This window comes from Domibacillus tundrae (assembly GCF_000970675.1).
Classification (GTDB): domain Bacteria; phylum Bacillota; class Bacilli; order Bacillales; family Domibacillaceae; genus Domibacillus; species Domibacillus tundrae.
Window position 1 is genome coordinate 173,015 of record NZ_LAJA01000001.1, and the last position, 57,671, is coordinate 230,685.

The 57,671-nt window shown below is 43.2% G+C and carries 56 protein-coding genes and 1 pseudogene (2 of these 57 running past the window's edge); 38 read left to right on the top strand and 19 right to left on the bottom strand.

Annotation, left to right across the window (positions count from 1 at the left end):
* Together VQ00_RS00830 and VQ00_RS00835 are read left to right on the top strand one after the other, a co-directional pair.
* A protein-coding gene (locus VQ00_RS00830; protein ID WP_046178242.1) for an NAD(P)-dependent alcohol dehydrogenase crosses the window boundary here: on the top strand, positions 1-817 show its 3' portion. 281 nt of this gene lie to the left of the window's left edge; only the last 817 of its 1,098 coding nucleotides appear in the window; its start codon lies beyond the left edge, outside the window; it ends in the stop codon at positions 815-817.
* Between the two features lie 15 nt (positions 818-832).
* On the top strand, positions 833-2,308 hold the full coding sequence (locus tag VQ00_RS00835) for an aldehyde dehydrogenase family protein (protein ID WP_425388347.1): 1,476 nt from the start codon (positions 833-835) through the stop codon (positions 2,306-2,308).
* A gap of 345 nt (positions 2,309-2,653) precedes the next feature.
* On the opposite strand, the gene VQ00_RS00840 is transcribed toward VQ00_RS00835, so the two are convergent.
* Positions 2,654-2,857, bottom strand: coding sequence for a hypothetical protein (locus tag VQ00_RS00840; protein ID WP_046178244.1), 204 nt, complete (start codon positions 2,855-2,857; stop codon positions 2,654-2,656).
* A 605-nt stretch (positions 2,858-3,462) separates the two neighbouring features.
* Between VQ00_RS00840 and VQ00_RS00845 the strand changes: the two genes are divergently transcribed.
* Complete coding sequence (locus VQ00_RS00845) at positions 3,463-4,122, top strand: DUF421 domain-containing protein (protein WP_342666979.1); 660 nt, start codon at positions 3,463-3,465, stop codon at positions 4,120-4,122.
* 173 nt (positions 4,123-4,295) lie between these two features.
* Here the strand turns inward: VQ00_RS00845 and VQ00_RS19290 are convergent, their stop codons facing one another.
* Entirely contained in the window at positions 4,296-4,421 is a 126-nt protein-coding gene (locus VQ00_RS19290) for a hypothetical protein (RefSeq protein WP_281175879.1), read from the bottom strand.
* A 15-nt stretch (positions 4,422-4,436) separates the two neighbouring features.
* Positions 4,437-4,877 carry a hypothetical protein gene (locus VQ00_RS00850; protein ID WP_046178246.1) on the bottom strand — a complete coding sequence of 147 codons (441 nt, stop codon included), beginning with the start codon at positions 4,875-4,877 and terminating at the stop codon, positions 4,437-4,439.
* A gap of 301 nt (positions 4,878-5,178) precedes the next feature.
* On the opposite strand from VQ00_RS00850, the gene VQ00_RS00855 reads away from it, so the two are divergent.
* The 4 genes from VQ00_RS00855 to VQ00_RS00870 all read left to right on the top strand — a co-directional run bounded on the left by VQ00_RS00855 (position 5,179) and on the right by VQ00_RS00870 (position 9,815).
* Positions 5,179-5,739, top strand: coding sequence for a hypothetical protein (locus VQ00_RS00855; protein WP_046178247.1), 561 nt, complete (start codon positions 5,179-5,181; stop codon positions 5,737-5,739).
* Positions 5,740-6,168: 429 nt separating this feature from the next.
* Positions 6,169-8,502, top strand: a complete 2,334-nt coding sequence (locus VQ00_RS00860; protein ID WP_046178248.1) for a xanthine dehydrogenase family protein molybdopterin-binding subunit — start codon at positions 6,169-6,171, stop codon at positions 8,500-8,502.
* On the top strand, positions 8,489-9,331 hold the full coding sequence (locus VQ00_RS00865) for an FAD binding domain-containing protein (protein WP_046178249.1): 843 nt from the start codon (positions 8,489-8,491) through the stop codon (positions 9,329-9,331). The genes VQ00_RS00860 and VQ00_RS00865 overlap by 14 nt, the downstream gene beginning before the upstream one ends.
* A gap of 28 nt (positions 9,332-9,359) precedes the next feature.
* Complete coding sequence (locus tag VQ00_RS00870; protein ID WP_046178878.1) at positions 9,360-9,815, top strand: (2Fe-2S)-binding protein; 456 nt, start codon at positions 9,360-9,362, stop codon at positions 9,813-9,815.
* A 55-nt stretch (positions 9,816-9,870) separates the two neighbouring features.
* On the opposite strand, the gene VQ00_RS00875 is transcribed toward VQ00_RS00870, so the two are convergent.
* From VQ00_RS00875 to VQ00_RS00880, 4 genes are all read right to left on the bottom strand, one after another.
* Positions 9,871-10,332 (bottom strand): GNAT family N-acetyltransferase, encoded by a 462-nt coding sequence (locus VQ00_RS00875; protein WP_046178250.1) that lies wholly within the window; start codon positions 10,330-10,332, stop codon positions 9,871-9,873.
* Between the two features lie 224 nt (positions 10,333-10,556).
* On the bottom strand, positions 10,557-10,673 hold the full coding sequence (locus tag VQ00_RS17895) for a YjcZ family sporulation protein (protein WP_082091413.1): 117 nt from the start codon (positions 10,671-10,673) through the stop codon (positions 10,557-10,559).
* Positions 10,674-10,844: 171 nt separating this feature from the next.
* Positions 10,845-10,976, bottom strand: coding sequence for a YjcZ family sporulation protein (locus VQ00_RS17900; RefSeq protein WP_082091414.1), 132 nt, complete (start codon positions 10,974-10,976; stop codon positions 10,845-10,847).
* Between the two features lie 125 nt (positions 10,977-11,101).
* A complete protein-coding gene (locus VQ00_RS00880) occupies positions 11,102-11,362 on the bottom strand; it encodes a hypothetical protein (protein WP_046178251.1) in 261 nt (86 codons plus the stop codon).
* Between the two features lie 121 nt (positions 11,363-11,483).
* On the opposite strand from VQ00_RS00880, the gene VQ00_RS00885 reads away from it, so the two are divergent.
* A complete protein-coding gene (locus VQ00_RS00885) occupies positions 11,484-12,398 on the top strand; it encodes a DUF2268 domain-containing putative Zn-dependent protease (protein WP_245617983.1) in 915 nt (304 codons plus the stop codon).
* Positions 12,399-12,518: 120 nt separating this feature from the next.
* Here VQ00_RS00885 and VQ00_RS17905 read toward each other — a convergent pair whose 3' ends face one another.
* A complete protein-coding gene (locus VQ00_RS17905) occupies positions 12,519-12,641 on the bottom strand; it encodes a YjcZ family sporulation protein (protein WP_082091415.1) in 123 nt (40 codons plus the stop codon).
* A gap of 468 nt (positions 12,642-13,109) precedes the next feature.
* Here VQ00_RS17905 and VQ00_RS00890 point away from each other — a divergent pair, with 468 nt between their 5' ends.
* Positions 13,110-13,553 (top strand): Hsp20/alpha crystallin family protein, encoded by a 444-nt coding sequence (locus tag VQ00_RS00890; RefSeq protein ID WP_046178253.1) that lies wholly within the window; start codon positions 13,110-13,112, stop codon positions 13,551-13,553.
* A gap of 234 nt (positions 13,554-13,787) precedes the next feature.
* On the opposite strand, the gene VQ00_RS00895 is transcribed toward VQ00_RS00890, so the two are convergent.
* Entirely contained in the window at positions 13,788-15,935 is a 2,148-nt protein-coding gene (locus VQ00_RS00895; RefSeq protein WP_046178254.1) for an MMPL family transporter, read from the bottom strand.
* A 737-nt stretch (positions 15,936-16,672) separates the two neighbouring features.
* Here VQ00_RS00895 and VQ00_RS00905 point away from each other — a divergent pair.
* The 6 genes from VQ00_RS00905 to VQ00_RS00930 all read left to right on the top strand — a co-directional run bounded on the left by VQ00_RS00905 (position 16,673) and on the right by VQ00_RS00930 (position 21,217).
* A complete protein-coding gene (locus VQ00_RS00905) occupies positions 16,673-16,984 on the top strand; it encodes an antibiotic biosynthesis monooxygenase family protein (RefSeq protein ID WP_046178256.1) in 312 nt (103 codons plus the stop codon).
* A gap of 72 nt (positions 16,985-17,056) precedes the next feature.
* Positions 17,057-17,485: a MarR family winged helix-turn-helix transcriptional regulator gene (locus VQ00_RS00910; protein WP_046178257.1), complete on the top strand. Its 429-nt coding sequence runs from the start codon at positions 17,057-17,059 to the stop codon at positions 17,483-17,485.
* Between the two features lie 105 nt (positions 17,486-17,590).
* Positions 17,591-18,541, top strand: a complete 951-nt coding sequence (locus VQ00_RS00915) for an ABC transporter permease (protein WP_046178258.1) — start codon at positions 17,591-17,593, stop codon at positions 18,539-18,541.
* Positions 18,534-19,481 carry an iron chelate uptake ABC transporter family permease subunit gene (locus tag VQ00_RS00920; RefSeq protein ID WP_046178259.1) on the top strand — a complete coding sequence of 316 codons (948 nt, stop codon included), beginning with the start codon at positions 18,534-18,536 and terminating at the stop codon, positions 19,479-19,481. The genes VQ00_RS00915 and VQ00_RS00920 overlap by 8 nt, the downstream gene beginning before the upstream one ends.
* Positions 19,481-20,239 (top strand): iron ABC transporter ATP-binding protein, encoded by a 759-nt coding sequence (locus VQ00_RS00925; RefSeq protein ID WP_046178260.1) that lies wholly within the window; start codon positions 19,481-19,483, stop codon positions 20,237-20,239. The genes VQ00_RS00920 and VQ00_RS00925 overlap by 1 nt, the downstream gene beginning before the upstream one ends.
* A 15-nt stretch (positions 20,240-20,254) precedes the next feature.
* Positions 20,255-21,217: a siderophore ABC transporter substrate-binding protein gene (locus VQ00_RS00930; RefSeq protein ID WP_046178261.1), complete on the top strand. Its 963-nt coding sequence runs from the start codon at positions 20,255-20,257 to the stop codon at positions 21,215-21,217.
* Positions 21,218-21,246: 29 nt separating this feature from the next.
* On the opposite strand, the gene VQ00_RS00935 is transcribed toward VQ00_RS00930, so the two are convergent.
* The 3 genes from VQ00_RS00935 to VQ00_RS00945 all read right to left on the bottom strand — a co-directional run bounded on the left by VQ00_RS00935 (position 21,247) and on the right by VQ00_RS00945 (position 23,922).
* Positions 21,247-22,680 (bottom strand): sensor histidine kinase, encoded by a 1,434-nt coding sequence (locus VQ00_RS00935; protein ID WP_046178879.1) that lies wholly within the window; start codon positions 22,678-22,680, stop codon positions 21,247-21,249.
* Positions 22,667-23,350 carry a response regulator transcription factor gene (locus VQ00_RS00940; RefSeq protein WP_046178262.1) on the bottom strand — a complete coding sequence of 228 codons (684 nt, stop codon included), beginning with the start codon at positions 23,348-23,350 and terminating at the stop codon, positions 22,667-22,669. Before VQ00_RS00940 ends, VQ00_RS00935 begins: the two co-directional genes overlap by 14 nt.
* A 113-nt stretch (positions 23,351-23,463) precedes the next feature.
* Entirely contained in the window at positions 23,464-23,922 is a 459-nt protein-coding gene (locus VQ00_RS00945; RefSeq protein ID WP_046178263.1) for a hypothetical protein, read from the bottom strand.
* A 208-nt stretch (positions 23,923-24,130) separates the two neighbouring features.
* Here VQ00_RS00945 and VQ00_RS00950 point away from each other — a divergent pair, with 208 nt between their 5' ends.
* Entirely contained in the window at positions 24,131-24,472 is a 342-nt protein-coding gene (locus tag VQ00_RS00950; protein WP_046178264.1) for a substrate-binding domain-containing protein, read from the top strand.
* 121 nt (positions 24,473-24,593) lie between these two features.
* Here the strand turns inward: VQ00_RS00950 and VQ00_RS18995 are convergent.
* Positions 24,594-24,713, bottom strand: a pseudogene (locus VQ00_RS18995) (nitroreductase family protein); the annotation flags it as partial.
* Between the two features lie 136 nt (positions 24,714-24,849).
* On the opposite strand from VQ00_RS18995, the gene VQ00_RS00955 reads away from it, so the two are divergent.
* The 3 genes from VQ00_RS00955 (at position 24,850) to VQ00_RS00960 (ending at position 26,397) form a co-directional block, all read left to right on the top strand.
* Complete coding sequence (locus tag VQ00_RS00955) at positions 24,850-25,167, top strand: winged helix-turn-helix transcriptional regulator (protein WP_046178265.1); 318 nt, start codon at positions 24,850-24,852, stop codon at positions 25,165-25,167.
* Between the two features lie 74 nt (positions 25,168-25,241).
* Positions 25,242-25,376: a hypothetical protein gene (locus VQ00_RS19295; protein WP_256519501.1), complete on the top strand. Its 135-nt coding sequence runs from the start codon at positions 25,242-25,244 to the stop codon at positions 25,374-25,376.
* A 109-nt stretch (positions 25,377-25,485) separates the two neighbouring features.
* The gene (locus tag VQ00_RS00960; RefSeq protein WP_046178266.1) at positions 25,486-26,397 is read left to right on the top strand and encodes a CobW family GTP-binding protein; all 912 of its coding nucleotides are present in this window, start codon (positions 25,486-25,488) and stop codon (positions 26,395-26,397) included.
* A gap of 38 nt (positions 26,398-26,435) precedes the next feature.
* Here VQ00_RS00960 and VQ00_RS00965 read toward each other — a convergent pair whose 3' ends face one another.
* Positions 26,436-26,756: a thioredoxin family protein gene (locus VQ00_RS00965; protein WP_046178267.1), complete on the bottom strand. Its 321-nt coding sequence runs from the start codon at positions 26,754-26,756 to the stop codon at positions 26,436-26,438.
* Positions 26,757-26,913: 157 nt separating this feature from the next.
* Between VQ00_RS00965 and VQ00_RS00970 the strand changes: the two genes are divergently transcribed.
* The 3 genes from VQ00_RS00970 to VQ00_RS00980 all read left to right on the top strand — a co-directional run bounded on the left by VQ00_RS00970 (position 26,914) and on the right by VQ00_RS00980 (position 34,149).
* The gene (locus VQ00_RS00970; protein WP_046178268.1) at positions 26,914-28,086 is read left to right on the top strand and encodes an FtsW/RodA/SpoVE family cell cycle protein; all 1,173 of its coding nucleotides are present in this window, start codon (positions 26,914-26,916) and stop codon (positions 28,084-28,086) included.
* Positions 28,087-28,176: 90 nt separating this feature from the next.
* Positions 28,177-31,029 carry an ATP-binding protein gene (locus VQ00_RS00975; protein WP_046178269.1) on the top strand — a complete coding sequence of 951 codons (2,853 nt, stop codon included), beginning with the start codon at positions 28,177-28,179 and terminating at the stop codon, positions 31,027-31,029.
* Entirely contained in the window at positions 31,030-34,149 is a 3,120-nt protein-coding gene (locus VQ00_RS00980) for a hypothetical protein (RefSeq protein WP_052728250.1), read from the top strand. It abuts the gene before it with no gap.
* Positions 34,150-34,192: 43 nt separating this feature from the next.
* Here VQ00_RS00980 and VQ00_RS00985 read toward each other — a convergent pair whose 3' ends face one another.
* From VQ00_RS00985 to VQ00_RS01000, 4 genes are read right to left on the bottom strand one after another with little or no spacing between them, the layout of a single operon-like run.
* A complete protein-coding gene (locus VQ00_RS00985; protein WP_046178270.1) occupies positions 34,193-34,546 on the bottom strand; it encodes a response regulator transcription factor in 354 nt (117 codons plus the stop codon).
* 21 nt (positions 34,547-34,567) lie between these two features.
* Positions 34,568-35,965, bottom strand: a complete 1,398-nt coding sequence (locus VQ00_RS00990) for a glycosyltransferase family 2 protein (protein WP_046178271.1) — start codon at positions 35,963-35,965, stop codon at positions 34,568-34,570.
* Positions 35,965-37,011: a HEAT repeat domain-containing protein gene (locus tag VQ00_RS00995; RefSeq protein WP_046178272.1), complete on the bottom strand. Its 1,047-nt coding sequence runs from the start codon at positions 37,009-37,011 to the stop codon at positions 35,965-35,967. The genes VQ00_RS00990 and VQ00_RS00995 overlap by 1 nt, the downstream gene beginning before the upstream one ends.
* A complete protein-coding gene (locus tag VQ00_RS01000) occupies positions 37,008-38,624 on the bottom strand; it encodes a diguanylate cyclase (RefSeq protein ID WP_046178273.1) in 1,617 nt (538 codons plus the stop codon). Before VQ00_RS01000 ends, VQ00_RS00995 begins: the two co-directional genes overlap by 4 nt.
* A 163-nt stretch (positions 38,625-38,787) precedes the next feature.
* Here VQ00_RS01000 and VQ00_RS01005 point away from each other — a divergent pair, with 163 nt between their 5' ends.
* The 16 genes from VQ00_RS01005 (at position 38,788) to VQ00_RS01090 (ending at position 56,824) form a co-directional block, all read left to right on the top strand.
* A complete protein-coding gene (locus VQ00_RS01005; RefSeq protein WP_046178274.1) occupies positions 38,788-39,816 on the top strand; it encodes an oxidoreductase in 1,029 nt (342 codons plus the stop codon).
* Positions 39,817-40,269: 453 nt separating this feature from the next.
* Positions 40,270-41,562, top strand: coding sequence for an ABC transporter substrate-binding protein (locus tag VQ00_RS01015; protein ID WP_046178276.1), 1,293 nt, complete (start codon positions 40,270-40,272; stop codon positions 41,560-41,562).
* 95 nt (positions 41,563-41,657) lie between these two features.
* Entirely contained in the window at positions 41,658-42,518 is an 861-nt protein-coding gene (locus VQ00_RS01020; protein WP_046178277.1) for a carbohydrate ABC transporter permease, read from the top strand.
* Entirely contained in the window at positions 42,518-43,342 is an 825-nt protein-coding gene (locus VQ00_RS01025; protein WP_046178278.1) for a carbohydrate ABC transporter permease, read from the top strand. Before VQ00_RS01020 ends, VQ00_RS01025 begins: the two co-directional genes overlap by 1 nt.
* A 191-nt stretch (positions 43,343-43,533) precedes the next feature.
* Positions 43,534-44,568, top strand: a complete 1,035-nt coding sequence (locus tag VQ00_RS01030) for a LacI family DNA-binding transcriptional regulator (RefSeq protein ID WP_046178279.1) — start codon at positions 43,534-43,536, stop codon at positions 44,566-44,568.
* Entirely contained in the window at positions 44,565-45,284 is a 720-nt protein-coding gene (locus tag VQ00_RS01035) for a ThuA domain-containing protein (protein WP_046178280.1), read from the top strand. The genes VQ00_RS01030 and VQ00_RS01035 overlap by 4 nt, the downstream gene beginning before the upstream one ends.
* A 5-nt stretch (positions 45,285-45,289) precedes the next feature.
* Complete coding sequence (locus VQ00_RS01040; RefSeq protein WP_046178281.1) at positions 45,290-46,315, top strand: Gfo/Idh/MocA family protein; 1,026 nt, start codon at positions 45,290-45,292, stop codon at positions 46,313-46,315.
* Positions 46,316-46,332: 17 nt separating this feature from the next.
* Positions 46,333-47,370, top strand: coding sequence for a Gfo/Idh/MocA family protein (locus VQ00_RS01045; protein ID WP_046178282.1), 1,038 nt, complete (start codon positions 46,333-46,335; stop codon positions 47,368-47,370).
* Between the two features lie 145 nt (positions 47,371-47,515).
* Positions 47,516-48,484 carry a sugar phosphate isomerase/epimerase family protein gene (locus tag VQ00_RS01050; protein ID WP_046178283.1) on the top strand — a complete coding sequence of 323 codons (969 nt, stop codon included), beginning with the start codon at positions 47,516-47,518 and terminating at the stop codon, positions 48,482-48,484.
* Between the two features lie 136 nt (positions 48,485-48,620).
* The gene (locus VQ00_RS01055) at positions 48,621-49,622 is read left to right on the top strand and encodes a LacI family DNA-binding transcriptional regulator (RefSeq protein ID WP_046178284.1); all 1,002 of its coding nucleotides are present in this window, start codon (positions 48,621-48,623) and stop codon (positions 49,620-49,622) included.
* Between the two features lie 51 nt (positions 49,623-49,673).
* Positions 49,674-50,435: a sugar phosphate isomerase/epimerase family protein gene (locus VQ00_RS01060; protein WP_046178285.1), complete on the top strand. Its 762-nt coding sequence runs from the start codon at positions 49,674-49,676 to the stop codon at positions 50,433-50,435.
* Between the two features lie 13 nt (positions 50,436-50,448).
* Positions 50,449-51,534, top strand: a complete 1,086-nt coding sequence (locus VQ00_RS01065) for a Gfo/Idh/MocA family protein (RefSeq protein ID WP_046178286.1) — start codon at positions 50,449-50,451, stop codon at positions 51,532-51,534.
* A gap of 819 nt (positions 51,535-52,353) precedes the next feature.
* Positions 52,354-53,376: a Gfo/Idh/MocA family protein gene (locus VQ00_RS01075; protein ID WP_046178288.1), complete on the top strand. Its 1,023-nt coding sequence runs from the start codon at positions 52,354-52,356 to the stop codon at positions 53,374-53,376.
* 120 nt (positions 53,377-53,496) lie between these two features.
* Positions 53,497-54,381 carry a PucR family transcriptional regulator gene (locus tag VQ00_RS01080; protein ID WP_046178289.1) on the top strand — a complete coding sequence of 295 codons (885 nt, stop codon included), beginning with the start codon at positions 53,497-53,499 and terminating at the stop codon, positions 54,379-54,381.
* A gap of 107 nt (positions 54,382-54,488) precedes the next feature.
* On the top strand, positions 54,489-55,589 hold the full coding sequence (locus tag VQ00_RS01085) for an ABC transporter ATP-binding protein (protein ID WP_046178290.1): 1,101 nt from the start codon (positions 54,489-54,491) through the stop codon (positions 55,587-55,589).
* A 59-nt stretch (positions 55,590-55,648) separates the two neighbouring features.
* Positions 55,649-56,824: an MFS transporter gene (locus VQ00_RS01090; protein WP_046178291.1), complete on the top strand. Its 1,176-nt coding sequence runs from the start codon at positions 55,649-55,651 to the stop codon at positions 56,822-56,824.
* Positions 56,825-57,235: 411 nt separating this feature from the next.
* On the opposite strand, the gene VQ00_RS01095 is transcribed toward VQ00_RS01090, so the two are convergent.
* A protein-coding gene (locus VQ00_RS01095) for a hypothetical protein (protein WP_046178292.1) crosses the window boundary here: on the bottom strand, positions 57,236-57,671 show its 3' portion. The gene runs 170 nt beyond the window's last position; 436 of the gene's 606 nt are visible here — the last part of the coding sequence; its start codon lies off the right edge, out of view; it ends in the stop codon at positions 57,236-57,238.

Genomic DNA, 57,671 nt, shown 5'->3' on the forward strand with positions numbered 1-57,671 from the left:
GAAATGTTTGTCCGGCAACCCTTATGCATGTGAAACATTTTTCGAGTTAAATTTCACAGGCACGATGGGGGATGGCACATGCCGTTTGCACAAAGACCATCAAGACGTATCGAACTTTTTCGGTCAATCAAGTTTCGCCCACTACTCCGTCGTGTCAGAACGTAATGTCGTAAAAGTTCCGAAAGATGTACCGCTGGAAATTCTAGGTCCGCTTGGATGCGGAATTCAAACAGGCAGCGGTGCTGTATTAAATAAATTGCAGCCGGCTGAAGGGTCAAGCATTGTCGTATTTGGCTGCGGTTCTGTAGGCTTAAGCGCAATTATGGCTGCGAACGTTGCCAGCTGCACAACAATTATTGCAGTTGATCTTCAAGAAAGCCGTTTAGAACTTGCAAAAGAATTGGGTGCAACACATACCATTAACCCGAAAGACGTCACCAATACAGTGGAAGAAATTCAAAAAATCACTGGCAGCGGAGCTAATTATTCTGTTGAAACAACAAGTATCCCTGCTATACTGCGTCAAGCGGTTGACTGCCTGGCAACATTAGGAAGAGCAGCAGTCATTGGAGCACCGCCGGTTGGGACAGAAGTTTCCTTAGATGTTAATACGCTTCTGTTTGAAAGATCTGTTACTGGAGTTTTGCTTGGATCGGGCGTCCCGCAGACGTATATTCCAAAATTGATTGACTTGTATAAAAACGGCAAGTTTCCATTTGATAAATTAATTAAATTTTACTCTTTGGAAGAAATCAATCAAGCCTGTGAAGATTCTGAAACAGGAATAACGATCAAGCCAATTTTAAAACTTTCTTAATTAGAGGAGGAAAATATATTGGAAACAAAAACAGCGAAATACACAGACTGGAACAAGCTAATCATCAATGGTGAGTGGAAAGATGGTTCAAGCAGCAAAGAGTGTGTTGTTGAAAACCCTTACAACAATGAGGTGCTTACAACATTTAAATATGCAAGTAAAGAAGACATTAATGAAGCATATGAAGCGGCTGAAAAAGCGCAGGAGCATTGGGGCGCGACTTCTGCTTATGAACGCGTGGAACTGCTTGAAAAAGTAGCGGCTCTTTTTGAAGAAAGAAGAGAAGAACTAGTCCAGCTTTTAGTTGAAGAATCAGGAAGCTCGCAATTAAAAGCAAACGTCGAAGTCAGCTGTTCCATTGCTGACCTTAAAGAAGCGGCAAAATATCCGCTGCAAATGGAAGCATCCATCCGCGCTTCAGCCGTTCCAGGAAAAGAAAACCGTGTGTACCGTGATCCAATCGGTGTTGTGGGAGCGATTACACCATGGAACTGGCCTCTTTATTTAACCATTCGTGTTGTGGCTCCAGCCATTGCAACAGGCAACAGCATTGTTGTTAAATCCGATTCACAGACGCCAATCACCGGCGGCCTTATCATTGCTAAACTCTTTGAGGAAGCTGGTCTTCCAAAAGGCGTATTGAGTGTCTTGGCAGCGGATCTTGAAGAAGTGGGCGATTATTTTGTTGAGCATCCTGTCCCGCAGGTTATTTCATTTACTGGCTCAACGGCAGCAGGCAGACACGTTGGTTCACTAGCCGTGAAAAACGTGAAAAAACCAGCACTTGAACTGGGCGGCAACAATGCGCTTATCGTTCTCGATGATGCAGATGTTGACTTAGCGGTATCTGCCGCTGCATTTGGGAAATATATGCACTCTGGCCAAATTTGTATCGCGCTGAACCGTATCATTGTAGACCGCAAGATTTATGATTCATTTGTGGAAAAATTTAAAGCGGCAAGCATTAAAATTAAAGCCGGAAACCCTGCAGAGAGTGACACAATTATTGGGCCGCTAATTAATCGGAAGCAGGTAGACCGCGCGCTGAATCTTGTCGAACAAAGTATTGGTGAAGGCGCGAGAATAATTTTAAAAGGCGAAGTAAACGGAAATGTTGTAGAACCAATCATTTTAGCGGATGTCACAAATGATATGGCTGTTGCTCAAAATGAAGTGTTCGCGCCTGTCGCGGTTATTATTCCTGTTGATAGTGAAGAAGAAGCCATCAAAGTCGCAAACGGCACGCCATTTGGCTTGAGCGGCGCGGTATACTCAGGTTCCATTGAAAGAGGCATCAATGTTGCTAAAAAAATCAAAACAGGCATGATTCATGTGAACGACCAGTCTATTAACGTAGAGCCAAATGTTCCATTTGGCGGGGAAAAACTCTCTGGAATTGGCCGTTATTGCGGCGAATGGGCCATCGATGAATTTACAACAGTTAAATGGCTATCCGTCCAAAAACAACCACGTGAATATCCATTCTCTTAAATCATTTACAAGTAAGCCCGTTGGATAGAATTGTCCAACGGGCTTAACTATGCAGATAACCTAATTGGTGGTGCCAGTACTTACTATTTGGCACCGCCTTTTTAATTCTGTGAAAAATCACCCCGTGAAGAATAGGAAGCCGCTTTATTTTTTTACTTAGTGAGTTTGTCCCAATCATTTTTTGCTTTTTTTCATAAGATAAAATTGAACAATTAATACAAGGTGCTGATGTATGTATAAATATTTGCCACTGCGTATCACTTTAAACTAAAAATACAAGGATTAACGTACAATGGTTTCATTCCTGGCTGCTTTTGATTATATATGTTGTGTCGTTGCCGGCTATCAGAAGGCTGCTAAAAGAAAGGAGGTGAAAAACAATGCCATTTTTTCCTGAGAATCCTGATTCAAGACCGTATTCGCCTTATCCGGGACCTTATCAACCATACGACAGACGATACCCACCTTATCAAGGATCGTATCGGCCATATGGCGGCGGCAGACCATACCGGCCTTATCCAGGCCCCTATCAACCATATGGCAGACCATATCCGCCGAATCCTATGTCACCTTACCGTAACCCTGGCCCAGGTCCGGGATCTGGATTTTTTACACAAGGTATCAATCCTTTCTCATCCCAAGGAGGACCTTACCAACAGAGACCTGGTACGTGGGGGAATATCAGCCAGATTATGACGAATGTAGGAGACTTATCAAATGGGATTAATGCGCTAAGACAAATGGGTTCTTTTTTTAATATACTACGTTAAAAATAAAAAGATCTGTTTGCTTTTCAGTTGCATCTGAGGCCTTGAGTTCACTTTTAGTTTACGTCTTTACTCGTATCACTTGCAAAATAGTGCATAATTAACGCTTAAATTTCCCCAACGAACAGATACACGCTACATACCTTTGTTATTTGAAGTATATGTGGCGGTACTGAGATTGGGGGATTTTTTTATAAGAACTTTATTTGTACAAGCAGTGTACAAAAATAAGTTCCTCTACCTGTGTTTTCTTTTATCTGGTCTTATAAATAATTGTATATAAGGAAAAAATAAAGATACTGGCATGGAATCTTACTAAACAAGCAAAGGATGTGCATAAGGGTGGAATTTTATCATGGACAAGAAACACTTACCGTCATTCAGTGGGTGTTAAGAGCCATTACCGCTTTTTTATTTTTACTGTTTGCAGCAAAAATAATGGGGCAGCGATCGATTGCTCAGTTAAGATTACTTGATTTTATCGTCGCGATATCAATTGGCAATATTATTGCCCATCCCTTGTCAGATGAAAAAATAGGGATAAAAGGAACACTTGTTACGATGTCTGCCTTTGTCGTTTTATATATATTCGGGGTCATGTTAAGCATGAAATGGCAAAGGTTTCGAAATTGGGTTGAGCCTTCTCCTTATCCGATCATAAAAAATGGGCAAGTAATTGGCAAAAATCTAATAAAAGCGAGAATTTCCATTGATTTCTTATTGTCAGAACTCAGAAAAGGGCAAATTGATGGGATTGAAAAAGTTTCACTCGCTTTATGGGAACCTGGTGGTGCCATTTCCTTTTTTTTAAGCCCTCAGCATCAGACAGTAACTCCGGCGGATTTGAGCTTACCGACAAAACCATTTTCCTTTCAGAAAACCGTTATTAAAGAAGGAAAAGTGGATGTTAATGAATTGAACAATTTGGATAAAGATGAAATCTGGCTGAAAAATAAAATAAAGAGTACATACAATGTTGAGATAAAAGATATTTTACTGGCAACTGTTGATGATACTGAAAATGTAAAAATCTTTTTGTATCAATAATCATCATAACTCAGAACAACGGAGAAACACATTTTCCGGACAAGAATTAGTCTCCTTTTTCATTAAAAGTAAAATTTTCGAGATGTAAACTGTTACAGATTTTCTAACTTTAAATCAATGTAAGGTTGCTCTGTATAGCATATACAGAGCAAAAATGCTTACGCTTACTATTATTATACCGGTGGTCGATCAGGGCTTTTAAATTGAGTGAAAAACAGGATAAAGATAATGATGGGAAGTGCGACAAGAAAAAGGCTGCCTTTAGACGGTCTAATCGTTGGAGTATCTGTTAAAGCCATGGTTATCACCTCCCTTTAATTTTTTTGTGAATCCATGTCAATGTCAAAGTGCTTCGACACAACGGTATTAAATTCTTTAAAGACTTTTGGAGCATTGGGCAGAGTTGGATCGGGTTTTTGAGTTCCAAAAATGGGTCCGGCGATGGTGAAACTAAACCCGTCAGAACTAACCGTTATAGCGCCAATTCCGACCTTGCCGCTGATTAACAACATAGCAAGAAGAATATCTATGGCATCAATCGTTGCATCTACTGCTTGATTGTTGTTTTTCGATTCTATTCGCGATTCTCCGGAAAGGGGGCCGCCAACTGAAAGCGCAAACCCGTCTGGAGTGATAAAAATTCCAATAATTGTAAATTGTCCGGCTAATAATAAACCAGCTGTTATGATATCCATGTCGCGTTGGATAGCACGCAGTATAGAGAGCTCGTGTTGGGTTTTTCTTTTATCGTTCATCTTACACCTCCCCTTATAACATATGTTATTCCGATTGAAAGTAATTTGTATGATTAATTTGTATCAGCGCTGTTCTAGTTGTCCGGCTTTTTTTTAGTTGTGCAACGATACATGAGGAACAAATTTCAAACAGTTTTCATATCCTTTATTATAAAAATTAATCCTCATGTGCGAAGGGAAAATAACAGCTCAGATTTTGTCGTGCATTACCCCTCGGCAGTCACCAGATCATGACCACCAGCAAATTTCTTACTCTTGTGCATAGATATATAAAGGAAAACGAGAAGGAGAATGATTTTGCGTGAAAAAAATTGTATTTGTGAGCGGTGCAAGCGGTGTGGGAAAAACTACTTTATGTGAGATTTTAACAACACAAATAGGACCATCTTATAACGATGAAATTGCTGGAATCGATATGGATGAGGTGTATAAATTTGTGGATCGTAGGTTTCGTAGTCCGCATGGGGGCCGCTTATATAAATTGGCCCGGCATAATACAGGATGCTTAACCAATAATTTTCTGAAAAATGGAATTCATACGGTATTTATATTTGGAATTGAAATTTACAATAAACTGAGGGTGAATGATGTGCTGGAGTATGTACAAATAGATGAGCAAACGCTTGTGTATCATTTCACAATTACCCCGCCGAAAAGAAAGATCATCGAGCGGCTGTTAAAAAGGCAAAACCATGTTCCTGAATGGTTTCACATGCATTTACTGGAAAGAGAGTATTACTATGATGCAAAATGGACCATCCCAATTGATAACTCCAACCTGACCCCACGTAAAACAATGGATATCATCATGGAAAAAATACAGAAAACACAAGGAACGGATTATTTTACGACAAGATCGTAAAGCAGTTCAGCTCTTAGGTTTCGAATAGAATAAGGGAATGCATGCTTTCCGGGTGGAAAATTCACTATACATTCCCTTTGGTCACTTATTAGAAACACTGATAACCTCTTATGTTCGGATATGTCTCGTTATACTACTGTATGCTGCTTATTTGCAAGCCGGATTCGGTTCGGAAAAATATTTGAAATTGCTGCATTTTTTAGAAAGGCTGTTAATTCCAGTCGTTTATGTTCCTTCATTATATATGTGTTGTTACTAAAAACGCTGTAACCTCCACGATTTTAATCATTCGATTTCATTTTAAAGAAGTGCCGGTCATATAAATACGTGAAGACACACGTAAGAAAACAATAAAAGGCTGTTGGTGTCTATTTGACCCGAAGGTACCGTGGAAAGAGGGGCAAATAAAATGATTCAGGGGAGGAGAAGATGGATATCATCGGAAAAACAGTCTCGCGAAAAGATGCATGGGAAAAAGTAACAGGACAAGCAGTATACACAGGAGATAAAAGCGAGTCCGGAATGCTTTATGCAGAAAAGGTGATAAGTCCTTATGGGCATGCGCTCATAAAGAATATGGACCTTTCCAAAGCGAAGAAGATAAAAGGAGTAAAAGCAATTATTACGGGGGGGAATTTACCTTTAACCGGGGAAGAAATTCAAGACCGCTACCCTATTGCCTGTGAGAAAGTCCGTTATCATGGAGAAGTGGTAGCTCTTGTTGTAGCGGATACGCCGAAATGCGCCAGGCAAGCGGCGGATCTCATTCGCGTTGTGTATGAACCTCTGCCTGTTGTGAACACGCCGGGACAAGCTTTCGATCCAAACGCACCTCTTGTTCACGAACAACTGGAGCAATATAAAAAAAAATCTACCGTCTACCCGGAGCCCGGAACGAATATTGCCAATCGTTCTAAAATTAGAAAAGGAGATATCACAAAAGGATGGGAAAAAAGCGATGTTGTAATAGAAAAACGTTTTTCATTTAATCCTTCTGATCACGTAGCTATGGAAACCCGTTGTGCATTAGGGAGAATTGAAGCTGACGGAAAAGTTTTGATCACCTCATCGTCACAGGCTCCATTCATGATTAAACGCTTAATAAGTGAATACTTTGGAATCGAAAACGGGAATGTGATTGTCAATACGCCACTTGTTGGAGGAGGATATGGAGGAAAAGCTTCTATCCAGCTGGAGCTTCTTGCTTATATTGCATCAAAAGCTGTAGGAGGCAGGCTGGTAAGGGTGCAAAACACTCGTGAAGAAGATATCTTAACTTCTCCCTGCCATATCGGACTGGAAGCAACCATTAAACTTGGCTGTTCGCAAGAAGGACTTTTACAGGCGGCTGAAATCCTTTATCTTTGGGACGGGGGCGCTTATTCAGATAAAGCAACGTCCCTAAGCAGAGCGGGTGCAGTAGATTGTACGGGCCCCTACCATATTGATAACGTTTGGTGTGACTCGCTGTGCATGTATACGAACCACCCGTACGCGTCCCCTTACAGAGGCTATGCCCATTCAGAAGTGTTATTTGCTTTTGAACGTACAATGGACGGTTTGGCAGACAAGCTCAGGCTCGATCCCCTTGAATTCCGGCACAAAAATGCAATTCGTCCTGGAGACACAACGCCTACACAAGTTTTGCTGAACAAGAGTAATGTTGGCAATTTGCCGGAGTGTATTGATCGATTGAAAACATTGATGGAATGGGAAAAAGGGCAAAAAATCGATCTCGGTCATCATAAAATGAAAGTGAAGGGAATCAGCTGTGTTTGGAAGACATCAACTATTGACACAAATGCAGGCTCCGGGGTTATTTTAACATTTAATCCCGATGGCAGTGTGAACCTTTTATCCGGAGTCGTTGAAATCGGGACGGGAACCAAAACGGTACTTGCTCAAATTGTTTCAGAAAAGCTAAAAATGAAGTTTGAAAACGTACATGTCCAAATAAAAGTGAATACACAAAACACGCCGGAGCATTGGAAGACAGTCGCCAGCCGTGGAACCTTCATGGCGGGAAGAGCCGCATTGCAGGCAGTTGATGATGCGATCGGCCAGTTAAAGCACCTGGCTTCGTGTGTGTTAAGAGCGCCTGTTGAAGATTTTGAAATCGGGAGAGAAAGGGTTTATCTCCGGGACGACCCATCTATCGGATTATCGTATAAAGATCTTGCCTATGGGTACACCTATCCGAATGGAAATGCCATTGGAGGACAAATCATTGGCAGGGGACATTATATACTTAGGCATCTCACCTATTTAAACCCTGAAACAGGCGCAGGAAAGCCGGGGCCGGAATGGACAGTCGGTGCACAAGGGGTTGAAGTGGAGTTTGATACGCGGGAGTATACGTACAAAATAACAAAAGCCTTCTCTGTCATCGATGCTGGAAAAGTACTGAATCCTAAAATGGCTGAAGGACAGATAATGGGTGCCATGAGTATGGGACTTGCGTTTGGGGGAAGGGAAACATTTTATTTCGATGATCTCGGCCGAGTGCTGAATCCTCAGTTAAGAACCTATAGGCCGTTACGGTACGGTGAGAATCCTGAATATATTTGTGAATTTGTTGAAACACCGCAAATAGACGCGCCGTATGGTTCAAGAGGGGTTGGAGAGCATGGACTCCTCGGTATGCCGGCAGCACTTGGCAATAGTTTGTCTTTAGCTGCAGGCGTTTCCTTAAACCAATTACCATTGCTTCCTGAATTGATATGGCGAAAAAAGGAGGCGGCAAATAGAGGTGATTCCTTATGACTTTCGTTACTACAAACCAACATCCATTAAAGAAGCGGCTGATCTATACCAAACCATAACCGCTGAGGGCGGGAAACCTGTCTACTATTCAGGCGGCACTGAGATCATTACGCTTAGCCGGTTAAATCTCGTCTACACCGATGCTGTGATCGATATTAAATCCATTCCTGAATGCCAGGAATGGGGGTTTCATCATGAAGAACTCATAATAGGTGCTGCATTGCCTCTCAGCTTTTTTGATGAAAAAAGAGATTTTCCACTCCTAACCGAGACAGCAAGAGAGATTGCGGATTATACGGCACGAAATAAAATTACAATTGGCGGCAATATTTGCGGGCAAATTTTTTATAGAGAAGGCGTCCTTCCTTTTCTCTTATTGGACAGCCAAGTCCTTATTGCCGGAGAAAGCGGAGTGCGGAGGCAATCACTGAAAGAAGTATTTATTGAAACGTTAACGCTGAAGGACGGAGAATTTCTTGTTCAGCTCACAACAAAAAAAATAGATTTACGATTGCCTGCTCTTAGTGTAAAGAAACGTCAGCAGTGGAAGACCGGGTACCCGCTTTTGACAGTTGCCTCTGTAAAAAAAGACGGCCTCCTCCGGTTTGCGTTCAGCGGGGTTTGTCCGTTTCCATTTCGATCTGAACAAATGGAAGTTGTTTTGAATGACAGGAAGAAGCCGTATGAAGAGCGTGTCTTAGACTCGTTCAAGTATTTACCGAAGCCCGTTCTAAACGATACGGAAGGATCAAGTGAGTACCGGTTATTTGTTTTGAAAAATACAATTATTGATTTTTTGAAGAAATTAGAAGGTGATCAACGTGAGTGAGAAGAAGTCAAAAAAAGTCACGATTGACATGAATATTAATGGAGAAAAAGTTGAAACAGATATTCTGGCCGCTGATCTTTTACTGGATGTAATACGAAATAATTTAGGATTAACGGGAGCGAAGCCCGGTTGTTTAAATGGGGACTGCGGGGCATGCACCGTCATTATAAATCAAAAGCCGATGAAATCATGCCTTACGCTGGCTATTGAAGTAGGAGATAAGGAAATCACGACGATTGAAGGACTGCTCCATTCACCGGTCCAAAAAGCCTTTGTGGACGAGTTTGCTTTTCAATGCGGTTACTGTACGCCGGGATTTATTTTAAATAGCCATGCGCTGCTTATGAATGATCCGAATCCTAATAAAGAAAAAATAACAGAATGGCTATCTTCCAATATTTGCCGATGCACAGGATATAAGGAAATTGAGAACGCTATTCAGGCTGTCATGACGAAAACACATAATAAAAATGATTCAGACTGATTGGAGAAACAATGGCTTGGAGCTGTCTCTTTGTTTTGGGACAGCTCCAAGCAAATTATAACGATTTATAAACAACCTCTCTGGTTTTTGTGAAATGTTGGTTTTTATAAAATTGTTTTGCATACGTGTTTTCAGTCCAATATTCGAGTTCAACCAGGTCGATATTTAATTTTTTCGCTACGGTGTATATTTCCTCCATTAATTTTGAGCCGTAGCCCTTTCCTCTATGCGTTTCTGTGATGCTTAACTGATGTACATATACAGAATTTAATTCTTTGTTAAAAGCCATTTCTGGATAATTTCGTATCTCTAACCAAGAATATCCAAGTGGTTCGTGATGATCTTCTAAAATCAAAAAAACGAAACGGTCGATATTGATGACACTTTTGAAGAATTCTTTCACATCATGATGGTCATACTCTTTAAAATATTCCGGATACAGTTTTGCATGCACATCGTGAACAGATTCACTTAACTTTGCGATTGTCTCAAAATCACGACTTTGATAAATGTTCATAATGCCTCCTATTTCCCCTAATATTTTTTCCTTGAAAAACAATACGTAAGGCGAAAAGGGGTCATGTGAAAATTTTTTGAGCACGTAAAATTCTATCTTTTTCTAACCTGCAAAATTTGTATAGTTCCTGAAATAAATATATGTAAGGAAACGATCATTACTACTTGAATAATGACCGTTTCCGGATTAAACAGGGACCGAAATGTTAAAACGGGAGGTTATTTTTAGTAACCGTATCCGCGACTGAATGATGCGCCGATGATGATTAAAAGGATGAATAAAACAACAACCAATGCAAAGCCGCTGCCGTATCCGCCGCCACCGTATCCTACTGCACTCATATCTGTCACCTCCTTTAAAATCCGAGGAATTTCTTGATTATTTGAGAAATCTCTCGGTTTTTTGAGTTTATGGACGTGGAAAATGGAGTCCCGCCATTTGCTCATATGAAAAGCTGGCTTTTAACTAGAGAGATTCATTGAATCTAGGCAATGAACCTTCTAGACCATTCATTAGCAGTAATACCCATGATGGCCATGATGACCGACCAAAGAAGCTCCAACAATAATGAGAAGAATAAACAGCACAACCACTAATGCAAACCCCCGGCCAGCTCCATAGCCAGGTGAAACAACTTGACTCATGGAATTTCCACCTCCTTTTCTACATAGTATGAGAAGTTACATCTGTTGGTTGGGCAGAGAGGTAGGAAAATGAAAAATCGTTCATCCTTTTTAGGATCGCAGCCGGGAAGTGATTGACGCTCTTTTTACCAGAAGAACGCTGATGCTAAGGCAAATCCACCAATTGCAGCAAGTGCGATTGGAACGCCAAATCCAAATCTGCCATATCCATATCCATATCCATATCCATAACCGAATCCTCCCAGTCCTCCAGTAGGTTCAAGCCAAACGTGCCGCGGTGTAACTCGCGTGATTTTCCCTGTATAAACCTTGCCATCGTGACATGTGAGCCGTACCATTTTCCCAACATGCTTACAGCAAAGACTATACATATGTGGATGAGACATATCTCTTCCTCCTTTTCAATTAAATTTGCATTGGTTATGCATAATAGTTTATGCGGATAAGAAAATCTTGTATGAGATAAAAGCCTGTAAATGTAATTTATCGTCATTTAGGTGAAAAAATGTGCTTCTATTAATAAAAAATAGTCGTGTACATAAGAATAAAAGAGCACGGAAAAGGAGGTGCGGCGTCTTGCCTGTATTAGACACCCGAACATGGATGTATGATTTTTTGAAAGCCTGCAAAGAACAACACCTTAAGAATCCTTATTTCATTCAGTGTGACGTTTTGTGCTCTTCACTTAAAAATTTATTTCCTGATATAAGTGTCGAAGAACTTCATTACCATTTGTTAACTATTGGGTTGTTTGAGCCCTCGGAATGGAAGGCTATTGAACAGACCGTTTATCGAATGGAGAAAAGCAGTATGTGGGAGCTTGTGAGTCAGGAATATGAACGATTAAAAAGGAAATGGAATGGTCCAGAGATACCGATCATCATTTTTCCAATTAGAAATGCTCATCTGACAAGAAATAAAAACACTGTTTTAAAAAATGGAGCGGCTTTTAAGGAAGCAATCTTTTTGTTTCTATCGCCTGATTTGCAAAAAGAAGAGATAATGGCTTTATTGGCACATGAATATAACCATGTGTGCCGGCTAGCGTATTTAGGTAAAGATGAAAAACAATTATCTCTAAAAGAAGCTCTCATTATTGAAGGGTTTGGGGAATTTGCTGTGAAAGAATTATATGGGGAAAAGTGGTTAGCCCCCTGGATTAATTTCTATTCATTTGATGAGACAGTGGAAATTTGGAAAAAGAAATTCATCCCGTCTTTAAATATCGTTGGAAAAGAAAAATATGACGTTTTTTTATATGGAAAAAACAACCGGCACCTGCCAAAGTGGATTGGGTATCATATCGGTTTTCAAATTGTTGATTCTTTTCATTCTCTTTACGGTCCCTTTAAAGATGGCGGGTTGTATACGAAAACTGCTGACGAGGTGATAGCCGGATCTACATTTCGATATGAATCATGATGTACAAAAATGATCGTTATCATCTGTCGTTGATTTGCAAAAGGGATATATTTTATGAATGGAAATATATCCCTTTTCCTTATTAAGATATGAAAGGTTTGCGAACAGCTATAAACATTTTTAGCAATAACCGCCGTATCCACCCATAAATGATGCTCCAATGATAATTAAAAGAATGAACAATACGACGACCAGCGCAAATCCACGTCCTGCTCCAGCTCCATAAGATGCTACTCCGCTCATAATTCTCCACCTCCTTTTCTACAGAGTATGAAAAATATAAGAAGTTGTTTGGACAGAAGTCGAGAAAAAAACTTTTTTGCAAAATCACTGCTTTTTTATACCCATCTTTCATAACTAAAAAGTAACTGCTTTCAAATAGGAGCAATTACTAAAGATAATAAACATAATAGTATAGGAGACGGAAGCCCTAACAAAGATGGAGTGATCCTCCTTGTTGATCTTATTTTATGTTCTTAAAAATAAACGTGCTTTTTTCAAATTATCTGTTCCCTGTACACACACGCAATATGGAGAAGTTGTACAGATGAAAACGAAATAAAAACAAACTTTCCAATTGTATCTGTTATTAAAATCATCTGTATTCGCCGAAAGACAAGCTCCTAACTGAGTTAGTGAGCATAGTTTGTAAAGAGGTTCTGTGTATGGCACACAGAACTATCATATAAATCAGGAGAGGAGAGATAAACAATGGATTCTGATAAAAATAACTTGCCAAGCCTGTTTCAAAACTCTTTTTCAAACTTTATAAAATCGTTTGATTCTTTTTTCGAGGAATCATTTAGACATTATGAGGATTTCTTCAACCAGTCGTTTGCTGTTACCTCCTATGAAACAGGTTCAGACATGGTCATTGAAGCAGAACTTTTAGGGTGCAGGCGAGACCAGATTCAGATAAAAATTCTGCCAAATGGTCAATTAAAGATCAGTGTGGAAAATGCCAATTCAACAGAAGAAGAAACGAAGGAGGGTGTCGTTTTCCTTAAAAATCAATCATTGCAACAATACGAGAGAATCATAACATTGCCTTATTCCATCTCAGATGAGACGGCAAAAGCGTCATTTAAAGATGGGGTCTTAAGAATTATTATGTCGAAAGGAAAACAAACAGAAAAAACCATTGAAATTGAATAATTTATAGTATGGTTAGAAAGCAGAAACAGGACGAGTTAAACGTTAAGAAGCTCGCATATGATTCCATGCCGGCTTAATAAATAGAAGCAGCCCCACAAATGTGTGGGGCTGCTTCTTCGGGCCCGCATGATGCGGGTCATAAAGGCATTGCGACAAGATGTTACGATTTTAGCCTTTGCTCCTTGGGCCCGCATGATGCGGGTCACGAAGGCGTTGCGACAGGATGTCGCGATTTTAGCCTTTGCTCCTTACATTATGTCGTCTGAACGGCATCCACCAGTTCGCGGAACCGAGCAGTTTCATTAAGCTTGGCACAAGAAGGAGCCGGACGATGGTCGCATCAATCGCAATCGCGACGGCAATGCCAATTCCAATTTGCTTGACCGGGACAACACCGGTAAATGCAAAAGCACCGGTAATCACGATCATAATGAGTGCGGCAGACGTAATAATCTTGCTCGTGCTCGCCAGCCCTTCTACTGTCGCATATGTGTTGTCGTGTGTTTCCAAGTAATACTCGCGAATGCGGGAAATGAGAAATACTTCATAATCCATGCTTAGGCCGAAAACAAGACTAAACACTAAAACTGGCAAAATAAGTGAAATATCAGCCGGGTCCATTCCGAAGTGGCCGCCCTGGAACAGCCAGACGAGAATGCCGAATGTGGCGGCAAGGCTGATAACGTTCATTAAAATCGCTTTAAGCGGAATAATGATCGAACGGAACGCAATCATTAAAATAAAAAATGTTGAAATTAAAATGACCGACAAAACCGGAATCACTTTATTAAAAATTTCATCGTACAGCTCCTGGTTAAACTTCGGCTGTCCGCCAAACATGATGTCCGCCGGCCAGTCGTCCGCGCTCCAGTTACGAACGATCGTCTGCGCCGTATCAGAATCCGCCTCCACATCAAGTGAGATAGGGATGAGCAGCTTGTCTTCTTTTATAAAACCATCAATGGCCGGCTGAAGCTGGGCGGCTGCCTGTGGGTTTTGGAGAACAGCAGCAAGCTGAACCGGATCGGTTTGGCCGCTAATGGAAAATAACGTTTCTGCTCCACTAACAGCTTCTTCTCGTTCGAATTCATCCTGTAAATTCTTCATCACAGCAAGCCCGTCTTCACTGAGCCAGCCATCTTCTCTTTCCGCTGCAGCATATACTGTTGACGCGGCATCCTGCATAAATTCCCGCTCAATTTTGTCGTAGGCTGTCCGTGACTCAAACGTTTTTGGCAAAGAGTCTGCCGCCGGAATGGCAAGATTCATCTTTTGTACCGGAACGATGCCAGCGCCGAGAATGAGTAGCGCAAGCAAGGCAATCAGTATCGGCCGCTTCATGACAAAGCCGGCAAAAGTGCGCCATCGATTGGACGTATCGGGATTCGGACGGACAATCTGCCATTTATTTATGCGGTCGCCGAGTAGCTTCAGCATGGCCGGCAAAAGTGTCATGGAGGCGATCACTGCAATGGCAATAGCTATCATTCCGCCGATCGCCACATTTTTGAAAATATCAATATCGATTAACATCACCGAGCCGAGCCCGATAAACACACACAGCGCGGAAAACAAAATCGAGTGGCCGGCTTTAGACTGTGTGATCTGAAGTGCCTCATCAATCGTCCGTCCGTTCGCGCGTTCTTCTTTATAGCGATTAATAAATAGAAGCGAAAAGTCAATTGACAGCGCCAGCCCAAGCATCGGCACAATGTTTAAAATAAATATCGCCAGGTCCACGGAGTCGGCAATGAACGATAAAATGCCGAAGCCGGTCACAATTGTGACACCGCCAATAATGAGCGGCAAAATCGATGCAACAACGGTTCCTAACGCAAGCAAAAGCACAATAAGCGCCACCGGCAGACCAATCAGCTCTGCCCGTTTTAAGTCGTCCTGGCTTGCCTTGTTAATATCTTTTGAGATGACCGGCCCGCCTGTTAACGAAATGCCATCTTCTTTTTTAATAATCGACCGGACATCGTCAATAACAGGGTCCATTGCAATAAATTCGTCGTCGAAGTGAACAGCTGCATACGCGATATCGTCTTTCAGCCACTCTTTTTTAACAAGCGGCGAGTCCACCGTGGAAGGAGAAACATCGTCGTCAATCTCGGTTAACACCGATTCGATTTTTGACTGAAAAGCATCTGCTGACTCGCTTTCGCTTTTTTCAAACAAAACGAGCAGTGTATGCTCCGGAAAATCGAATGTGTCATGCAATTTCTGCTGAACAGTTTCATAGTCGCCATCTGTCCGGAATCCATCACCTTCAAGCTTAGAAGGAAGCTTTGCGGCAAAAAAGCCGAAGACAACAGCAGCGATCAGCCAAAGAACGAGTATGATTTTCCAAAATTGAATAAAAAGTGGTTGATTGTTCACGATAATAACTCCTTTTTTTCTCTATATTTCTATCATAAAGGAAAAACAGCGCTACTGGAAAATAATTAAACTATATAAATTGAGCGAAGATTTTTACTTTAGAAAACAGGGACTGTTTAGGCTGGTGTGTTTCGTATAGGTGCAAGGATGATCACCGATTTGTTTTGGAATCCATCCTGCTCAACAATCCCTTATGTGCCCAAGTATGAGTCGGTCTTGTGGAGGTTTTTGAACAGGGGCCGATAGGTGAAGCCGGCGGACTTCGCGTTCCAAAGGCAGTGCGGCAGCTTCCCCGGCTGCGCCTGCGGGATCTGCCGATTCACTGTACGTCCCGCAGGAGTCTTCGTCCGGCCCGCTTCACCAAGTGTTTTGAGAAAAGCGGTGAGTGTTCAAGCTAGTGCGCTTTGCTCTTTAAATGGATGATCGCTTCGTTTTAAATCGAAGCCTGCAAGCCTCCTTTTCTTCTTTATCCTTACTTGTCAAAAAGCAGAGGCGGCGGGTGTGCGGCGCAGACTCCAGTGGGACTAGCGGGCCAGATGAGATCCGTACAGCCGCAGAGCGGCGGAAACGAGTTCAGCGCCTGCCTCATGGTGCGCGAAGCCGTGCACCCGCCACCATTTCGGCTCCTGTCAAAAGCAGTTCAACTTATATAGGAAAAGATATTGACATTGAAAATCATTATCAATATAATGAAAATTATGAAAATCATTCTCATTTAAGAAGAAAGGAGAAAGAAAATGTTTATTGAAATGAAAACGATCATCGTGCAGCCTGGTACAGCTCATCTTATCGTGGAAAACTTTCAAGGGAAAAATGCAATGGCCGATATGGATGGCTTTATCGATAAACGCATTCTTGTTCGGTCACGCAACAAAGAAGAAGAAAAAGTGATTGTGACGATTCGCTGGGATTCTGAAGAAGCGTATAAAGGCTGGAAAAAAAGCCCGATTCACATTACGGGGCATCGTGAAAAACGTGAAAAGCCGCCATACGTGATCGATTCCATGAGCGAAACGTTCACAGAAGTGTCATCCGTAACGCCTGTTTAACCGGACATGTACTTGCGCCGACAAGCTCTTTCCTTTAAAATGAAATGGAAAAGCTGTCGGAGGAGAATAGTGATGTATAAGCTAGATGACTCACTTGGGTATAAGCTGTTTCAAAGTTCGCGGCTCATGACCAACAGGCTGAACCAGTATTTCCGATTAAAAGGCTATCCGATTACACATGAACAATGGCAAGTGTTAAGCCGTCTATTTGACAAAGACGGACAAACACAGCAGTCGCTCGCTGCGCTAAATGAACGGGATGAACCGAGCGTATCACGCCTCGTCGCCAATATGGAACGAAGCGGGCTCATTGAAAGGCGTTCACACCCGACAGATAAACGGATTAATCTTGTATTTTTATCGGAAGAAAGCAAAAGGCTAAAGAAAGAATACACCGCAGTTGCTGAGCAGACGATTCAAGATGCGTCTTTTGGCATTGACCCGGATGCATTTGCAGAATGCCTGTGGACATTGGATCAAATCCGTCGCAATTTGGCGTAAAAAAGCGTGCCGGTTCTTAATCGGCATTTATATTTTTCACTTCAATTGAGAATGAGTCTCTCTATCATCATTTGCATGACAGCAATACAAAGGTTAGGACAAATTATGAAAAAACGTTACTTAGTTCTATTGCTTATTGTGTTATCTTTTACATCGTTATTTGTCGGCGTGACAAGTATTTCGCCGATTGATCTATTCCGGTTTGATGATCATCAGACGCAAATCTTCTGGCAAAGCAGGGTGCCGCGGCTGATCAGTATTTTAATCGCGGGTGTGACACTGAGCATCAGCGGGTTTATTATGCAGCAGTTAAGCCGTAATAAATTCGTTTCTCCAACAACTGCAGGGACGATGGATTCGGCCCGGTTCGGGATTTTGATCGCGCTCATTGTGTTTACCTCCGCCAGCCCATTTGAAAAAATGGTCGTTGCGTTTATTTTCTCGCTTGCGGGCACTTTTTTGTTCATGAAAATCCTCGACCGGATTAAAATGAAAGATCCGATTTTTATTCCGCTTGTTGGGCTCATGTTCGGGAATATTATCAGCTCAATTACGACGTTTTTTGCATACAAGCATGACTTGATTCAAAATATGTCGGCCTGGCTTCAAGGGGATTTCTCCATGATTACGGCGGGCCGCTATGAAATGCTTTATATCAGCATTCCGCTCGTTGTGATTGCGTACATATTTGCTGACCGGTTTACGATTGCCGGCCTCGGCGAAGATTTTGCAAAGAACCTTGGCTTGAATTATAAACAGGCTGTAAATATTGGTTTGATTATTGTTGCATTGTCCACGACGCTCGTTGTGTTGACAGTTGGGCTTATTCCGTTTCTTGGTCTCGTTGTTCCGAATATTGTGTCGATTTACCGGGGCGACAATTTAAAAAACAGCTTGTATGATACGGCGTTGCTCGGTGCAGTATTCATTTTATTTTGCGACATTCTCGGCCGAATCATCATTTTCCCTTATGAAATTCCGATTGGCTTGACCGTCGGCGTCATTGGGAGCGGGATTTTTATTTACTTGCTGATGAGGAGACGGGATTATGCGTGAAAAAAGCAAATTTATACTGTTAATCGTTCTGGCGGCCGCATCGATTGCCGGCTATATGTTTATTGAACTTGGACCGAATTGGGATTACGCGCTGCCGAGACGTGCGGAAAAAATTGCGGCGATTGTTTTAACAGGAACGGTCATTGCGATTGCGACATTATTGTTTCAAACGGTCACCAACAACCGGATTTTGACCCCGAGTATTATCGGACTTGATTCGCTTTATATGCTTGTGCAGACGACGCTTGTTTTTTTCCTCGGCTCAACCAGCCTGACGGTGATGAACAAGCAGGTGAACTTTGCCATTTCAATTGGCTTTATGGTTGTGTTTGCGCTTATTTTGTACCGGTTCTTGTTTCGCCGGGAAGGGCAGAACATTTACTTTTTATTATTGCTTGGGTTAATTTTCGGTACCTTTTTCGGCAGTTTTACATCGTTTATGCAGGTGCTGATCGATCCGAACGAATTTCAAATTATTCAAGACCGGATGTTCGCAAGCTTTAATAACATCCAAACGGAAGTCCTTGTGATGGCAGCCGTTATTACGGCGGCGGTGCTGCTTTATTTAACGAAATTCGTGAAATATTTGGACGTCTTGTCACTTGGAAAAGAAACAGCCATCAACCTTGGTGTCGACTATGATTACACTGTGAAGCGGCTGCTCGTTATTGTGGCAATTCTCATCTCGGTTGCGACAGCTCTTGTTGGCCCTATTACGTTTCTTGGACTTCTTGTTGTAAACGTTGCATATGAAATGTTTAAAACGTATAAACATTCCGTGTTAATTTTCGCTTCAGTGCTTGTGTCAATCGTGGCGCTGACAGCCGGGCAAGTGCTTGTTGAACATGTCTTTACATTTTCGACACAGCTCAGCGTGATCATTAACTTTGTCGGCGGTATTTACTTTATATACTTATTGTTAAGGGAGAGTAAAACATAATGGTAGAAGTGCAATCGATCTCGAAATCATACGGATTAAAAGCAGTTGTCGATGATGTCTCAGTGAATATTCAAAAAGGCAAAATCACGTCTTTTATCGGTCCAAACGGTGCCGGGAAAAGTACACTTCTGTCCATTATCAGCCGGTTGATGAGCGCTGATACAGGAGAAGTATTAATTGACGGCCAAAAAGTAAATGAAACGAAAAACCGGGATTTGGCGAAAAAAATCGCAATCCTCAAGCAGTCGAATCATTTAAGCCTGCGTTTGTCGGTTCGGGATCTTGTTTCATTTGGCCGGTTTCCTTATTCGCAGGGAAAGCTGACGAAAGAAGACCATGTCTACATCGATGAAGCGATTCGCTACATGGAGCTTGAAGATATGCAGGACCGGTATTTAGATCAGCTGTCCGGCGGCCAAAAGCAGCGTGCGTTTATCGCGATGACGATTGCGCAGGATACGGAATACATCTTACTCGATGAGCCGCTCAATAATTTGGATATGAAGCATTCGGTTCAAATTATGAAAGTGCTGCGCAGACTGGCTGACGACCTTGGCAAAACGATACTGATCGTGATTCATGACATTAACTTTGCTTCTGTTTATTCGGATTATATCGTTGCGTTAAAAGACGGGAAAATTGAAGCACAAGGAACGGTTAATGAAATCATTACAAGCTTGACGTTAAAGCAAGTATATGGGATGGATATGTCGATACAAGAAATTAACAATCAAAAAATATGCGTGTATTTCAGCTAATTAAAGGAGAAAACAATGAAAAAATATTTATTATTTATTGTAATGGCTTTATTTGCAATGATCGCGGCGGCATGCGGATCATCAACGTCGAGTGAGGAAAATACAGCAGAACCAGCGGAAAAAAATGAAGCACCAACAGAAGTAACGGTTACACATGAGCTTGGTGAAGCAACCGTACCTGTAAATCCTGAAAAAGTCGTTGTATTTGATTTTGGTTCACTTGATACAATGGCAGAGCTTGGCGTTGAGCCAGTTGGTCTTCCGAAAGAAAACATTCCGGATTATTTATCCCAGTTTGAAGATGAGAAATATGAAAACACAGGAAGTTTAAAAGAGCCTGATTTTGAAAAAATTAATGAGCTGGCACCGGATTTAATCATCATTTCCAGCCGCCAAATGGATTTGTATGATCAGTTCGCTGAAATCGCCCCGACGGTTTATCTTGCAGTAGATGATGCAAATTACATGGAATCATTTAAGAAAAATGCCACAACCATTGGCCAGATTTTCGATAAAGAAGCAGAAGTAGAAGAAAAACTGGCAGCGATTGATGAAAAAGTTGCCGCATTAAATGAAAAAGCGTCAACAATGGAAGGGAACGGACTTGTTATTTTGGCGAATGAAGGCAAAATTAGCGCATATGGTCCTGCTTCACGCTTCGGTATCATTCATGATGTATTCGGCGTGAAACCGGCAGATGAAAACATTGAAGTATCGACACACGGACAAAGCGTATCATTTGAATACCTTGTTGAAACAGATCCAGACTATTTATTTGTTGTTGACCGCGGTGCTGTTGTAGTGGATGGAGAATCTTCTGTGAAGCAAGTAGTCGAAAACGATCTTGTCAAAGGCACAAAAGCAGTGAAAAATGACAATGTTATTTATCTTGATCCAAACGTTTGGTATCTGTCAGGCGGCGGATTGCAGTCTGTGCCGGCTCAAGCGGATGAAATTGAAAAAGCTATTGCTGAGTAAAAAGGAAAAACAGGACCGATGCCTAAGCATCAGTCCTGTTTTTTTATTTTAAGGGTAAAGGTTGTGCCGAGCAGTGAGGTTTCTTTTAATTCCAAATCGCCGTCCATCGCCCGGGCGAGCAGCTGGCTGAACGGCAAGCCCAGGCCAAGTCCACGGATTTTATATTTCTTATTTTCGCCGCGGTAAAAGCGTTCGAAAATCAACGTTTTTTCGGATTCTGGGATACCGATTCCTGTATCCGACACATCAATCAATGCACACGGGTCCTCATTTCGAACGGTTACGGCCATTTGTCCTTTGCTTTCAATCGCATGTGCCGCATTGTTCAGCAAGTTCATCATAATTTGCCGAAAGCGGTCCGGGTCAGTCAAAACGATAAGGTCACGTTCGTATGGATGAAAGTGAACCGGAATGTCATCTGGATTACGTGCTAAATTCCATTCATGCACGATGCCGCGTGTCAATTCATTCAGTTCGTGCGGTGCGGTTGAAACCGGCAGCGCATTAGCCGCGAACGTGTTAAACTCCAGCAAGTCGTTAATCATTGTCTGCATGCGTTCTGTTTCTTTCAATGAAATCGTAATAAACTCTTTCGCTTCTTCTCCTGTCACGACATCATCTTTTACCGCCTGGAGCAAGCCGCTGATCGATGTAACCGGTGTTTTTAACTCGTGTGTGACACCAGCCAGCAGTTCAGCCCGGATTGATTCTAACTGCTCCAAACGAATGGCCATGTCGTTAAACGATGTGACAAGATCGTACACTTCCTGCTCTTTTGCTTTGGATGGCATAAGAGAGACACCATAATTGCCGTTGCGGATTTCTTTCGCAGCAGCAGCCGCTGCGCTGATCGGACGTGCAAGGCGCCGTGATAAAATATAAATGGCCGCCCAGCCGAGCAAGCCGCTTCCTAAAATGAACAGCGCAAGAAGCCTGTATTCATCGTTCAAATCCGCAAATTTATCTTCCGGCTGAAGCATAACGACCCAGCCAAACGTCACCTCATCCACAATAATTGGTTTTTTAATTAAATAAACGAGTGCATCATTATTTAATCCTGAAAACGTCTGTACTGAGCTTTTTTTCTCCAGCACAGCAGAAGGAAATGAGCTTTCTTTATACAGATCCTGATCGCCTGCAGATAAAATGGTCCCGCCTGCATCAGTAATAAAAATGGAAGGCGGAGACTCCATTTTCATCAGCTCGTCCCGGGCATCAAGCATATCCTGATCGAGATAAGTAGATTGCGTAGTGTCTTCTACATTCTGCTGGCTCCCGGCAATCCGTCCAGCCAGTTCAGCCGCTAAAAATTCAGATACGTCCAGCCGGTTTTCAAGCGTTGTGTGCCGGATCCAGACGACCGACAGCATAGCCAGCACAAGCAGCCCGACAGCGAGCGTCACTGCATACCGCGTTGTCCAGTAGCGAAGCAGCGAAATGCGCCGTGTTTTATTCCTCAACAACAAACTGATACCCCACTCCGCGCAGCGTTTTAATTTCTCCTTCAGACGACGGCCATTTTGCGAGTGCTTTACGAATCCGTTTTACTGATAGATCGACAGCACGGTCGCTTCCTTCGTAGTCGTGTCCCCATACTTCATCAAGCAGCTGGTCTCGCGTAAATGTCCGGTTCGGCGCCGCCGCTAAAAATAACAGAAGAGATAAGTCACGGGGCGTCAGTGTAATTTCTTTATTCGCCAGCGTGATCCGGTGTGCTGTAAAATCGATCGTCAGACTGCCGAATTGATGAACTTTTTCATCTGGACGGCTTTCTTCGGAACGGCGCAGCACCGCCCGAACACGCGCCACGACTTCGTCTGCAATAAATGGCTTTGAAATATAATCGTCTGCGCCGCCGTTTAATCCGTCAAGACGGTAATTTACATCATTTAACGCTGTCAGCATAATGACCGGACAGCTGCCGTTCGTCCGGATTTCTTTTAATACGGCCCAGCCATCTTTGCCGGGCATCATAACATCCAGCAAAACAAGGGAAGGCGGGGCCAATTGAAATTTTTCCACCGCTTCTGTTCCGTTAAATGCCTGAACCACCTGAAAACCGGCCTTTACCAAATATACTTTCAGTACCTGGCTGATCGCAGGCTCATCTTCTGCTATTAAAATTGTCTGCATTGAACATACGTCCTTTCCCTATTGATACGCGCCATGGCCAAATTCATTCTGTTTGTGGCCAGTCCAGCATCTATAAACAGATTCGACAAAAAACCGGCCTCGCTTGGCCGGTTTTAATAAAATCCATTTAATTGTTCAGCCGCTTCAGAATTCACCTCAGAAATAGCAGTGATCAAGTCTTTCGTACGCTGCCCGTCTGTTTCAATACCAAAGTAGCCGGCTGCATTATGTACATATGTTTCATGGACCTTTTTTACCTCGAGACGAAGCGCTTTTTCCTCTTTACCATCCGTCTTAATGCCAAGAGCAGCGGCTTGATGCTGCAGTTTCGCCAGCCGGACTTTTTTCGCAGCTGTTTCCAAATCGTCGCCTTCAATATGAATGCCGAGTGCTGCCGCCTGATCGGCAATGACATCAGCGAAATTTTTCGTTCCAGTTCGTGTGACGGACGGCGCCGCCTGTTCTTTAATAAGCTGCGGAGAAGCGGCTTGAGCTGGAGAAGAGGAAACACCGCTTAAAATCGTGATCGATAGCGCACCGGTCATAACATATGACATTGTTTTCTTCTTCATAATCCTTCCTCCTGTGTATTTCCTTTACTAGATAATTTCATTTTACTCGAGAATTATGTCGAGTACATGTCAAATTGATAAATTTTTTGTATTTTTTCATATCCAGTCGTGAATATTTTTTTGAAAATTTGCTTGATCTTTAAAATAACATCGCTTATTGTCTAGTTAAGCGCTTTCTTTAAAATAAAAATTCAGAAAAGTAATCGTTATGATTTCAGAAGCGAAAAACGCGGCTAAAAAACTGCTGGAGCTTCCAAAAAAGCCGACAGCTGTGTTTGCGGCGACCGATCTCATTGCCATTGTATTAATCAATGAAGCGCGAAATGCCGGTGTGAAGGTTCCAGAGGATTTATCGGTTATCGGGTTTGACAATACGATTTATGCGGAAATATCAGATCCGGGCTTAACAACGATAGAGCAGCCCATTACGGAGCTTGCTAATTATTCATTTGATCAGCTTTTGCAGTTAATTGAGCAGCCTGATCGAATCGGCCATCGCATCATGCTGTCGCCGACATTAATTGAAAGAGGATCTGTTCAAAAAGCATAGACAAACGAGCTCAATCTAAATAAAAGCACGGACTTTTCTTTCTTGAAAAGTCCGTGCTTTTTTGAATAAAAAGCGGTCTGGATTATTTATGTACCTTCTCCTGGTTTTCAATCGGTGAAAATTATTTATCGCCAGCCGGTACTATCGGTTTGCCAAAGGGTATTTGCGCCATAAGCTTCCAATCTTCCGGAACGCACCACTCAACCGCTGCTTTTCCATCGATTAACGGACTATAGTGCTGAAATTTTGTTACATTTAGAAACATAGTTTAAAAAAATAATTTAAATAAATAAAGTTACTATGTTTTAAAAAGTGGAAAGATATCATTTTCTTTTGAAATGATGTATACTAAAAATATACAAATGAGGTGATCGAGTATGAATCTTTGTCCGAAAGTTGAAAAAGCGATGCAGCTTTTAGGAAAACGCTGGACAGGTCTTGTCATTAAGCAGCTTCTTGAAGGCCCGCAGCGTTTTTCTGAAATTAAAGCTGGATTTCCGATCAGCGGCAAGCTGTTGACAGAAAGACTGAAAGAGTTGGAAGACGAAGGCATTGTCACAAGAAAAGTATATGCAGAAGTGCCCGTCCGGGTTGAATATACGTTGACTGAAAAAGGAAGTGCGCTGAAAGCGGTCATTAGTGAAATAGAACATTGGGCGTCTGACTGGATGGAAGTCGAAGAACAAGTGCAATAATTGAGACCTTTGTCTCGTTTTAGCTGGCAGCATGGCGGGAATGGGACAGATAATATGATTAAAGGAGAAACAATATGTCCCGTGAACAGCAAAAACTGCTTGAAGTCATGCAGGAAGCATATTTGCATGGTGAACAACGAGATACAGAATTAACAGCATTATTGACGCTTATTACCGAGAAATTGTCATCAGTCGTGAAGCCCGAGTAAGCAGGAGAGAGAACTCCTGCTTTTTGTTTTGGCAAAAAGAGAAGAAATGTGTAAAATAAAGAAGGTGCATTAAATCGGAATTATTTTGATTTAAGAAAGGTATGAAAAGATGAAAACAGAGCTTTATATTATTGGTGGTTTTCTCGGCAGCGGCAAAACAACACTGCTGCTTCAATTGCTTAAAAAAGAAAAAAAAGCCGGACGAAAAGTGGCTGTGTTAATGAATGAAGTTGGAGCCGTGTCCGTCGATTCAGCCCTGCTTGGAGAAGAAACAGCGGTGAGGGATATGCTTAATGGCTGCATTTGCTGCACGATTAAAGATGAAATCGAAGTTGAGCTGCTGACGCTTTATAAAGATCACCGGCCGGACGTTATTTATATTGAAACGACAGGCGCTGCGCATCCGATGGAAGTGCTGGATGCATGCATGTCGCCGGTTATTGCCATGCAAATTGATGTAAAAGGTATTTTAACACTTGTTGACTGCGCCCGCTGGATGGAACGAAACCGTCTGCCAATCGCGCATCGGAAGCTGATGGAAGACCAGGCGCGCTGGAGTGATGTTGTCGCACTCACGAAAACAGATCTCGTGACTGAAGAAGCATTGGCTGAGATTAAACAAGATATTCGGTCGCTTAATGAAAAAGTGGATCTTCGTGAAATGAAGTTTGGGAAAATAGAAGGCGGCGCCATGTTTGGCGGCGGCAGCCGGTCGGAAGAAGGGCACCACGTCCACCAGCACTTGCACGTTAGAACATTTGCCTATGAGTTTGTTAATCATGTGCCGCGCGCTGCCTTTATAAAGTGGGTCGAGCAGCTGCCAGATTCGGTGCTGCGGATAAAAGGATTTGTGAAATTTGAAGACACTGGTGAACGGCCTGAGCTGTTTCAATATGCATACGGTGTCCCATTTTTTCAGCCGCAGCCGATGAAGCGGCGGGCGGTCATCGTTGTCATCGGGGATGGGCTTGATGAAGAAGCCTTGCGAAACGGATTAAACAAGCTGGAAGGAGTTTTTTAAAAAAGCCGGTTCGCGTATGAACGCGAACCGGCTTTTCGTTAGACAGGGAGACTTTTCAAGTAGTCGCGCACTTCTTCCGGGGACTTGGCATTGGCGCTATGCAAATGCGCGAGTTTTTCACCGTCTTGAAATAGGAGCAGGCTTGGTATGCCCATCACGTCATATTTTTGCGCTGCATCAGGGAAATCATCACGGTTCAATTCAAACCATCGATACTGTCCGTAATCAGCGATAATGTCATCGATAAACATATCCATTCTTGTACAGTCCGGGCACCAGCCGGCGTAAAATTTAATGATGACCGGCTCACTTCCGGCAATGATTTCTTCAAATTGTTCGTTCGTTTTAATAGCTTCCATTTCAAACACCTCTTCTTCTTATATAATAGTTTTTTGCTTAAGTATTTTACCATGCTTGTTGAAAGATTTCTTGTTTCTGAACCGTTTGACTGTTGTACAATGACTCAAGAACGTTATAATAGAAACTGGTCTATTTTTAGTAGAAAGAGGAATTTACATGAATTCTCAACAACAATCAAGCCGCATTGATTACGGGTTGATGTTAATTTTGTTTATGCTGTTTGTTGTCAGCTGTGTCGCGATTTACAGTGCACAGACGACCGGTCAATATGGTACAAACTTTGTCATCCGGCAAGTTGTCTGGTATGTGGTTGGAATTGGCATTATTACGTTATTTATCCGCTTTGATTCAGATCAATTTCATGGCATGTCTTGGTATTTGTACGGCATTGGGATCTTTCTGCTTGTTTTTTTAATTATTGCACCGTCATCCATTGCGCCGACAATTAATGGCGCAAAAAGCTGGTATCGGTTTCCCGGAATAGGACAAATCCAGCCATCCGAGTTTTTTAAAATTTTTCTTGTTTTAACGCTGTCTCGGATTATGGTGAATCACCATTTGAAAAATCCGATTAAAACGATTCAAAGTGATTTACTTCTTCTGGTAAAGCTTGGAGCCACAACTGGAGTGCCGCTTCTCTTAATTATGCAGCAGCCCGATCTCGGCACGTCGCTCGTGTTAATTTCCATTTTGCTCGGGATGATTTTTGTCTCTGGTATCACCTGGAAAATTTTGCTTCCGCTGTTTGGTAGTGCATCGGCGCTCATTGCGCTTATTTTTTACATGGTTTTGTGGCACCCGGCCATTCTCGAAAAATACTTGGGCGTGAAGCAGTATCAGTTCGGTCGTATATACTCCTGGCTGGACCCTTACAATTATGAAAGCTCGACTGGCTTCCATTTAACAAGGTCGCTCCTTGCGATTGGTTCCGGACAGACAATGGGCAAAGGATTTGGTTATAGGGAAGTCTATCTCCCTGAAAGCCATACTGACTTTATTTTTAGTATTATCGGAGAAGAGTATGGATTCATTGGCGCATCGATCGTCGTCAGTCTCTTTTTTGTGCTGATCTACCACATTACAAAACTCTCATTAACGACAAAAGTACCTTATTATTCTTACATGTGTGCGGGTGTGATTGCGATGATTACTTTTCACGCGTTTCAAAACATCGGCATGACGATTGGCCTTCTGCCGATTACCGGGATTCCGCTTCCGTTTATTAGCTATGGGGGCAGCTCGCTTATGGGGAATATGCTGGCGCTGGCACTTGTTTTTTCAATTACGTACAATGAACGCCATTATATGTTTTCGTCTGATCAGTCGTAGCCCGCTTATATAGCGGGTTTTTTTATTGCTTTCCGTTACTATTGTAACGGTCTATAATAAAAAATATGGAATAGAAAGGGAGGATTAGGCATGAAAGAAGCTGTAACATCCGGCATTCGGCGCCGTTATTTACTTTTATCATTGTCCATTTTATTTTTATTAACAGCAGCAGGGGCTGGTGCCTTTGTTTATATGAAACATTCACAAGAAGAATTGATGTCAAAGCAAGAAGCGTTATATGATAAGCAGGTGAAATTGGAGACACTGCGGGATTCGCTAAATGATATGTTTTTTCGGGCAAGAGGGTATGTGGCTTTTCGCAATAATGAAGAGCTTGAGCAGGTGTATGTAGATATTGAACAAGTAAACGATGCACTCACTGAATTAAAAAACATTCATTTAAATATGGAAGAAAAACAATTAACACAAGAGCTTACTGAATTTATGGCTGCCTATGAAAATGAATCACTGCCTGCCGTGATTGAAATGGTAGAAAGAGATGATTATGAGGCGCTTCGCAAGTTTTCTAGCAGCGGCCTGACCGATTCGGTGAACCAATTTATGGCCTATGCAAAGCAATATAAAACGGATATTGATGATGATTTAGAAGCTCTATCCGCAGAAATGCTTCAGCAGGCCAATCAATTCACACTGGTGATGATTGTCTTTATCTTTCTATTATTCTTGTTTATTTCCTATTTAATTTGGCGCATGATGAAAGAGATTGTAAGACCGCTTGAACATATGAGAAAAGTGGCGGATGATTTCACGTCCGGAAAAAACTTTTCCTTGCTGCCGGTCAATCGAAATGATGAGATAGGTGTGTTGTTTTCTTCGTTCGGGTCCATGATCCGGACTATAAGAGAAAAAGAAGAGGAATTAATGGCGCAAAATGAAGAGCTTATTATGCAGCAGCAAGAATTGCAGGAGCATCAAACGAAAATTGAAGATTCGCTTCGTGAAACAAAACAAACGAAAGAACGGCTGGAGCGCTACAACGACTTAAATCATGTTCTTTCCTTTTCGCTTAACAAGCAGGAGCTTGCGGACAGTGTGCTGGAGTATTTAGATAATGTCTATCAGCTGGACCTGGGGATGTTTTGGCTTCGGGATAGTGGAGAGCATGCACTTAAAGGCATGACGACAACGATGTTTGAGGAGTTTTCAGCCAGCCGGACGGAATATATAGACCAGCGTTTAAAGGAAAAACCGTTCTTTGCGTTAACAAGAGAAGCCCTTCATGAAAAAGGACTTGCTTCGGAAACCGTCTACGTAAATGACTATTTTGCAGGCGTGCACAATGCAGACGGACAAATGGCCGCTTTATTCGGCGGTTCAAGAATTGGGCGTGCTTTTTCCTTGGAAGAGCAGAAAGACTTGCTTGGTTTGTTAAATCGAATTTATTTAGCGATTGAACGCATTCAGTTATATGATCGTAATGTAGGGGAACGGATATTAAATGAACGGATTGTGAACAACATTAATGAGGGCATTCAATTTGTTGGGATCGATGGCATGATGCTGCAGCGAAATGAAGCGCTTTGCTCGATTCTTAATTGCGGCAATGTGCCGCTTGATGCAGCGGTCGAAAAAGGACAGTGGATTGATCGGCTGGCCAGTCAAACCGATGATCCGCCAAAAATGAGAGAATTTCTGGAAAAATGTATATCTAAACATGAGCACGGTGTCTATGAATATCGGTATAGAGTTTTAGAACCTTCAGAACAGGTCATTGATGTATACAGTGCCCCGGTTTTAATTGAAGGAGAAAAGACGGGAACTATTTTTGTTCATCGTGATATTACGAAAGAATATGAAGTGGATCAAATGAAAACGGAGCTGGTCAGCACTGTCAGCCATGAACTCCGCACACCCCTTTCAAGTGTTCTCGGTTTTACAGAACTGCTGCTTCATAAGCAGTTAAAGCCGGAAAAACAAAAAAAATACTTAGAAACGATTTACAAAGAAGCGAAAAGACTGACAAACTTAATCAATGACTTCCTTGATTTACAGCGAATGGAGGCGGGCAGTCAAGCTTATCAAATGGAAGAATTGCAGATCAATGAGATAGCGGTTGAAGCTGTAGCCCGTTTCCGTTTAGAAAGCAGTCACCCGATTGTCGTAGTAGATGAAGCGGCAAATGTCCGGGTTGAAGGTGACAAAGAGCGTCTCGCCCAAGTGCTGACCAATCTTCTTGGCAACGCAATGAAGTTTTCACCAGATGGCGGCCATGTGACGGTGACTCTTTCAAATGAAGAGAATGAGGTCATTGTATCAATACAGGATGAAGGCATTGGTATTCCAGCCGAAGCTTTACCGAAGCTGTTTAATAAATTCCAGCGCATTGATAATAGCGCACGCAGAAAAATTGGTGGAACAGGGCTGGGGCTGGCGATTTGCCGCGAGATTATCGAAAGGCACAATGGAATGATTACAATCGAGTCAGAAGAGGGAAAAGGAACAACAGTCCGTTTTTCATTGCCGATTCTTTCATCAGGAAAGAGCCGGGTGATTCGTGAGGAAGGAAGAGAAAACAGTCCGTCTGTTATGATAGTTGAGGATGATGTGAGCCTGGCTCTTCTTTTATCAGAAGAGCTAAAAATGAATGGCTTTACGGTTATCTATCACTTGAATCCGTCAGAAGCCTTTGAAGAAGCAAAACGAACGCGGCTTGTGGGCATTGTCATTGATATAATGCTCGGTGACGATTTGAATGGATGGGATTTAGTAGGACTTTTAAAAGAAGAAAAAGAAACCAGGGACATTCCGATCATTATTTCTTCTGCACTTGACCAGAGCGAAGAAGCAGAAAAACTAAATCAAATTGATCATTATTTAACGAAACCGTATCCGCCTAACCAGTTGTCCGAAGCCGTCCTTGGGTTTTTAACTGAGCCAATGCAGCAGGGTATTATTTTCTATCCGGAGAGAGGTTCTGATTAAATGCAAATAAATAAAAAGTGGATGATACTGCCGGGCATCCTTCTTCTGCTTTTCCTGCCCCGAATGATATGGGAGCTTAGCGATACAAGAGAAGAAAAAGTTGTCATTTTAGATAAGACGGTTCCCACGGATAACAAGAGAGAGCACCGGGCCCTCGCCTGGGTGCTAAAGCATTTGCGCTTTGACACTTTTGGCGGGGAGAACGACTATTATGGCTACTTTCCCGAAAAAGAAATAAAAGAAAGAGCGCTGCCTGAAAGCCTTCAAGACGCCGACGTTATTTATGTAGCCGACACATACGGTGTGTACGACAAGAATGAAGATTTAGTGTATGGCGGCCTCCAAATGAAAGAGTGGGAAGCGATCAAGCAGCAAACAGCCGATCATTCGACGACGCTTGTGATGGAATTCAATACATTCGCTTCTCCGACAAAAGCGGATGTAAAAAACAACATGGCTTCTTTTCTTCATACAAAGCCAACTGGCTGGACCGGCCGTGTTTTTAAGGATTTGAACAGAGAAAACGAGGAGCTGGCCAGTGTATTACCGCTTTATGAATCTGGCGGGGAAAAATGGGCGTTTCAAGGAGCCGGTTTTGTTCTCGCAAACGAAGAAAAAGAAAAAGTGATTGTGCTTTCAGATGAAGCGGGAGAGGTAAACGATACGCAATTAACGATGAATTTTACGGAGGAAGGAAAACGCATAACGGGTCTTGATAAAGGAGCCCCGTACACGTATTGGTTTGATATAACCATACCGGACAACGAAAATGATATTCTAGCAAACTACCAATGGGATTTATCAGAAAAGGGAAAAGCGGCAGTAGAAAAGGAAGGCATTCCGCTGTCATTCCCGGCGGTGATTCACCATTCCTATGAACAGTCCGATTTATTTTATTTCGCAGGAGATTTTGCGGATACAGCAGAAGTCTCTTTCGTTTATAAATATGCCGGTTTTGCTTCTATGCGTGCGCTGATTACACCATCCTCTCTTTATCCGGAGCAGGCATTTTTCTGGAAAACGTATGTGCCGCTTATGAAAGGCGTATTGGCCATGGAGAAAAGGGCAGAAAAAGAAGCGGCGGCAGTTCCGGTGGAAGAGAAAAACGGCCTTTCTTACACAGCACGTTTAAATGGCGATCGGTTTGATGTGTTTGAAGACGGCAAATGGAAAACGATAACGGCCAAAGGCGTAAACATCGGTATGGGCAAGCCGGGCGCTTTTCCGGGAGAAGCCGCCATTTCAGAATCGGAGTACTATGACTGGCTGATCCAGATCGGTGAAATGAATGCCAATGTAATTCGCGTTTATACAATTCATCCACCCGGTTTTTACAACGCATTAAAGAGATATAATGAGGAACATGACAAGCCGATTTATGTGCTGCATGGTGTCTGGGTCGACGAAGAGCCTTTAGAGGAAACTCTTGATGCGTTCACGCCAGAAATTACGGAGGAGTTTCAGTCTGAAATGAAACGAGTTGCCGATGTGATTCACGGCAATGGGGATATTGAACAACGAACAGGTCATGCGTCAGGTGTGTACCGGGCGGATATATCGCCTTATGTGATCGGATGGGTGCTTGGAATCGAATGGTATCCGTATATGGTTGATAATATGAAAACAAAATATGCGGGCCTTGCTCAATACGAAGGGGAGTTTGTCCGGACAGAACAAGCCGAACCGATGGAAATTTGGCTGGCCGAACAAATGGATTCAATGATGAAATACGAGGCCGATACGTACAAGTGGACAAGGCCGATGAGCTTTACAAACTGGGTAACGACGGATTTGCTGGAACACCCTGCTGAGCCGCAGGAGCAGGAAGATTTAGTATCAGTTAATCCGAATACGATCAAGCCGAAAAGGGATACCGAGATGTTTGCTTCTTACCATGTGTATCCGTATTATCCTGACTTTTTAAATTTAGAAGAAAAGTATTTAACATACAAAGATTCACGCGGTGAAAACAACAGCTATGCCGGATACTTGCATGATCTTCGCGCAGCGCATAACATGCCGGTGCTGATTGCAGAGTTTGGCATCCCTGCTTCCCGCGGCATGACCCATCGAAATGCGTTTGGCTTAAATCAAGGCTTTATGAGCGAAAAGCAGCAGGGTGAAGGACTGATTCACCTGTATGATGATATTTTAGCGGAAAAGATGATGGGCGGTCTTGTATTTACATGGCAGGATGAGTGGTTTAAGCGAACATGGAACACAATGGATCTCGATGATCCGGACCGGCGTCCATTTTGGTCAAATGCCCAGACGAATGAGCAGCAGTTTGGCTTGATGAGCTTTGACCGGCTGCTTGTGAAAACAGACGGAAACGTCAACGACTGGGAAGAGGTTAAGCCGTTCTATGAGAAGGAAGATAATCTTTATGTGACGCATGATGAACGCTACCTTTATATCCGATCGAAAGAAGTGAATGGGCGGATGCCAACACTTTATTTTGATGTTCATCCGACTATCGGAAGCAAGAAGTTTGGCGATCTATCGTTCCAGTCAAACGAACCGGAATTTGTTCTATCATTCGACAGCCGGGAAAAAGGAACACTGCAGGTCGATGCCTATTATGATACTTTTATGTATCAGTACGGATTTAGTGTACCAATGTTAAAACCAGCGCCGCAAAGACCGATGAATAACAGCGGCAAGTTAAACCCGATCCGATTGGCGTTAAATAAAGAAATTACCCGTCCTGATACAGGGGAAGTGCTGCCGTTTGATTACTATGAAACAGGTGTTATGCGGTTTGGCAACAGTAATCCAAAATCACCTGATTATGACTCTCTAGCTGATTATTATGTCGACCAAAAATCAGGAAACATTGAAATCCGTATTCCATGGCTGTTATTGAATGTGAAAGATCCAAGCAGCTTAAAAGCTACAGGGGATATTTTCAAAGAAGGAATGGAAGCAGAAGAAACAATTGAAGGTATTGGCATTGCAGCTTCTTTTGCAGGAGAATTCACAGTGCCCGATTCCTCAGAGAACGCTATTCCAGAGATGAATATGTACGAATGGGAATCATGGGACAATGAGACCTTATCAAGGGAACGGCTGAAGCCATCGTACTACATGCTTCAAAAGCGCTTCGAACAAGAAGATTAATAACTAGAAAAACGGACAGCTCCTCAACAGAGCTGTCCGTTTTTTAGTCAAGAATGCTTTGAACAAGTGACATTAATTCAATCGGGCTAAAGGGCTTTGCCATAAAATAATCGGCTCCGCGCGACATCGCCAGTTCCCGGTCTGCTTCCTGAGCTTTAGCCGTTAACATTAAAACGGGTGTGGAAACTCCGTTTTTGCGAATGGTTTCCAGCACTTCCATTCCCGTAAAGTGTGGCATCATGTAATCCAGGATGATCAAGTCATGTGCTTGTGTCTGAATATGATGCAATGCTTCTTGTCCGTCTTCTGCTTCTGTAATGTCAAAATCGTCTTCCAGTGTATCCACAATTAGCATGCGTAAAATTTCTTCATCATCCGCTACTAAAATCTTTTTCAATTCAGCCCACCTCCATGTGGTTTAAGTTGAGATTCCTTTTCGTTTCATATCGCCCCAATGCTGCTTCTTTCGGAAAGCCGCAAAAATGCCCTGGATCCGCCAAATGACCATAAGCGGCCGGTACCAAAATGTCTCTGTCAGCGCCCAGCCGTATAACCGAACCAAATGAGAAACTTTTGGATATTTATGAAGCGTCAATTCTTCCAAAAGTACGGCAAGCGCAGAAATAAGAGACCCGTAAAAAATAGTCACTAAAAACAGAAGGCCGGCAATTTTCGGATCAATCAGTGAAAAAAAGAAGCCGCCGAAAATAATAAAATAACCGCAAAACTCAAAAATGGCCCCAAGCAATTCAACGAATAAAAAATAAGGCATCGATACCAGCCCGATCGATCCATAGGAAGGATTGAGCATCATTTTTTTATGCGTCCAGAGCGTTTCAGACAGACCGCGCTGCCAGCGGATGCGCTGCGACCGTAAAACCTCGAGCGATTCCGGTGCTTCTGTCCAGCAAACAGGGTCCGGTATGTACTCAATTCGCTGCTTTGATTTTTCTTCTTTCAGCAATCTGTGCAGACGAACAACAAGTTCCATGTCTTCGCCAACTGTTTTCTTATTGTAGCCGCCGGCGCGGATGACCCGCTCTTTATGAAAAACACCGAAAGCACCGGAAACAATCAGCAAAATGTTCAGCCGGCTTAGCGCCAGCCGGCCAATCAAAAAGGCACGGAAATACTCAATAATCTGCATAAGGACAAGCGGATGACTTGGCAGATTAATCGTTTCCACTTTACTTCTTGAAATGGTCGATCCGTTTGCAATCCGCACAGAACCACCTGTTACAATAACCTGGCCATCTGATTCAATAATCGGCTTCATTGTTTTTAAAAGCGCATCATTTTCAAGGATTGAATCGCCGTCAATGGCGCAAAAGTAAGGGTACGATGATAGATTAATGCCTGCATTCAGTGCATCTGCTTTTCCGCCATTGGCCTTTTTGATAAGGCGGATATAGGGGAAAACAGACGATTGGTAAATGGCTTTAATATCAGCAGTCTGCAAATAAGTCCGGACAGCATAGGGAATCTCTATCATTTGAAATTCCTCAATCATCCGAGCTGAAGTTTGATCCTTGGACCCATCATCAATCACAATAATCTCTTTTTCAGGATATTCAAGAGCGAGCAGGGAGCGCACTGTACTGACAACCCCGACTTCTTCATTATAAGCAGGAACAAGCACGGAGACGGGAAATGTCCGGTCGTTTCCTGCTATGTCCTCTGTTGCTTCACGGGGATCTAATTCACTTTCGCGATACACTTTCCGAAAGGCCAGTAAAAAAAGAGTAATATAACTTAAGCTGGAAAACAGCATATAAGCAATAATTACATAAGAAAGAACAAGGAAAAATACATTCATTAATTGGCACCCCCCGGTCGATAGATCTGCCACTGTGCAGCCATATCCCGCCCGTAACGATCAGAGTGGTTTTCGGACAAATGAGCAAGAATGACATCGCCATCTGAAAAGTGGGTAAATGCTTCAGCCGCAGAATAACGGACCCACCAAACAGAATCTCCCAGCAGCGTGCTCAATATTTTTTTATAGCGGGAAAACTGCAAAATGCCAGCTATACGTGCAGCAAACATGCGCTCCGTCCAAATCGATGATTCAAAAAAGGGTGCAAGCAAATCAGGATCTGACATATACTCCAGCCGGAACAACGTTTTGAGAGCTTGAATCCTTGTCTCAGCATGAGAACTTTCCAGCTCTTTTTCAACAGCAGGGAGAAAAGACATGGCACCGGACTGTCCGATAAAGACAAGTGCAGCATATTTCAATGTCACATCTGTGCCGTCAAGAGCAGACTGGATTTCCTTCACGGTGCCTTCTTTCTGCAAGCGGTTAAAGACATCGACATACAGCCGGATTGGCACATTTGGAAACCGGCTTAACTCTTTACTAACCTTTGTTTCATCTAGTGAAGCAAGCGTCCGAATGAGCTGCTGTGTTTCAACGTCTAGTTTATTGGCAGCGGTAAGCCGCTCGAATAAAACAGGAGACAGGGAAGCCATATGGAAATCTTCAATGTAATGCAGTGTGTTTATTCGTCTCGCCCAATTACGCTGGCCAAGTATTCGGCTGTAGGGTTCTGTTAAAAATTCTTCAGACAATTGTTTGACTAAAGGTGAAATATTCGCTTCTTTTGTGAACGCAACATAGCCATTTAATAATCGTTCCAATACGACTGCCTGATGTCGGGTAGACCGGATGGCATATAGAAAGCGCACGTCGGAAGGTTCGATAATATAGGAACTGAAAGGTTCGGTTAAATGGTTATACTGGCTTTCTATTTCTTCTTCATAGCGCTGCCGCTTTTTTTTGCGAATGACTAGATAGAAAAGAAGCGCAATTTGGAAAAGAAAAAGAAACGCGATCATCAGAAGAAAAAAATAAATGGTCATTTAAACATCCTCTTTGTGAGGCGCTGCACCCGCGCGACAACTTCCTGCGGATGAAATGGCTTTACAATATAATCATCAGCTCCACTTTTTAAAGCCAATACAATATCCGCTTCATTTGTCCGTGCCGTCAACATCGATACGACAATGTTGTCATCCGGAAATTGTTTGCGAATATTGGTAAGCACTTCCATCCCATCCATTTTTGGCATAATGCCATCTAAAAGAATCATGTAATTTTCATCCGACTTGTACCAGTCGGACTCTAAAAAGGAGATGCCATCCAGGTACTCATGAATCACGACATCAATTTCATTCGGTTTCCAGCCTGAGAATTGTTTCGACAACATTTTTCGCACGAGCAAATCGTCATCGACAATCATAATATTCAAATGGCGCTTTACATCACCGCTGTCGATTTCGTATATAACCGACTGATTCCGGCCATTTCGCTTTGCTTTATACAGTGCTTGGTCCGCTTCATTTAAAACCGTCGCTTCATTAATGCGATATTCGGACGCTCCCGCAGAAAACGTTACAGAAAACGGGTCAAAGGGCGGCACAGTAAAAGTAATCTCAGCCATTTTTGAGCGAATCCGCTCAATTAAAACGACAGCCTCTTGCGGCGTTGTATCAACGAGAATTAAAGCGAATTCTTCTCCGCCATACCGAAAGAAATAATCGGTTTCCCGTTTCATTTTTAAAACAAGCGAGCTGAAGATCCGGAGAACGTCGTCGCCGGCAGGATGCCCATACCGATCGTTCACTTTTTTAAAGTAATCCAAATCCAGCATGACAAGCGTATAGGTGTGCCGCTTTCGTTCGGCTAAAGAAGACATTTGTGAAAGAGTTTGCGTGAATTGCCGCCGATTTCCTGCACCGGTTAGTTCATCTGTTAAGGCAGACTGCCAAATCGCAAATTTATTTTTCAGCCGGTTTAAAATGTACGGAACAAAAACTGTTATATCAAGCGGCTTTGGAATAAAATCCATGGCGCCCATTTCAAGCGCCCGTATTTGATTTTCAATTTTTCCGTCAACACTAATCAATGTAACAGGTACATACCGGCTTCTGGCAATATCACCGATTTGTGTTAATATATCAAAGCCGCTCATATCCGGCAGCTGCACATCCACAATGACCATATGAGGCTGAAGGGTGTAAAACAACTCTACGCCCCGTTTGCCGGTCAACGCAATGACCACTTGAACCCCATTTTCTTCGAGTGTTTCTTTTATGAATGAAGCAAACTCTACATCATCGTCAATCACTAAAATAAAAGAGCTGTTTTCTTCAATCGAAACAGAGACTTCCTCAATCTGCTCCACTTCTAAAATAGCAGCGTCTTCTTCTTCGCGAAAAAAATTTCGCATCAGCAAAATAAAGTTTTTTAACGAACGAACTGAAATTAAGACACTGCTTGTTTCAGAAAGGTTTTCCAGCTGCGTGGTACAAAAAGAAGACATCTCGTCCATTCCGATTGTACCGGCGGTTCCTTTCATCGTATGTAAAAAGCGGTACAAATCCCGTTCTTGGATATGCTCCTGATCAAACCAGCTGGAAAAATCCTTTTCCATCCGCTTAGAAAGCATTGCTCGGTAATCATTTCGAGACATAATAAGTCAATCCCCTCAAAAGTAGTGAAAAGGTTCTGTTTTTATTCTATCCTATTATACTATATGTATCACTACGTCGAACACATTGAACATGATTCGTTTGAATAAGAAAAGGATCGGGAAATGTGTTAAAAAATGAACAGAAAACAAAGGAGACGAAAACATGAGCTCAATCGGTACAGCAATCATTGGATATGGTTTTTCAGGCTCTACTTTTCATGCACCTTTTTTAGACGAGATGGAGGAGTTTACCGTTGTATGCGTTCTGTCTTCTAATGAAGAAAAAGTGAAAAAGGATTTGCCGAATACCGATGTGGCAGGAGAAATAGAGGATATCATGGCGCGGACAGATGTAGAGCTGGTCGTTGTGACGACCCCGAGCAGCCTGCATTTTGATCTGGCGAAAAAAGCACTTGAAGCAGGAAAACATGTCATTGTGGAAAAACCGATGGTACCGACATTAAAGGAAGCAGAGGAACTTGCAGCCTGCGCAAAAGAACACAACGTGGTGCTGAGCGTTTTTCAAAACCGTCGTTATGACGGAAACTTTTTAACGGTTAAAAAGTTAATGGATGAAGGAAGGCTTGGCGACATTTATGTGTATGAAGCACATTACGACCGCTTTGAACCAATCATCTCAAATGGCTGGCGAGAGGAAAACAAACCTGCTTCCGGAATCCTTTACGATCTCGGCGCTCATTTAATCGACCAGGCATTGTCATTGTTCGGTATGCCGGACAGTATCACAGCGGACATCCAAAAGCAGCGTCCGAATGCAGTGGTTGATGATTATTTTCATCTTATCCTCGCATATGGATCCAAACGGGTGATTTTGCATAGCAGCATGATCACTTTTGAACAAGGATCGAAATACAAAGTACACGGCACCCTCGGCACGTTTATGAAAAAAGGAGAAGACCCGCAGGAGGGTGAATTGTTAGAAGGGCGTCGGCCGGATGGCGCCGATTGGGGCATGGATCCACTTGATCAATATGGAACGCTTTATACGAGCAGCGGAAGCGAAAAAATCGTGACCCTTCCAGGCGATTACCGTCATTACTATAAAGGTATCTATGAATGTGTTCGCCATGGGAAGCCGTGCCCGGTGGCAGGCGAAGAAGGAGTCATGACGATTCGGATCATTGAGGCGGCTCTCGCAAGCAGCCGGGAAAAGCGGACAATTGAAATATAAGAAGGAAAGGTGTCTCTTATGAGGAGACATCTTTTTTATCGATTTTGGGCGAGAAGACTCCCGCCTCAGGGAATGAAAAAGGCTTTGCCCGATGAGCAGGCACGCACCAGAACCATTGAGGTGCCGGTTGCGACAAAGTATCGGAAAGAAGGGAAAAAAGAGAGAATGCACGAGCAAACATTCAAGATTCATAGATCGAATAACAGCCGCTCCAGGCTGCCTTTTGTTTGTGAAAAAGAGAGCAATCGTTTGCGCGAAAAATCCGCATAACTCTTTGTATATACAAGGAAAACAAATACTGTCATAACAGTAATGAAAGGCTTTACAAAAAATGTGCAAACGATTTCTTAAAAAGTGTTGACGTTTGCATGAAAGCGGTGTTATAGTATGTTCAGAAGTTGAAAACGGTTACTGTTTTCAACCTAAATCAAAGACTGCAAAGGGGTAGATGACATGTTTAAGAAAAAAGCATTTGTACTTTCATCCGCATTGTTTTTAGGTCTTGCTGGCTGCTCAACAGCTGAAGAAGATAGTGGTTCATCAAACGATTCTGGCGGCGGCAGCGGCGACAAAACAGTTGTTGATGTTTTCCAGTTTAAAGTAGAGTTTAAAGAGCAGTTTGAAGAACTTGCGAAACAATATGAAGAAGAAAACCCGGATGTGGACATTAACGTCGAAACAGTGGGCGGCGGAAACGATTACGCGTCAGCCATAAAAGCGAAATTCTCATCTGGTGATGAGCCGGTAATCTTTAACATCGGCGGTCCGACAGGTGTGGCTGACTACCGTGATCGTTTGACAGATTTGAGCGATACAAAAGCGGCTGGCGCAGCGCTTGAAGGAACGCTTGACACAGTAACGGAAGGCGAAGAAGTATTAGGTCTTCCATTTAACCAGGAAGGTTACGGATTCGTTTACAATAAAACGGTTTTTGAAAAAGCGGGTGTTGATCCGGAATCAATCAAGTCAATTGAAGATTTAACAAAAGCGGCCGAAACGATTGACAGCAAAAAGGACGAGCTTGGTCTTGACGGTGTCTTCGCAATGGCTGCAAAAGAAAAATGGGTAGATGGAAACCACGGTTCCAACGCATTTACATCAGCTGACTTCAATGATAGCGCTTTAGATGCTTTTAACTCAAAAGAGCTTCCATTTACAAAAGCGGATCAATTCAAAACGTACATTGATCTTCAAAACAAATACTCTGTGCAGCCCGTTGTGAGTCTTGATTACTCACAGCAAGTGGAAGAATTATTCTCAACAGGCCGAGTAGCTATGATCCAGCAAGGGAACTGGGTATACCCAACAATTGAGCAAATGGATCCTGAACTTGCCAAAAACGTAGGCATCATGCCAATTCCGGTTGACGGCGAAATGAAAATGCCGGTTGGTGTTCCACAGTACTGGACAGTTAATGCAAAAGCAGATGAAGCAGAACAAGAAGCAGGAAAAGCATTCCTAGACTGGTTGTATACATCTGACGCTGGAAAAGAAGCAGTATTAACACAGTTCAAATTTATCCCTGCTTACGATGGCTACGATACAGAAAAAATCTCTGATCCGTTGTCTAAAACAATTTATGAATATGCACAAGAAGGAAACACACGCGGCTGGACATTCCTTGGCTATCCAACTGGATGGGGCGATGTGCTAGGCGCAAACTTGCAGAAGTACCTTGCGGGTGAAGCATCATGGGATGAAGCGATTCAAGCATCAAAAGACGAATGGGCGAAACTTGCCAAGTAACCAACGAGCCATCTGAAAACGGAAAAGATAACAGGCTCCATCACGCTGTTATCTTTTTCTTTACACAAATTCACCTGAAATGAGGTTTTACAGGCATGAAAAATAAAGATCTTTCCTTCTGGCTTTTTCTCGCACCCGTCTTATTCGCTCTCGGAACGGTCGTTCTCCTTCCCCTTCTATATGGCATTTATTATTCATTTACCGATTGGAATGGAGTCAGCTACACTCAGTTTCTCGGACTTGACAACTATGTAACCTTATTAAAAGATGAAGGGTTCCGGGACGCGCTTTGGTTTACCGTGAAATTCTCGGTTGCATCGGTTATTGTCGTCAACATTTTAGGGCTTGCACTAGCAATGCTCGTCACATCAAAAATTAAATCACGCAACCTGCTTCGGACGGTTTTCTTTATGCCGAACTTGATCGGTGGTTTAATTCTCGGGTTTATCTGGCAGTTTATTTTCACAAAAGTATTTGACTCAATCGGCCGCGCAACAGGCATTGAATGGATGCAAGGCTGGCTGTCTGATTCTGCAACAGGTTTCTGGGGCATGGTCATTCTCATGAGCTGGCAAATGGCTGGGTACATTATGGTTATTTACATCGCTTATTTGGAAAATGTACCAGGCGACTTGTTGGAAGCAGCGGAAATTGACGGTGCGAATCCGTGGCAGAAATTCCGTAACATTACCTTCCCGCTTGTAATGCCCGCATTCACTGTCAGTATGTTCTTGACGCTTTCCGGCGCATTTAAAATTTACGACCAAAACTTGTCACTCACAAATGGAGGTCCATTTAACTCAACGAAAATGGTCGCGATGGACATTGTCGATACAGCATTTAAATTCAATATGATGGCAACTGCGCAGGCAAAAGCCGTTATCTTCTTTATCATCGTGGCGATTATTTCATTAACACAAGTGTACATTAACAAAAAACGGGAGGTGGAGATGTAATGGAAAAGAAAAAATCCAGACAGCGATTAATCATCGAGGTTTTAGGGATTCTCTTCGGTCTTCTCTGGCTCTCCCCATTTTATTTGATGATTGTCAATGCCTTTAAAACAAAATTGGAAATTTTCCAAAATACATTAAAGCTGCCAGCAGAATGGACATTTGATAACTTCACGCAGGCGTTTGAAGAACTTGCCTTCTTGCAGACATTTATGAATTCACTTTTCATGTCTGTCGCCAGTATTGTGATTATCCTCTTTTTCTCGGCGATGGCAGCTTATGCATTGTCACGTAATGGAAGCAAGCTGTCTGGAGCGATTTTCTTCCTCTTTGTTGCTGCGATGCTGATTCCGTTTCAATCCGTTATGATTCCGCTCGTTGCTCTGTTCGGGAAAGCGGATGCGCTAAATTTTTACGGATTGATTTTTATGTATCTTGGATTTGGGTGCAGCTTGTCCATTTTCTTATACCACGGGGCATTAAAAGGGATTTCAAAGTCGCTTGATGAGGCTGCAACAATCGATGGCTGTAACCGATTCCAGGTATTTTGGTACATTATTCTGCCAATGCTGAAGCCGATTTCGATTACGGTTGCAATCTTGAATATTATCTGGATTTGGAACGATTATCTCCTGCCATCACTTGTAATCAGCGGTGCAGGCACTGATACGATTCCATTGAAATTATTCCTATTCTTCGGCCAGTATACGAAACAATGGCATTTGGCGCTTGCCGGATTAACCATTTCGATTATCCCAGTAATCATTGCGTACTTGTTTGCTCAAAAACAAATCATTAAAGGGGTATCTGATGGCGCGGTAAAATAAGAAATGCGCAAGGTGCCTGCTTATCGGCGACAAGCATAAGAGGAGCACTGGTGTAGGCGCTTTTTGCCTCCAGAAGGGCTTGGCTTATGACCTCGAGCCGATGGCGCCTGAAGCTGGACACTGTCCAAGGAAATATACTTTCTTATTTTTTGAAAAATGGCACTATAAACAAGAAAAGGGAGGAACCGGTCATGGCTGTAACAATTAAAGATGTCGCAAAAAAGGCGCAGGTTGCACCGTCGACCGTCTCCCGTGTAATTGCGGATCATCCAAAAATCACACAGGAAACGAAAGAAAAAGTAAGAAAAGTGATGCAGGAACTTGGCTATCACCCGAACTTGCTGGCCAGAAAGCTTGTGACACAGTCTTCACAAACCATTGGCATTATCCGAAAAACATCATCAAAGCATTCACTTTCTGATCCGTTTTTTCCGGCAGCGCTTCAAGGCATGAGTGATTTGCTGCACCAGAAAGAGTACAGTATTTTAATGACGAGCGGCGAGTCGGATGAAGATATTTACCGTGAAGTGGTCAATATGGTTCAAGGGAAAAGCGTCGACGGCATGATCATGCTTTATTCGCAGGATGATGACCCAGTACTGCGGCTGCTCTTGGATCAGAAATTTCCATTTGTGATGATTGGCAAACCGACGGATCATATAGATAAAGTGATGTATGTGGATAATGATAACGTCAAGGCAGCGCGCAATATTACTGAATATTTAATCCGGGCTGGTCACGAGCATATCGCATATGTCGGAGGCGATCCGAGGTTTGAAGTGCACAAAGATCGTGAACAAGGATATAAACAGGCGTTAAAGCTTGCAAATATTCAGTCAAAAATGCTTTTCCGGAAAGAAATATCCAGAGATACGGCCAGTGAAACGATTGCAGAGATGATGAACATGTCTCCACGGCCGACGGCGATTGTCACAACAGATGAATTAATGGCTATGAGCCTGCTATCCGCCTTGTACGAGCGAGGGATCCGTGTACCTGATGATATGGCGATTACAACGTTTATGGATTCAATGTTATCTGAGCTTTCAAGTCCGCCGATGACAACGGTTGATATTCATGCGTTTCAGCTTGGTTTTGAGGCAGCAAAAACGCTTGTTGATCTTTTAGAAAATCCAAGTATGATGAAGCGGAATATTCTTGTTCCGACATCCATTGTCGAACGGGAGTCATGCAAAAAAACAAAGAGGAATGAGGCGATTATATGAATATTACAGTATGGAACGAATTTCGTCATGAAAAAAAGAATGAAACGGTTAAGGACATTTATCCGGACGGTATTCATGAAGTCATTGCCGGTTTTCTAAAAGAAGAAGGCCGGACTGTTAAAACAGCGACATTGGATGAAGCGGAACACGGGTTGACGGATGACGTATTAAATAATACAGATGTACTTCTCTGGTGGGGGCACGTTGCACATGAAGAAGTTGACGATGAAATTGTAAAAAAAGTACAACAGCGTGTGCTCGATGGAATGGGATTAATCGTTCTTCATTCCGGTCATTTTTCTAAAATATTCAAAACAATGATGGGTACGTCATGTGACTTGAAATGGCGCGAAGCAGGCGAAAAAGAGCGCGTATGGGTCATTGATCCTGCGCACCCGATTGCAGAAGGCATCGGCGAATATTTTGAACTCGAGCATGAAGAAATGTACGGCGAGCATTTTGATATTCCGGCACCGGATGAGCTTGTCTTTATGAGCTGGTTTGAAGGTGGCGAAGTATTCCGCAGCGGCGTAACATACAAACGCGGAAACGGTAAAATCTTTTATTTCCGCCCTGGACATGAAACACACCCTACATACTATAACGAAAACGTCCAGAAAGTGATTCGAAACGCAGTAAAATGGGCAGCGCCTGTGAAACGGGAGCGTCCTGTATACGGAAACGCACAACCAATTGAAACGTTAAAAGGAGAATAAATAAAATGACAAGAATTAAAGTAGGTATTATTGGATGCGGAAGCATCGCAAAGCACCGTCACATTCCTGAATATGCAATGAACGACAATGTAGATATCGTCGCTTTTTGTGATATTATTGCAGCGCGTGCGCATGCCTTTGCGGATCAATACAATGCAAAAGCGTATGTCGATTACACTGAACTTTTAGAAAATGAAGAGATCGATGCAGTGAGTGTATGCACACCAAACTCTCTTCATGCACCGGTTTCCATTGCCGCACTGAAAGCTGGCAAACATGTTCTTTGCGAAAAACCAATGGCCACATCAAATGAAGAAGCAGAAGCAATGATTGCAGCAGCGAATGAAAGCGGAAAAAAACTAATGATCGGCCACAATCAGCGTTTCGTTTCTTCTCACGCAAAAGCGCGCAGCATCATTGAAAGCGGCGAGCTTGGCAAAATATACAGCTTCCGCACTGCATTTGGCCACGGTGGCCCGGAACAGTGGAGTGCAGACGGAGAGCACAGCTGGTTTTTTGATAAAGAGCGTGCGTTTATTGGCGCAATGGGTGATCTTGGTGTTCATAAAACCGATTTGCTCCGCTTTTTAATCGGCGAAGAATTTGTGGAAGCAGCAGCATTCGTGGAAACATCTGCAAAAGCAAATTCCACAGTGGATGACAATGCCGTATGCATCTTAAAATCAGAAAGCGGCATTATCGGTACGCTGGCTGCAAGCTGGTCTTACAACGGCGGCGAAGATAATTCAACTGTCTTTTATGCGGAAAAAGGCATAATGCGTTTAGAAGATGACCCGGATTATTCGCTTATTATCGATTACAAAAACGGCAACAGCGAGCGCCACAGCTTAGGGGCGATCCAGTCAAACGAAGAAGGCCAGCAAACAGATACACACGTTGTGGAACATTTTATTAACAGTATTGTAGAAGACAAAACCCCGCCTGTATGCGGAAATGAAGGCAAAAAATCACTCGAAGTTATTTTAGCGGCACTGGAGTCAAGTGAAACAAAACAAATCGTCCGTATTTAATCAATGAGGTGACCAACATGACAAAACTGAGAATCGGCGTTTTAGGCACAGGCGGCATTGCGACAGAACGACATATTCCCGCTTTTAAACACGTGAAAGAAGCAGAGATTACAGCCGTTATGGATGTAAATACGGAGCGGGCAAAAGAAACAGCCGAAAAATTTGGCGTTGAACATGTTTGCACGAGTCTTGACGACATGCTTGGAAAAATTGATGCTCTTTTAATTACCACGCCGAATAAATTTCACGCGCCTGCTGCTGTACAGGCACTAAATGCCGGTGTTCATGTCATGTGTGAAAAACCAATGGCATTGAATACAAAAGAATGCGAAGAAATGGTGGCAGCCGCTGAAAAGTCTGGTAAGGTACTGCTGATTGCTTATCACTGGCGGTTTATGAAAGAATCACGCGCAGCAAAGCGGCTCATTGATAGTGGTGAAATTGGCCAGCCGCTCGTTATTCGGATAAAATCGATGCGGCGCCGGAAAGTACCGGGCTGGGGAGTTTTTACAAACCGTGACCTGCAAGGCGGGGGCGCCCTTATTGACTACGGCTGTCACTTGCTCGATTTAGCTATGTGGCTGACAGGCAGCCCGAAACCTTATGAAGTAAGCGGAACAACCTTTAACCATTTAAGTATGCAAAAAGATATGGTGAATGAATGGGGAACAATCAATCCGGCGACATTTGAAGTGGAAGACCACGCGACTGCGTTCATCCGGCTTGAAAACGGCGCAGTCGTTATGCTTGAAACGTCATGGGCGGCGAACATTCCAAAAGACGAAGAGACGATCAGTATTTCCGGTACAAAAGGTGGTATTGAGGTGTTCCCGCTTCGTGTGAATAAGGCGGAAAACGGTGTTCTGGTTAATTCCGACATTGCTTGGATTCCAGAAGAAAAACCATTTGCAATCCTGCAGGCGGAACATTTTGTTTCTTGCTGCTTTGGTGAAAGCACGCCAATGTCGAGCCCGGAAGAATCCATGTATGTGTCAAGCATTATTGAATCTGTTTATGAAAGTGCTAAAATTGGAAATAGCGTTAAAATTAGATAAAAAGAAAAGCGCAAGGTGCTCGTCTTTCGGCTTAGAACAAAGTCTAAGAGTGCGGCATCACGCCGCAACGACTTTGTGACTCACATCCTGTGAGTCCTCGAGCCGATGGCGCCTGGAGCAAGACATTAAAAAAGGAGCGATTAACTTGAAACTAGGTGTATTTGCAGTTCTTTTCAGCAACAAATCATTTGAAGACATGCTTGATCATGTAAAAGCATCGGGCTTGGATGCTGTTGAAATTGGTACAGGCTGCTATCCTGGCAACGCGCATTGTCCACTTGATGAATTACTTGAAGATGAAGAGAAGCGGGCGGACTATCTTGAAGCAGTGACATCACGAGGCCTCTCGATTAGTGCATTCAGCTGTCACGGTAATCCCCTTACACCTGACAAAGCATTTGCGGAAGAATCCGATTCGGTGCTCCGCAAAACGATCAAGCTGGCATCGCTCCTCGGCGTACCGGTTGTCAACACTTTCTCTGGGACAGCGGGTGATTCTGACGATGCGAAGCAGCCGAACTGGCCGGTAGTGCCATGGCCGGCAGAATACGGCGACATCCTTTCGTGGCAATGGGAAAACAAATTAATTCCGTATTGGAAAGAAATCGGTGAGCTCGCGAAAAGCCATAATGTGAAAATCGGCCTGGAGCTGCACGGAGGCTTTCTCGTGCATACACCATATACAATGCTGAAGCTTCGCGAAGAAACATGCGATGCTATCGGTGCCAACCTTGATCCGAGCCATATGTGGTGGCAGGGGATCGATCCGGTTGCCGCGATTAAAATTCTTGGTAAAGCGGGTGCAATTCATCATTTCCACGCGAAAGACACGTACATTGATCAGGACAATGTCAATATGTACGGCTTGACGGATATGCAGCCGTACGGAAACGTACAGTCACGCGCATGGACGTTCCGCAGTGTCGGATGTGGCCACAGCCTGCAGGAATGGTCAGACATGATGAGTGCACTTCGCATGTACAACTATGACTACGTCGTCAGCATTGAGCATGAAGATGCGCTCATGTCGATTGATGAAGGTTTCAGCCGTGCAGTTAAAAACTTAAACGAAGTCCTCATTCGCGATTCTGCGGGCGAGATGTGGTGGGCGTAAAAAGAAAAGGTTCTTGTCTCAGAAATTTGAGGCAGGAACCCTTTTTAGTATCCAAATAGAAAACGCTTGCAAAGTAAAGTGAAAAAAGATAAAATAGCCATATAAGTGTAATCGTTTACATTTTAAGGAGAAAAAAATGGCAAAAATGAGTGATGTGGCAGAACTAGCCGGCGTTTCAACGGCGACGGTTTCAAGAGTATTGCGAAGCCCGGACGCGGTAAAAGAAGCTACACAAAAGAAAGTATACGATGCGATTCGACAGCTCGACTATCAGCCGAACATGCTCGCCCGGAATTTGCGCATAAATAAAACTGGTACACTGCTCGTTGTAGCACCTAATTTAAATAATCTCGTCTTTTCGGAGATGATTGCCGGAATTGATGAAGAAGCAGGGAAATGCGGCTATCAGGTACTGCTTGGCAATACAAATGGCGATTCGAAAAAAACAGAAGGCTATATTGATCAGCTAAAACAAAAACAGGTCGACGGCTTAATTTTGCTTTCTGTTCAGCTGGATGAAAAAGTGTGGCAGGACATTGCCGACCACTATCCGGTCGTCATTGCATCTGACTATGTAGAAGGCATCCAGGTGCCGACTATTTCAATTGATAATGTGGCTTGCGGAAAACAGATAACGAACCATTTTATTCAAATGGGACATTCAAACATCGGCTTTATCGGCGGGACACTCCGGGCATCGGTCAGCCGCGACCGCTTAAATGGCTATAAGCTGGCCTTGACTGAAGCGGGAATCACAATACAGGATTCATTTATTGAGGAAGGGGATTACTCCATTCAATCCGGCTGCGATCTTTGTATGAAAATGATGAATCAGCCAAATGCGCCGACCGCTCTTTTTTGTGGAAGTGATGAAATGGCTTTTGGCGCGATCCAGGCATTGAGAGAAAACGGATACCGTGTACCGGAGGATGTGGCGGTAGCGGGTTTTGATGATATTAAGTTTTCAGCCGTTATGAATCCGGCGCTCACGACGATTGCCCAGCCGCTTCAAAAAATGGGCAAAAAAGCGATGGAAGTGCTGTATCAGCTTATCAATGGACATATGTCTTCTCAGCAGCAATATGTAATTGAAAGTGAATTTAAAATTAGGGAATCATGCGGGTATCATCAAAAATGAACCGCATTTATTCATAAAATGTAATCGATTACAAAATGGGAGGTAAGAAAAATGAAAACTATTCCAGTAGCTGTACAACTATTTACATTGCGTGAAGAAAGCGAAAAAGATTTTGCCGGAACGTTAAAAAAAGTAGCAGAGCTTGGTTATGATGGGGTTGAGTTTGCGGGATTCGGCGGATTAAGTGCACAAGAGGTAAAAGCGCTGCTTGATGAATATGGATTAAAGGCGGCTTCAAGCCATATTCCGCTTGATGACATAAAAAATAACCTTAATCAGGTCATTGAAGAACAAAAAGTGATCGGCAGCCGTTACGTTGTCTGCCCGTACCTGTTTCCTGAACAGCGCAGTGAAGCGGATTATCAGGAACTTCTTTTAACCTTAAAAGAAGCGGAGGAAGTGTGCCAAAAAGAAGGGATCACGCTTTGCTACCACAATCATGATTTTGAACTGGAAAAACTCGCAGATGGACGGACAGCGCTCCATACGATTTTAGATGAAACAAATGCGGCGGCTGAATTTGATATTTACTGGCTGACAAAAGCAGGCGAGCAGCCCGTTGACTGGATCAAGCGATACGCGGGCCGGACACCTCTTATCCACTTAAAAGACATGACAATGGACGATGAACAATTTTTCGCGGAGCTTGGGACAGGCGGCGTTAACATCGAAGCAGTGCTTGAAGCGGCGGAGCAGACAAATGTAGAATGGTGGGTCGTCGAGCAGGATGTCTCGAGACGTACACCGTTTGAAAGCATTGAAATCAGCTTGAATTATTTAAAAACAAAACTGCCGCATGTGGCTGCGAAGTAAGGAGAGAGACCGGATGACACTAAATGTTGGGCTCATCGGCTGCGGCAATATAAGCGGTATTTACTTGGAAAACAGCAGGCATTACAAGTCATTTACCATAGTGGCATGTGCGGATCTTGACCGTGCGAAAGCGGAAGAAGCAGCAGCCAAGCATGGTGTGCCGAATGTGATGGAAGTTGATGAATTAATTGAGTCACCGGACATTGACATTGTCCTGAATTTAACGGTTCCGCATGCACATGCCGATGTAGCAGTCCGGGCGGTTGAACAGAAAAAACATGTCTATTCGGAAAAACCGCTCGCTATTACACTCGAAGACGGTAAACGAATCATTGAAAAAGCGGCAGAGTATAACGTGATAGCCGGGTCAGCGCCCGATACTTTTTTAGGAAGCAGCATCCAGCTCGCCGGACATTTAATAGAAGATGGAGCAATCGGCAAAATTGTTGGTGCGACCGCTTTTATGATGTCACGTGGACCAGAGTCCTGGCACCCTAATCCAGAATTTTTTTATCATGCAGGAGGCGGACCTATGTATGACATGGGACCATATTATTTAACGGCGCTTGTCAGCCTGCTCGGTCCGGTGAAGCGTCTGACCGGATCAGCCCGCATCACCTATCCGGAGCGAATGATTACGAGTGAACCGAAATACGGGGAGAAAATCGTCGTGCAGGTGCCGACGCACGTGACCGGCATTCTTGATTTTGAGCAGGGTGCCACCGCGACCATCACAACGAGTTTTGACGTCGCTGCCGCTCGTACGCCGTTTATTGAAATTTACGGGGAAGAAGGCACGATCAGTCTGCCAGACCCGAACTGCTTTCATTTGCCGGTGCTCATGAAAAAGCATGGGGAAGAGGAATGGAAAGAAATAAAACCTGAAACGAAGCTGCCAGAAAATGCGCGGGGCATTGGCCTGGCTGAAATGGCGGAAGCAATTGAATCAGGAGAAACGCCGCGTGCGAACGGTGATATGGCCTATCACGTGCTTGAAATCATGCATGGCATTCATCATTCTTCAGATTACGGGCAGCATTACCAGATGGATAGCACATGTGAAAAGCCAAACTTAGTAGAAAAATCCGCATCGTTTTAAAAATAAATGATAAACCATAAGAGTCCCTTGCTGTGCAGGGGCTCTTTTCTGCAACTATATAAGTTGACCTGATCATTTTTCCTTCTGCCACACGGTGACTGATCAACTCCTCTAACGAGTGGCCTGCATCACAAAAAACAACTTCATAACACTTTTTACAGTTACTTTTGTGTGAGAGCCGTTTTGGCTTGCTGCTTTTGACGGGAGCCGAAATGGCAGCGGGCGCATGGCTTCGCGTTCCGTGGGGCAGGCGCTGAGCCCGCTAGTCCCACAGCAGTCCCACCGCCTCTGCGTTTTGACGGGTAAGTGGAAAGCAGAAAAGTGCTGGACTAGCAGGCTTCGGCTTAAAACGAAACGATGCCCGATTTAAAGAGCAAAACGTACGAGCTTGAACACGCACTGCTTTTCAAAAACCACTTGGTGAAGCCTGCGGGACGTACAGTGAATCAGCAGATCCCGCAGGCGCAGCTAAGGAATGCCGGACTGCCCGTGGAACGCGAAGTCCGGCCGGCTTCACCTGTCGGCTCCTGTTCAAAATCGGCAGGCATTCCTCACAAGATAGCCCAATGCCTGCGCACATAAGGAATTGATGGTCAGGATGGATTCCAAAACAAATCGGTGATCATCCCTGCACCGATACGAAACGCAATAGCCCAAACAGCCATTGTTTTCTAGAGGAAGAATCTTTATTCAACTTATATAGTCGGAAATATTCATCAAAACAACGGATCTGTCCACTTACTAATTCAAAATAGATGTGCTACTCGTTCACATCATTGTCGATTAATAAAATTTCTTTCAAATAAAGGAGAGAAAAAAATGAACCAGTACAAAGCAGTCGTTGCCGGATGCGGCAGTATGGCTAATACATGGATTGACTATATAAAAACGCGTGAAAATGCAGACATTATCGCGCTTGTTGATGTGAATGTTGAAGCGGCGCAGTCTATGGCCGATCGGCAAGGGCTGGAAGTGCCGTGTTACATGGATTTATCTCAGGCACTGGCGGATACAGGCGGGAATTTGGTCATTGATGTGACCATCCCGGCTGCGCATAAGCAAGTCGTCACAACCGCTTTGCGGTCAGGGTATCATGTAATAGGGGAAAAGCCGATTGCTGAAACTCTTGAAGATGCAAAAGAAGTAGTCGAAACAGCAGAGAAAACGGGAAAGAACTATTCCATCATGCAAAATCGACGGTATACGAAGCAGATCCGGACGCTTCGGCAATTGCTGGCTGACAATAAAATTGGCAAAATTGGTTCGATTCATGCTGACTTTTTTATAGGTCCGCGTTTTGGTGGATTCCGTGAAGAGATGGACAGCCCGCTGCTCGTTGATATGGCCATTCATACATTTGATCAGGCCCGGTTTTTAACAGGAGCGGACGCGGTGTTCGTTTATTGTCATGAATACAATCCACCGGGATCGTGGTACGAGGGAAATGCGTCAGCTATCTGCATTTTTGAAATGAGTGACGGCTCGGTGTTTTCATACCGCGGTTCATGGTGCGCAGATGGTCATAAAACATCGTGGGATGCCGATTGGCGGATTACGGGAACAAAGGGCAGCGCCATATGGGACGGAGAAACGTCACCAGTGCTGGAAATAAAAGATCCCTCAAAACCAGCAGAGTTTATTCATCCAGTGCAGATAGAAACAGCAGAGAACCTTTGGACAGGAAAGGAAGGACATGCGGGCTGCCTGGATGAAATGTTTGCAGCGCTTGAGGAAAATCGATTCGCTGAGACGGATTGCCGGGATAACATTAAAAGCATGGAAATGGTGTTTGGTGCGTTGGAAAGCGCGAAAACAGGCAAAAAAGTGATGCTTTCCCACTGAAAAGAATAGAGTTTCTCATACAGGAGCTTTTATCGAAAATTCGGTATACTAATAGAAGAGAATCGTGAACGTCATCTGCACGATGCAGATGGGGTTGCTTGTTGAAAAGAGGCAGCGGGAATGAATAACATTGAAGAAATATACGAAAGAGCTGTGATCACGGAGAGACCCGGGGCGGATGAGTCACGCCATCACTATTACGATAAAGGACAAAATCGTTACATTTCGATCCCGAAAGAAGATGTAACAAATAAAGAACAACAGCTGCTTTCTCATTTTTTTATGCCCATTGAGCGTGAGCAGCGGCAAAGCCAGCTGTCTGCCCGTGAACAGGCATGGTGGGATTTTCTCCTGAACGGCGCAGAATGCCCAGCGGTGAAGGAAGAGCGGGTGCGGTTTTTATATGTCAAGCTGTCCGAGAACGACCGCAGCGGTTTTTTTGAAGCAGTCGATACATTTTTTGATCATGCACTCCTCGTCGTTTGGACTGGAGAAAAAGACTGCATATTAATAGAAGAAGAATCCGATTACCCGATTCAAAAAGAAGATGCACAGACGTTTTTAGATGTACTTGCCGGTGACTTTTACATGGCAGGGCGGTTATTTGCCGGCCGTTTTTCAACGGCCAAAGATTCATTGAAAACTGTCTATGAGAATGAAATGGAAGCGGCTCGTAAAGCGGCGCTATTTATCCCAGGGCAAAAAGTGACAACGATAGAAATGGTAGTGCCGCATTTATTTTTATCGCAATGCGGTGAAGAACTAGGTCGTTTTTTTGCCGGAGAACAGGAATTGTTTCATGAAGATGATGATTTGCGGAACACGCTTCAATTATTTATTCAAAATCACTTAAATGTAAGTCAAACGGCCAAACAGCTGCATCTGCACCGCAACAGTCTCCAGTACCGGATCGACAAGTTTATTGACCGGACCGGCATCGATGTTCGTTCGTACGAAGGTGCGCTGCTCATTTATATGATTTGTTTAATGAGCACGAAAAAATGACAACGTGCACAATATGATAGAGTTATCTTTGTGCACCCTGTCCATTTTTATTTCCCTTGTAAGCGAATACAATGAAAATAAGAAAACGGTTACAGGAGGAATGAAAAATGGCAGAACTTCAATTAAATAATATTTATAAAGTATATGATGGAGATGTAACAGCGGTTGAGGATTTCAACCTTCACATTCAAGATAAAGAGTTTATCGTCTTTGTTGGCCCATCTGGCTGTGGGAAATCTACCACACTTCGAATGATTGCCGGTCTTGAAGAAATTTCAAAAGGTGATTTCTACATTGACGACCGCCGTGTAAATGATGTGGCACCAAAAGACCGCGATATCGCAATGGTGTTCCAGAACTACGCACTTTACCCGCACATGACAGTTTATGATAACATGGCATTCGGCTTAAAGCTTCGTAAAATGCCGAAAGAAGAAATTAAGCAGCGCGTTGATAACGCAGCTCAAATTCTTGGTTTGACAGATTATTTGAAACGGAAACCGAAAGCATTATCCGGCGGTCAGCGTCAGCGTGTTGCCCTCGGTCGTGCGATTGTCCGTGATGCAAAAGTATTCTTAATGGATGAGCCGCTTTCCAACTTGGATGCGAAACTTCGCGTACAAATGCGTTCTGAAATTATTAAACTTCATCAGCGTTTGCAGACGACGACAATTTACGTAACGCATGACCAAACGGAAGCATTGACGATGGCAACACGTATCGTTGTTATGAAAGCCGGCAAGATCATGCAGATCGGTTCACCGAAAGAAGTATACGAGAATCCAGAAAACGCGTTTGTAGCCGGCTTTATCGGTTCACCGCCAATGAACTTCTTTAACGCAGAGCTTGGCGATGGATTTGTGAAAATCGGTTCGAAATCACTTGACGTGCCAGAAGGAAAAATGCGCTACCTGCGTGACCAAGGGTATGTAGGCAAACAAATTCTTCTCGGTGTTCGGCCGGAAGATATTCATGATGAATTGATTTTCCTGGAAGCGTCCCAACATACGTCGTTTGATGCGGAAGTTTCTGTATCTGAACTTCTCGGTGCAGAAATCATGGTCTATTCTGAAATTGAAGGTCAAAGCTTTGTAGCACGCCTTGATTCACGTCTCGACATTATGGCAGGCGAAAAAATTCAGCTTGCGTTCGATTTAAACAAAGCGCATTTCTTTGACGCTACATCAGAAGTGCGGATTCGCCCATAATCGATTTTAGGCAGGAAGTGACTACCGCTTCCTGCTTTTCTACTTTGGAGGATATACATATGAAAAAACAGCCGGTTTTGTTTCTCAGCCTGTTTTTATTCTTTTTTCACTCATCTGTGGCGATGACCGCTACCTTTTTACCGTCTTATTTTCAGGAAAAAGGACTGTCTGCTTCGGAAATTGGCTGGCTCATGGCCATCGGTCCGTTTACCGCCCTTTTTTCGCAGCCATTTTGGGGATATATGAGCGATAAATATAAAACGGTCAAGCGCATGGTGATGATTTGCTCCGGCGGATTGATTTTCATGAGTTTCTTTTTGTTTCAAGCAGACTCGTTTTGGATGCTCCTCTTTATTGCGGCGATTTTCTTTTCATTTCAGTCACCCATTGGTGCGCTTGGAGACAGTTTATCGCAAAAAACAGCCGTTCTGCACCACGTTCAATTTGGCCAGATCCGGATGTGGGGATCAGTAGGGTTTGCGTTGACATCCCTGCTCGGCGGATTTATTTTAGGACAACTGGGTCTTGGATATTTATTTTATTTATTCCTTACATACGCCATTATAACGTTTGTTGTCATACAAAAAATTAGCGATGTAACTGCATCCGCTAAGATTATTAATATGAAAGAAGCCGCCAAAATCGTTAGCCGGCCGTCATTTTTATGGTTCTTGCTGATCATTATGCTCGTGACGATCACACACCGGGCAAATGATATGTTCATTGGTTTATATGTGACGGAACTCGGTGGCACCGAATCACAAATCGGGCTCGCCTGGTTTATGGGCGTCGCGTCGGAAGCGATGATTTTTATGTTCAGTGCCTATTGGATCCGCTGGTTTAAACGGAATATGACCTTTGTTATTATTGCGGCTGCTTTGTATGGTGTGCGCTGGATGCTGTACGCTTTGGCAACAGAGCCAATTCACATCATTTTGCTCCAGCCGCTGCATGGTTTGACGTTCGGTGTGTTTTATTTATGTACATTTCAAATTGTCACAAAAATCATGCCGGATGAATTTCTCGCGACCGGGCAAATGGTATTCATTTCCGCCTTTTTCGGCTTATCTGGTATCATTGGCTCGCTCGGAGGCGGCTGGATTATTGATTGGACAGGCGGCGCGGCCGCCATGTATCAGCTTCTTGGCTGGTTCGCATTCGCTGGCTGTATTGGGCTTGTTCTCTATGATCAATCCGGCAGAAAAAAAGATGAAGAATTATTGAAAAAAGTTTAAAAAAACGGTTTCATTTTGAGTGAAGCGGGTAGTTAATAAGTACAGAGGCATCCATAAGGAAGCCGCAAAGGCAAATGCAGCATCCAGATTAAGTAATCGGATGAAAAAGTTGTTTAACCGCCTTTGTTCCATCAAGTTTGAAATGAATTTCAACAGCATTTCAACATTTTATGGACTGTACAGGATGAATGATTTGCTTAAAGCGGCGAAGTGTAAAAACCCGCCGACTGAATCCATTTAGCGGTTCCTGCGATTAGGCAGAGTTGACTGCTGAATAAGTAAGCAGATCTTCTCCAGCAATTCCCGCTTCACAAGGGGAATGAGAGAAGCCTATGCCGGAATCTGGCACAGGCTTTTTTCATTTTAACTGTAAGGCTGCGATAGACAACGGTTCAGGATATGCCTAAACGTTTATTTTTTTGGATGAGAGCTTTCTTTGTCCTTTTTCTTCATTTCTTTCTTGACCTCTTTTATTTTCTTTATCTCTTCCTGGTACTCCTCCTCAACTTCAGAAGTGGAGGGGAGAAAAGGCTCTTGATTGTAGTCGATCCGCTTTCCATACCGCAGCATTTCATAAATGATAAAGCCGTTATTGGGCATACCGTTTACGGTTTTCATTGGCACAATATCAAATAAAACAAAGTAAAAAGCATAAAATACAAATCGATCCCAGAACGTCCGGTACTCTTCTAATAATCCATTTGCAAGCATTGTATTAATCGTCAACGCCGCTATTGTATTGACCAAGATGGGTCCGGCATAGAGCAAGACATACGCAGCCCTTCCTTCTCTTTTTAAGGAATCATAGGAATACCAGCTAGATAAATGATAATATTTCCGGACATCA

What these genes read in the sequence shown, in the direction of transcription:
- VQ00_RS00840 (WP_046178244.1), bottom strand. Translation starts at nt 2,857, where the DNA reads ATGGTCTGCCATATGGTTGATAGGGGCCTGGATAAGGCCGGTATGGTC.
- VQ00_RS19290 (WP_281175879.1), bottom strand. Translation starts at nt 4,421, where the DNA reads ATGGCTTTAACAGATACTCCAACGATTAGACCGTCTAAAGGCAGCCTT.
- VQ00_RS00850 (WP_046178246.1), bottom strand. Translation starts at nt 4,877, where the DNA reads ATGAACGATAAAAGAAAAACCCAACACGAGCTCTCTATACTGCGTGCT.
- VQ00_RS00860 (WP_046178248.1), top strand. Translation starts at nt 6,169, where the DNA reads ATGGATATCATCGGAAAAACAGTCTCGCGAAAAGATGCATGGGAAAAA.
- VQ00_RS00870 (WP_046178878.1), top strand. Translation starts at nt 9,360, where the DNA reads ATGAATATTAATGGAGAAAAAGTTGAAACAGATATTCTGGCCGCTGAT.
- VQ00_RS00875 (WP_046178250.1), bottom strand. Translation starts at nt 10,332, where the DNA reads ATGAACATTTATCAAAGTCGTGATTTTGAGACAATCGCAAAGTTAAGT.
- VQ00_RS17895 (WP_082091413.1), bottom strand. Translation starts at nt 10,673, where the DNA reads ATGAGTGCAGTAGGATACGGTGGCGGCGGATACGGCAGCGGCTTTGCA.
- VQ00_RS17900 (WP_082091414.1), bottom strand. Translation starts at nt 10,976, where the DNA reads ATGAGTCAAGTTGTTTCACCTGGCTATGGAGCTGGCCGGGGGTTTGCA.
- VQ00_RS00880 (WP_046178251.1), bottom strand. Translation starts at nt 11,362, where the DNA reads ATGTCTCATCCACATATGTATAGTCTTTGCTGTAAGCATGTTGGGAAA.
- VQ00_RS17905 (WP_082091415.1), bottom strand. Translation starts at nt 12,641, where the DNA reads ATGAGCGGAGTAGCATCTTATGGAGCTGGAGCAGGACGTGGATTTGCG.
- VQ00_RS00890 (WP_046178253.1), top strand. Translation starts at nt 13,110, where the DNA reads ATGGATTCTGATAAAAATAACTTGCCAAGCCTGTTTCAAAACTCTTTT.
- VQ00_RS00905 (WP_046178256.1), top strand. Translation starts at nt 16,673, where the DNA reads ATGTTTATTGAAATGAAAACGATCATCGTGCAGCCTGGTACAGCTCAT.
- VQ00_RS00910 (WP_046178257.1), top strand. Translation starts at nt 17,057, where the DNA reads ATGTATAAGCTAGATGACTCACTTGGGTATAAGCTGTTTCAAAGTTCG.
- VQ00_RS00915 (WP_046178258.1), top strand. Translation starts at nt 17,591, where the DNA reads ATGAAAAAACGTTACTTAGTTCTATTGCTTATTGTGTTATCTTTTACA.
- VQ00_RS00920 (WP_046178259.1), top strand. Translation starts at nt 18,534, where the DNA reads ATGCGTGAAAAAAGCAAATTTATACTGTTAATCGTTCTGGCGGCCGCA.
- VQ00_RS00925 (WP_046178260.1), top strand. Translation starts at nt 19,481, where the DNA reads ATGGTAGAAGTGCAATCGATCTCGAAATCATACGGATTAAAAGCAGTT.
- VQ00_RS00930 (WP_046178261.1), top strand. Translation starts at nt 20,255, where the DNA reads ATGAAAAAATATTTATTATTTATTGTAATGGCTTTATTTGCAATGATC.
- VQ00_RS00940 (WP_046178262.1), bottom strand. Translation starts at nt 23,350, where the DNA reads ATGCAGACAATTTTAATAGCAGAAGATGAGCCTGCGATCAGCCAGGTA.
- VQ00_RS00945 (WP_046178263.1), bottom strand. Translation starts at nt 23,922, where the DNA reads ATGAAGAAGAAAACAATGTCATATGTTATGACCGGTGCGCTATCGATC.
- VQ00_RS00950 (WP_046178264.1), top strand. Translation starts at nt 24,131, where the DNA reads ATGATTTCAGAAGCGAAAAACGCGGCTAAAAAACTGCTGGAGCTTCCA.
- VQ00_RS00955 (WP_046178265.1), top strand. Translation starts at nt 24,850, where the DNA reads ATGAATCTTTGTCCGAAAGTTGAAAAAGCGATGCAGCTTTTAGGAAAA.
- VQ00_RS19295 (WP_256519501.1), top strand. Translation starts at nt 25,242, where the DNA reads ATGTCCCGTGAACAGCAAAAACTGCTTGAAGTCATGCAGGAAGCATAT.
- VQ00_RS00960 (WP_046178266.1), top strand. Translation starts at nt 25,486, where the DNA reads ATGAAAACAGAGCTTTATATTATTGGTGGTTTTCTCGGCAGCGGCAAA.
- VQ00_RS00965 (WP_046178267.1), bottom strand. Translation starts at nt 26,756, where the DNA reads ATGGAAGCTATTAAAACGAACGAACAATTTGAAGAAATCATTGCCGGA.
- VQ00_RS00970 (WP_046178268.1), top strand. Translation starts at nt 26,914, where the DNA reads ATGAATTCTCAACAACAATCAAGCCGCATTGATTACGGGTTGATGTTA.
- VQ00_RS00975 (WP_046178269.1), top strand. Translation starts at nt 28,177, where the DNA reads ATGAAAGAAGCTGTAACATCCGGCATTCGGCGCCGTTATTTACTTTTA.
- VQ00_RS00980 (WP_052728250.1), top strand. Translation starts at nt 31,030, where the DNA reads ATGCAAATAAATAAAAAGTGGATGATACTGCCGGGCATCCTTCTTCTG.
- VQ00_RS00990 (WP_046178271.1), bottom strand. Translation starts at nt 35,965, where the DNA reads ATGAATGTATTTTTCCTTGTTCTTTCTTATGTAATTATTGCTTATATG.
- VQ00_RS00995 (WP_046178272.1), bottom strand. Translation starts at nt 37,011, where the DNA reads ATGACCATTTATTTTTTTCTTCTGATGATCGCGTTTCTTTTTCTTTTC.
- VQ00_RS01000 (WP_046178273.1), bottom strand. Translation starts at nt 38,624, where the DNA reads ATGTCTCGAAATGATTACCGAGCAATGCTTTCTAAGCGGATGGAAAAG.
- VQ00_RS01005 (WP_046178274.1), top strand. Translation starts at nt 38,788, where the DNA reads ATGAGCTCAATCGGTACAGCAATCATTGGATATGGTTTTTCAGGCTCT.
- VQ00_RS01015 (WP_046178276.1), top strand. Translation starts at nt 40,270, where the DNA reads ATGTTTAAGAAAAAAGCATTTGTACTTTCATCCGCATTGTTTTTAGGT.
- VQ00_RS01020 (WP_046178277.1), top strand. Translation starts at nt 41,658, where the DNA reads ATGAAAAATAAAGATCTTTCCTTCTGGCTTTTTCTCGCACCCGTCTTA.
- VQ00_RS01025 (WP_046178278.1), top strand. Translation starts at nt 42,518, where the DNA reads ATGGAAAAGAAAAAATCCAGACAGCGATTAATCATCGAGGTTTTAGGG.
- VQ00_RS01030 (WP_046178279.1), top strand. Translation starts at nt 43,534, where the DNA reads ATGGCTGTAACAATTAAAGATGTCGCAAAAAAGGCGCAGGTTGCACCG.
- VQ00_RS01035 (WP_046178280.1), top strand. Translation starts at nt 44,565, where the DNA reads ATGAATATTACAGTATGGAACGAATTTCGTCATGAAAAAAAGAATGAA.
- VQ00_RS01040 (WP_046178281.1), top strand. Translation starts at nt 45,290, where the DNA reads ATGACAAGAATTAAAGTAGGTATTATTGGATGCGGAAGCATCGCAAAG.
- VQ00_RS01045 (WP_046178282.1), top strand. Translation starts at nt 46,333, where the DNA reads ATGACAAAACTGAGAATCGGCGTTTTAGGCACAGGCGGCATTGCGACA.
- VQ00_RS01055 (WP_046178284.1), top strand. Translation starts at nt 48,621, where the DNA reads ATGGCAAAAATGAGTGATGTGGCAGAACTAGCCGGCGTTTCAACGGCG.
- VQ00_RS01060 (WP_046178285.1), top strand. Translation starts at nt 49,674, where the DNA reads ATGAAAACTATTCCAGTAGCTGTACAACTATTTACATTGCGTGAAGAA.
- VQ00_RS01065 (WP_046178286.1), top strand. Translation starts at nt 50,449, where the DNA reads ATGACACTAAATGTTGGGCTCATCGGCTGCGGCAATATAAGCGGTATT.
- VQ00_RS01075 (WP_046178288.1), top strand. Translation starts at nt 52,354, where the DNA reads ATGAACCAGTACAAAGCAGTCGTTGCCGGATGCGGCAGTATGGCTAAT.
- VQ00_RS01080 (WP_046178289.1), top strand. Translation starts at nt 53,497, where the DNA reads ATGAATAACATTGAAGAAATATACGAAAGAGCTGTGATCACGGAGAGA.
- VQ00_RS01085 (WP_046178290.1), top strand. Translation starts at nt 54,489, where the DNA reads ATGGCAGAACTTCAATTAAATAATATTTATAAAGTATATGATGGAGAT.
- VQ00_RS01090 (WP_046178291.1), top strand. Translation starts at nt 55,649, where the DNA reads ATGAAAAAACAGCCGGTTTTGTTTCTCAGCCTGTTTTTATTCTTTTTT.